Below are 47,342 nucleotides of genomic sequence, written 5' to 3' on the forward strand. Positions count from 1 at the left end.
CCTCCCCTTGGAGCCCCCATGAAGCGCACCCAACATTCCACTGGAACCCCGTGGGAGCCCCAGGTGGGCTACTCGCGCGCCGTGCGTGTGGGCCCCTTCGTCTCCGTGTCCGGGACGACGGCCACCGACGCCCAGGGAGACATCGTGGGCGTGGGGGACGCCTACCAGCAGGCCCGGCAGGCGCTCCAGAACATCCAATCCGCCCTGGAGGCCCTGGGCGCTCGGCTGGAGGACGTGGTGCGCACGCGCATGTACGTCGTGGACATCCAGCAGTGGGAGGCGGTGGGCCGGGCGCATGGGGAGCTCTTCGCCCACATCCGCCCCGCCACGTCGATGGTGGAGGTCAGCCGCCTCATCTCCCCCGAAATCCTGGTGGAGATTGAAGCGGACGCCGTCGTCGCGGGCGGCGGCTGAAGGCGCGCTCCACAGTCCCTCAACACTTCTCCCGCAAGGTGGGTCCCTCAACTCAGCCGGGGGTACCCACGACATGTCGAGCCTCAGCAAGTCGTTCAAGAAGGCCGTGAAGAAGGTCAAGAAGACCGCGAAGAAGGCGGGCAACACGGTGGTGGACACCGCCAACAAGGCGGCCGACACCGTCACCGGTACGGCCGGCACGGTCTCCAACCAGGTGAGCCGCGAGGCCGAGCAGCTCGCCCGGGAGGTCGACACGCTCACCCGCGACACCGCGAAGCTGGCGGAGCAGGCGTATGCGGAGTCCCTGGCTGCTGGGGAAGCCGCGTGGAACGAGGCGGTGGAGCTGTCCACCCGCTTCCTCACGGACGCGCTGAGCGACGTCGCCGAGGCGCTGGCCGAGGACGTCTACCGCAAGCACCTGGCCCTCCTGGAGAGCATGGCCGAGACGGGCTACGCGCTGCTGACGAATCCCACCCGCTACAAGGAGGTGGACTTCCTCGTGGGCCAGTCCTCCCAGAAGAAGAAGGACGAGGACACGCACAAGACGGTCAGCTCGCTGTCTCAGGACGAGTCGGTCCAGCGCACCGGCAACGACGCCCGGAGCAAGGGGCTCGGAACCCTCTCCATCGGCAGCGGCGGCAGCATGACCTTCGGCGGGGGCGTCGAGGGCAGCGTCGGCATCGCCTTCGACCACCCGGAGCAGCAGCAACTCCGGGGCTTCTACGGCTGCGGAGGCGTCGCGGGCGTCACCAAGGGGGTGTCGATGAGCTTCCAGTTTGGAGTGTGGGCCGACATGCCCTCCAAGCTCGCCGGCCCCGTGCTCGCGGTCAGCCTGGGGGCTGGCGCCGGCAAGTTCTGCGGCAGCACCCAGGTCATCTTCAAGATGCCCGTCACCGAGAAGGAATGGACGGCCTTCGCCACGAGTGGCAGGCTCGACCTCGCGGGTCTCGTCATCAGCCTCGGCGCGGAGCTCAGCACCTTCTCCGACGACGGCGTGAGCGCCACTGTCGGCTGCGGCTACACCTGGGTGTACTGAGCGACAGCGCTGACGCGAAGAGACCCACCTGGGGCCCGTGTCCATGAACCCGTCGGCGCGCATCCTGGTCGTGGAGGACGATGCCCCCATCGCCGCGGGCATCGTGCGTGGCTTGAAGCTCGCGGGCTTCCAGGTGGCGCTCGCCACGGACGGCCTGCTCGCGCTCGAAATGGCCGAGCGCGAGCACCCTGACCTGGTGGTGCTGGACCTCAACCTGCCGGGGCAGGACGGCTTCGAGCTGCTGGAGGCCTGGCGCTTCCGGCTCCGTGTCCCCGTCATCGTCCTCACCGCGAGACAGGAACTGGAAGCCCGGCTGCGCTCCTTCGGACTGGGGGCGGTGGACTACCTGCCCAAGCCCTTCTGGATGGAGGAGCTGGTCGCCCGCATCCGCACACGGCTGCTTCTCCAGGAGGAGCGCCCGCGACGCGTGCTACAATGGGATGACGTGAGCCTGGACCTCGACGCCCGCGAGGCGAGCCGCGAAGGCACAGGCGCCCTGCCCTTCACGCGCCACGAGTTCGACGTGCTCGCCTACCTCGCGGAGCGCCCGGGACGGGCCCTGACACGCGCCCAGATTGCCCAGCACGCGCTGCCGCCCAGCGAGGAGCGCGATGACCGGACCGTGGACTCTCACATCGCGCGCATCCGCAAGAAGCTGGGGCCGGCGGGCGCGCGCATCCAGACGTCCTGGGGGATTGGCTACCGGTTCGTCCCCGACGAGGAGCCGCGTTGAGGCTGCGCAACCGCCTGGCCCAACGCATCCTCGTGGCGTCGGCGCTCGTGGGCCTGCTGGGGACGCTGGGCGCGTCCATCCTCGCGATTGTCCTGGGCGTGGATGCCGCGCTGACGCATGGCGTGCGGATGTCCGCGGCCCTCGTGCTCGCGCCCCAGGCCTCGGAGTGCCGGACGACGCCGGGCTGGCGCTTCCGGAGTCCACACGGCGTGGAGGTGGAGGCGTACGACCTTGCCCAGGTGGGAGCGGGCTCGCCCGGTGCACGACCCGACCCCAAGCTGCTCGCGCGGCTCGCGCAAGGCGAGCGTGAGCCCTCCACCTTCTACCTCCCGCTCTTCCATCCGGACTCCGCGTGGGCGGGGGCCTCCCTGCTGAAGCTCGCGGAGGCGGGGCCCTGCAGCCTCCTGGAGTTCCGCTGGCCCATCATGCACGAGCGCGCCACGGTGGGCGGGTGGGTCTTCGTGTCCGCCGTCCTCTTCACGATGCTGGCGGCGACGCTGTCCACCTTCGTCGTCGTCCATCCCCTCCTCCAACGCCTGCGCGGGCTGCATCGGGCGGCGGGGCTGCTCGGGGCGAGCCGGTATCGCTCCGCGGCGGATGGCCAGGACGACGAGCTGGGCGAGCTGTCACGCGTGCTCGACGCCACCCATGCCCGTGTCCAGGAGGACGCCACCCGCATCGAGGCCCAGAAGCACGCGCTGGAGCGACACCTGGCGGACGTCGCGCATGACCTGAAGACCCCCATCGCCTCGCTCCAATTGTCGCTGGAGCTGGCCTCGACGACGCCCGCCGACCCGAACGCGGCGCTCCTCCGCCAGGGCATCGAGGACACCGTCTACCTCACCTCCCTGGTGGACAACCTCCACCTCGCCTGCCAGCTCGGAGAGGGCATCGACCCGACGGCGGGCGACCCGCGCGTGGAGCTGGGCCAGACGATGGAGCGCGTGGTGCGCAGGCTCCAGCAGCTCGCGCGGTTGCTGGAGCTGACCGTGGAGTGCTCGCGGCCCGACGAGGCGCTCTGGGTGCGCTGCAACCCCACGATGCTGGAGCAGGCCCTGGGCAACCTGCTCCACAACGCCGTCACGCACGGCGAGGCGGGTGGCCACGTCGTGGCCGTCCTGGAGGATGCGGAGCCCGGGCGCTTCCGGCTCACCGTGCTCGACGACGGCCCAGGCCTCTCGGCCGAGGAGCTCGAGCGCCTGGGCGAGCGCGGGTTTCGCGCGCAGGCCACGCGGCGGCGGGCGACCCGGGGCAGCGGGCTCGGCCTCTCCATCGTCCGCGAGCTGTGCCTCCGCGTCGGCTTCTCACTCGCCTTCGCGCCCAACCCGCCGCGCGGCCTGAAGGTCGTCATTGAAGGACCTCGCTCCTCCACGCGCGAGCCACGCTGAGCGCCGCTGCCGCGAGGGCGGGCGGCGAAGTGGCCGCCTTACCGGCTGCCCGCCGAGCCCGGCGCCACGACGAGACCTGAGCGACAGGGGTGGCCACCGTCCTCGACGCACCCCACCTTGAAGGCAGCCATGGGCGTTGCCTGGAAGGACAACATCGACGTCGCGGATGCGCTGGAGCGCGTCGCGGACCTGCTGGAGGAGCAGGACGCGATGCCCTTCCGGGTCGGCGCCTACCGGAAGGCCGCGGACACCATCGCGCAGTGGCCTCGGCCCGTGGCGGAGCTGCTGGCCGAGGAAGGTGAAGCGGGGCTGCGCAAGCTCCCCGGCGTGGGGAAGAGCATCGCCGCGGCGATGGCGGAGCTGATTCGCACCGGGCAGCTCTCCCTGCTCCAGCGGCTGGAGACGGACCACTCTCCAGAGCAGCTCCTGGCCAGCGTGCCGGGCATCGGCGCGGAGCTGGCCCGCCGCATCCACGACGAGCTGAGCGTTCGGACGCTGGAGGAGCTGGAGCAGGCGGCGCACGACGGACGCCTGGAGCGTGTGGAGGGCTTCGGGCCCCGGCGCGGAGAACAGGTGCGCGAGCTGCTGGGCGCGAGGCTTGGCAGGGAGCGGCGCGGCGCCGCACGGCGGAGCGAGGGGCGGGATGAAGGCCCCCGGCCAGATGTGGGCGTGCTGCTCCAGGTGGACGAGGAGTACCGGCGGCGCGCGGACGCGGGCGAGCTGCGCCGGATTGCACCGCGCCGGTTCAACCCCTCCGGAGAAGCGTGGCTGCCCGTGCTCCGCAAGAAGCTGGAGGGGTGGAACTTCCGCGCGCTCTTCTCCAACACCGCGCTGGCCCACCAGCAGAATGCCACCCATGACTGGGTGGTGCTCTACTTCGACCAGGACGGCGACGAAGGCCAATGCACCGTCGTCACCGAGCGCGGCGGTCCGCTCGACAGTCGGCGCGTGGTGCGCGGACGCGAGGTGGAGTGCCTCGCGTACTACGGCGTGGAGTCCGAGGAGGTCGAAGCCCCACGGCCCGGGGTTTGACACACCGGCGCGTCAATCGTGCAGGGAGATGTAGTGGATGAGGGCGGCGTAGAACTCCGACTCATCGAAGGCATCCGGCCCGACGCCCACCACGTCCACATGGTCCTGAGGCACCACGCTGGACATGGACGTGCTCTGCAGCCGCGACGGCGCGTTCAAGACATTGAGCACCGGAATGGACGCGTCGTCCGTCACCGAGTCGAAGCCGAAGAAGGCGTCGTGGTAGCGCAGCCGGCGCCCCATCTGCTGCGAGCTGATGCCCACCATGCCATCGTCATCCGCCTCGTTGCGCACGCCGTCGCCGCAGCCCGCCGCGCCGTCGTTGTCCCCATCCCCCGCGCAGTAGCCGTTGCCGTCGATGTCGAAGAGGAACTCCTTCATCAGGTACAGCGCCGGATTCACATTCACGCCGTGCTGCGCGGTGACGAGGGACACGTAGCGCTCCGCGTAGCTGCTGCTCACGGGGTACTTCTCGTTGAAGGCCTTCATGCCCGTGACGACACCATCCGAGGCTGAATAGTCATTGAAGACGAGCTGCTTCGCCGCCGCGTAGGCGTCGTTGCCCGGCGCGTAGACGGAGTCGCCGTAGTAGCGCGCCAGGGCCGCGATGACGCTGGTGACGCCCGGCTTCTGGTCGAGGATGTACTTCGCCACGGGCGAGCCCCGGTGCGGCGATGACACGCTGGCCAGCACCGCCACCGACGTGACACCGCGCCGCTCCCGCAGCACGCGCGCCGCCTTCCTCGCGTCGATGCCTCCCTGCGAGTGACCGACGATGCTCACCTTCGAGACACCCGCCGTCGCCATGAAGCCCTCGATGTCGTCCGCCAGGTCCAACCCGCGCGCCTCCGAGGACTGGAACGCCGCCACCTGCGCCACGAAAGCGCGCTGTCCCGGGTCGAGGTCGCTGTTGCAGTTCGTGTCGAAGCGCGATTCACAGGGCTCACCCACGAAGGTGCCGAAGTCGTTCCCCCAGTAGTCGTAGCCGAGCAGGTCATCAAACCCGCCCATGCCGTGCGCGAACACCACGGGGTACTGCGTCCTCGCCGCGCCCGCCCAGGACGCTGGGGCCCCGCCCAGCACTCCGGCGAGCAGCCCCGTCATGACCACCGCTTGAAACCGTTTCATGCGCCCCCCTTGAATGCACCGCTGGAAGGATTGGAGCAGGGGCGCCGCGGCCCAGGTCACCCGAAAGCGAGCCGCCATCACCCAGGCGACACCTCCGCCCTCGAGCTGTCTTGCGGGCCGCATCCGAAAGCCCGCCCCGGTGACACAAGCCCCCGGGGCGGGACGTGGACTCAGGGCGCGGGCGAATACAGCCCAGCGGCGGACAGCGAGCCGCTGGGGCTCAGACCGCCCGACACCAGCACGCGGCCAGCACCCACCAGCGTCACCACGCCCGCGCTGGTGAGCGCCGTGGGCAACGTCCCGGCGCTGTGCCACTGGCCGCTGGCCGGGTCATACACCTCGGCCGAGTCCAGCAACCCCACGGTGCCACCTCCGTCACCGCCCAGCACCAGCACGCGGCCAGAGGGCAGCAGCGAGGACATCGGTCCGTAGCGGGGGTGCTGCATGGACGCGAGCGAAATCCAGGTGCCCGTCGCCGGGTCGTAGAGCTCCGCCGTGGCGAGCGCCCCTCGCGCGCCCCAGCCTCCGGCCACCAGCACCTTGCCCGACGGCAGCGCCACCGCCGTGTGCCCATATCGCGTCCCGGACAGGGAGCCGGTGAGCGTCCACTGCCCCGTGGACACGTCATAGAGCTCCGCCGAGGACGTGTCTCCATCCTGCGTGTTGCCTCCCACCACCAGCACCTTGCCGGACGGCAGTGACGTCGCCGTGTGGTACTGCCGCCGGCGGCTCATCACCCCGGTGGCGGTCCAGGCTCCGGTCGCCCCGTCATAGAGCTCCGCGGTGGCCAGCATGCCGGAGAAGCTGGAGCTCCTGCGCCCTCCCGCCACCAGGACCTTGCCGTTGGGCAGCAGCGTCGCGGTGTGACGCGCGCGCGGCGCCGCCAGCGCACCCGTGGCGGTCCACGTGCCCGTCGCCGCGTCATAGAGCTCCGCCGAGGGCAGGTAGCTGGACGAGGTGCTCTGGCCTCCCGCGGCCAGCACCTTCCCATCCGGCAGCAACGTCGCGGTGTGGAGGTAACGCGCGGTGAGCAGCGCGCCCGTTTGAAGCCAGTGGCCCGTCGCTTCGGAGTAGCGCTCCGCGCCAGTCAAGGCCGTGCTGCCATTCGCGGTGCCACCCGCCGCGAGGACCTCGCCCGCAGACAACACCGTCAAGGAATGGTGATACCGCGCGGACAGCATGGCATTCGCGGCGCGCCAGGGGAGCGTGGGCGGAAGGTAACGCTCGGCGGAGGCGGTGCGCAGGACGCCGTCCGGGCTGCCTCCGGCGACCAACACCTCCCCCGTGCCCAGCAGCGCGGCGGCGTGGCCCAGCCGGCTGGTGCCCATTGACGCCGTGGAGGCCCAGAGCGCGTTGACGGGGTCATACAGCGCCGCGCTCTGGAGGTAGGGCTCGCTGCCATCCGAGCCACCGGTGATGAACACCTCGCCGGAGTGCAGCACCGTCGCGGTGTGGTGCGCGCGCTCGACGGGCATCAGGTTCCCCGCGGAACCCCAGACGCCCGACTCCACGTGGTACAGCTCCGCGCTGCGCGTCGCGGTGATGTCGTCCACCAGCCCGCCGGACACCAGCACCTTGCCATTCAGCAGCGCCGTCGAAGCATGACCCGTGCGCGGCGAGCTCATGGCGGCGGTGGAGGACCAGGTCCCCGTCGCGGGGTCATAGAGCTCCGCGGTCCGGAGGACGGCGCCCCACGAGCTGGAGCGCCCGCCCGTCACCAGCACCTTGCCATTGGGCAGCAGCGTCGCCGCGTGTCCCATGCGCGGGACGCTCATGCTGTGGGTGGCGCTCCACGTCCCCGTGCCTGAGTCATACAGGCGCGCCGTCATCAACGCGGTTCCGTTGCCGTCCTCGCCGCCCATCACCAGCACCTGGCCGTTGAGCAGCAACGTGGCGGTGTGTCCCGAGCGAAGGGAGTCCAGGCTGCCGGTGGAAGACCAGGTTCCCGTGGCCACGTCGTACAGCTCCGCGGTGCCGGTGGTCGCGGCGGCGACGTCCCCCCCCGCCACCAACACGTTGCCAGTGGGCAGCAGCGTCGCGGTGTGACGCCGACGGATGACATTCATGTTCCCCGCGCTGAGCCACCGCGCGGTCGCGACGTCGTATTGCTCGGCGCTCGTGGAGGACTGGCCACCGGCGACCAGCACGCGACCATTGGGCAGCACCGTGGCCGTATGGTCCAGGCGCTGGGTGGACATGCTGGGGGTGCCCACCCAACTGACGGATGCGAGCTCGGCGTCCTGGCGCCATGGCGCATTCAGCGCGTCTGCAAAATCCTCGTGTGAGCATCCCGCGAACACGAGCGTCATCAAGAGCGCGGCCTTGCGGCCGAACCCGGCAGGTTCAAACATGAGTGGGGGTCCTTTGTGTGACGGGGGGATGCGCGGAAGGACCGCGCCCGGCGCCTTTACCCCAGCCCTGCACGGGCGGACCATCGCAGCACTCAAAACTGAACACATAAAATACATGGGGCCTTGGGCACCCACCGTGCGGGGTGAATGCCAAAGACTGCCGCGCCAGGGCGCATCAATTCACGCAATAAAAGAAATGCTCGTGAAACGCGCGGTGACATGGATTGAGGCGGAGGGGTTTGTGACTCAGCGCGGGGCCATGGACACCCGCCCCCCTGACGGCCCCTGGAGCTCGGCCCGCCTCGTGCCTTCACGGAGGGCGCCTCCGGCGGCGCGAGGGCCTCCGCGTCAGCTGCTCGCCGACGTGTACCGGCGGATGGAGCGCAGCCACACCTGACGCGAGCCCCAGGCGAAGAGCCCCGCGCCCGCCACCGCGCCCACCAGCGACTGGGGCGGCAGCCGGCCCAGCATGGCCTGCGCCGGGAAGGTCGTCATCAGCGCCAGCGGGATGACATATGTGAATACCAGCGTCAGGACGCCGCGCCCCACGCCCTGGAACACGGAGGACGGCCAGCGCGCGAAGTCGAAGATAGAGGTGAACAGGTACGTCAGGTTGTCCACCCGCACGACGAAGAACGCCGCGCTCACCGTCAGAATCCACAGCGAGTAGAGCAAGAGCGTGCTCGTCCCCAGCAGCAGCACGGAGGCCAGCAGCCCCGCCACCGACGGCCACCGCCCCAGGTGCATGAAGGCGTAGACGAACAGCCCGACGCCCGTCAGCACGTTGAAGGCCCGCCACGGCTGGAAGCGCTGCGTGGACACCAGGAACTGCGCGTCCGCGGGCTTGAGCAGCACGAAGTCCAGCGTGCCCTTGCGGATGTGCTCCACCACGCCCGTGAGGCTGGGGTTGATGGCGCCCTCCAGGATGCCCTGCAGCAGCGTGAACCAGCCCACCACCAGCAGGGCCTCGCCGAAGCTCCAGCCTTCCAGGTTGGGCCGCTCGCTGTAGACGACGAACAGCGGCGCCAGCGCCGTGAAGGTCCAGAAGAGGGACGTCAGCCCCTCCGTGAAGAAGTCCGCGCGGTACTGCAGGGACAGCAGCCCAGACGCCTTGAGTTGAATGCCCAGCAGCCGCAGATAGCGCTTCAGCCTCACGTCAGCCCCCGAACGCCGCGAAGCGCCGCACGCCCTGCTTCCACGTCACCGCCGCCAACGCGCCCAGCACCGCCACCCAGGCCCACTGCGCGCCCAGCAGCCGCAGGGACTCCTCCCAGCCATAGTCCGCCGTCAGCAGCTCCACCGGGACGCCAATCTGATAGCGGAAGGGCAACCAGTCGATGAGGGTGCGCAGCGTGGGCGGCAGCAGCTCCACCGGGTACATGTAGCCCGAGCACACGAAGAAGAGCACCAGCCACACCTCCAGCACCTTCTGGCTGCTCTCCAGGAAGAAGCACAGCGCGCCAATGGCCACGTTGGCCAGGAAGGCCACGGCCCACCCGCCAATCACCGCCAGCACGAAGAAGCCCCACTGCCACGCGTGCTGGGGCACCGCCTTCTGCCCCACCAGCGCCACGCTCAGCAGAATCACCGGCACCGCGACCATCAACCGCATGGGGAAGGCGGCGATGCTCTCCACCGCGTAGGCCCACAGCGGGGAGATGGGACGCAGCAGGCGCATGGCCAGCGTCCCCTGCTTCACCTCCCAGTTGATGAGCCACGCCGCCCACGACGTCGCGAGCTGCCGCACCGCGAAGGTGGCCAGGAAGTAGCTGATGAAGTCCGCCTCGCCGAAGCGCCCCACGGGCGCCTCACGCGACACGGCCATCCACAGCACCATGTTGACCAGCGGCATGGTGGTGGACAGCACCCAGATGAGCATCTCCGCGCGGTAGGCCACCGCCTCCGCGAACCCCACCCGCAGCAACGTGGGAAAGGCGCGCAGTGTCGTCCTGGCGCTCATGCGGGCACCGGCTCCGACGCCGCCGTCCGGCGCGCCTTCGACTCCGCGAACAGCTCGCTCATCACCTCTTCCAGCGGCGCGTTCTCCACCGTGAGGTCCATCACCGGCAGCGTGGACAGCGCGCGGGTGACGGTGGCGTTGACCGCCTCCTGCTGGACCTGGAGCACCGCCATTCCGGGCTCGTGCGTCACCACCCGGCCCAGCGGTGACAGGCGCGCGACGTCCACTTCCCCGGACAGGCGCAGCACCACGCGCTTCTCCGGCCGCACCCGCTGCACCAGCGCGTCCAGGCCGCCGTCGTATGACAAGAGGCCCTTGTCGATGACGATGACGCGGGGACACAGCGCCGCCACGTCGTCCATGTAGTGGCTGGTGAGGATGAGCGTGGCGCCGTACTTCTCGTTGTACTCCTTGATGAACGTCCGCATGGTGGCCTGCATGGCCACGTCCAGGCCGATGGTCGGCTCGTCCAGGAAGAGCACCCGCGGCTGGTGGATGAGGGCCGCGGCCAGCTCACACTTCATCCGCTCCCCCAGCGACAGCTGCCGGGTGGGCTTGCCGATGAGGTCCCCGATTTCCAGGAGCTCAATCAGGTCTGAAATCGTCTTCTTGTACTGGGCCTGGGGCACGTCGTAGATGGCCCGGTTGAGTTCGAAGGTCTCCGCCGGAGGCAGGTCCCACAGGAGCTGCTGTTTCTGCCCCATGACGAGCATGATCTTCTTGAGGAAGGCCTCCTCCCGCTGCTGGGGGACGTGGCCGTCCACCGTCACCTCGCCGTCGGAGGGATGGAGCAGGCCGGAGAGGACCTTGAGCGTCGTCGTCTTCCCGGCGCCATTGGGGCCCAGGAAGCCCACCCGCTCTCCGGGGCGGATGTCGAAGGAAATCCCATCCACGGCCTTCACCGTGGTGTAGCTACGGTGGACGAGCGAGCGGAGGGCCGCCTTCAAGCCCGGCGGGCGCTGATGGACCTGGTAGTGCTTGCGAAGGCCGCGAACGGAAATCATGTGCGACCAGGGTTTAACGCGGTCTCCCCCTCCATGGCGATCTCGCCGTTGACGCCTTGGCGGGACGACAATGGGTTGGCAACGGCCGCGGCGGGACGCGGCCTCACAGGTGAAGGCTGGACCAGATGAGCAACGCATACAGCAAGGACCTGGAGCGATGGATGCCGCGGCTCATCGCCGTCTGGCGCGCGTCACGCGGCCGCGGTGGTGGCGGCGCCCCGGAGACGCGCCTGACGCCCCAGGAGGTGAAGGAGGTGGCGGCGGGTGTCCGCCAGCTCTCCCTGGGCCTCACGCGGGAGCGGCAGCTCGCCGGCGCGCGGTACATGGACGACCCGAAGCTCCTGGGCGCCTACCTCCTCTTCTACTGGCCGGTGTCCTATGCGCAGGCCCGGCAGGTGCTCGGCGAGCTGCCGAGCCGCCCCCGGCAGGTGCTGGATTTGGGCAGCGGCCCGGGCCCGGTGGCCTTCGCCGCCCTGGACGCGGGCGGGGGCCAGGTCACCGCCGCCGACCGCAGCAAGGCCGCCCTCACCCTGGCGCGCAACCTGGCCGCCGAGGCCGGTGAGGCCCTGGCCACCCGCGACTGGGACCCGACGAAGAAGGGCGCCGCGCTGCCCGACGGCCAGTTCGACCTGATTACGATGGGCCACGTCGTCAACGAGCTGTACGGCACGGGCGACGCGGCCACGGCCCCCCGCGCGGCGCTGCTGGAGACGATTCTGGCGAAGGTGAAGCGCGGTGGCAGCCTGCTGGTGATGGAGCCCGCGCTGCGCGAGACGAGCCGCGGCCTCTTGCACGTGCGCGACGCCATGGTGGCCAAGGGCTACGCCGTCCGCGCGCCCTGCATGTACCGCGGCCCCTGCCCCGCCCTGGTGAAGGAGACGGACTGGTGCCACGCGGAGCGCGCCTGGCCCATGCCTCGCGTGGTGGAGGAGCTGGCGCGCGCGGCGAGCCTGCACAAGGAATCGCTGAAGATGAGCTACCTGGTGCTGGCCCCCAGGGACGAAGCGTGGCCGGAGCTGACGCCCGGGCGCCTGTTCCGCATCGTCTCCGAGCCCCTGGAGGGCAAGGGCCGGCACCGCTACATCGGCTGTGGCCCGGAGGGCCGCGTGGGACTGGCGATGCAGGAGCGCCACCGCAACGAGCGCAATGAGCGGTTCCTCAAGCTGAACCGGGGCGACGTCATCTCCGTGACGGAGACGGAGCCCAAGGGTGACGGGCTCGCGCTCGACGAGCGCACCGAGGTGCGGGTGGTGGCCCCCGCGGGCAAGGGCGTGCCGCCCCCGCCGCCGAAGGAGGACGCGCCTTCGAGCCCGGGAGCCGGCCCGCGCCCTCCTGAGTGAAGCACCCGGCCCCTGCCGCCCCGGGGCCGGAAGATGGACGGCCCGGCTCAGCGCCGGAGGTGGGCATGACGTCCCGTGAGGACGTCGCGCATGAGGCGGAAGGCCTTCACGCCGTCCTTCATGGCGCCCACCGCGCCCCGCGCGAGGACGGTGGCCTGCACGCGAACCCGCCGCAGCCGGCGCGGCGCGGTGAACTCGCCGTCACATCGTCCGTGGCCTGCCTGACAGAGCGCGGCCCTGGCAGGGAGCGCGCCGCCCATTCCAGACATCCCGCCACCGGAGGACGGCAGGCCCAGGAGCGAGGCCCTGTTAGGGTCAGCCGCTCCCACCGCTACGGAAGGCCTGCCCGTGTCCGTGTCCCACCGGCCGCTGCGTTCGCTGTACCCGCCCCTGGAGCCCTACCGCACCGGCCGCCTGCGCGTCTCCGGCGGGCATGAGGTGTACTTCGAGGAGAGTGGCAATCCGGAAGGCAAGCCGGTGCTCTTCGTCCACGGGGGCCCTGGCGGAGGAACGGACCCGCGCCAGCGCCGCTTCTTCGACCCGACCGCGTACCGCATCATCCTGTTCGACCAGCGCGGCTGCGGACGCAGCACGCCGCACGCCAGCCTGGAGGAGAACACCACCTGGGATTTGGTGGCCGACATGGAGCGGCTGCGCGAGTTCCTGGACATCTCCCGGTGGCAGCTCTTCGGTGGCTCATGGGGCAGCACCCTGTCCCTGGCCTATGCCCAGACACACCCCGAGCGCGTCTCGGAGCTGGTGCTGCGCGGCATCTTCCTGCTGCGCAAGCAGGAGATTGACTGGTTCTACCAGCGAGGCGCCAGCGCCCTCTTCCCGGATGCCTGGGAGTACTACCTGGAGCCCATCCCCCCCGAGGAGCGCGGCGATTTGCTGGCGGCCTACCACCGCCGGCTGATGGGCTCCGACGTGAAGGCGCAGCAGGAGGCGGCGCGCGCGTGGAGCGTGTGGGAGGGCCGCACCAGCTGCCTGTATCCCAACGCGGAGCTGGTGGCGCGCAACAGCGCGGACGCCTTCGCGCTCGCCTTCGCCCGCATCGAATGCCACTACTTCGTCAACCGGGGCTTCCTGCGCGGCGACACGCAGCTGCTCGACGACGTGCACCGCATCCGCCACATCCCCGCCGTCATCGTCCAGGGACGCTATGACGTGGTGTGCCCGCCGGAGAGCGCCTGGGCGCTGCACAAGGCCTGGCCGGAGGCCGCCTTCGTCATGGTGTCCGACGCGGGGCACTCCGCGAACGAGCCGGGCAACACCTCCGCGCTGGTGGAAGCCACCGACCGCTTCCGCGGGCGCTGAAGCTCACGTCAGCGCCGGGACGGCCGCCCTGTCGCGCGCCGCGTCCACGCGGCGGAAATAGAGGATGACCCAGAGGCTGGCCAGCGCGGCCAGCGTCACCATGCCTTCGGCCGCGAACGCCCCGGCCTGCGTTCCCCACGCCGCGGTGGCCTGCTTCCCCACCACCACCGTCAGCGCGTTGAAGAAGGCGTGGGCGCCCACCGCGAGCCAGTACCACTTCACCTCGTCGCGGATGAAGCGCTGGAGCACCACCACCGACAGCGCGATGTGCACCACCATGGCGCCCAGCCGCTCGTAGGCCCCCAGCAGCGGCATCCACCAGTCCAGCGCGGCGATGGCGGCCTTGGCCTCCACCACCTGCGCCACCTGCTCCGGCTTCAGCGGCAGGGTGGACGCGTCCACCGACGACAGGGCGATGACGTTGACGAGCCCCAGCGCCGACAGTCCGCCCACCAGCAGCGCCGACTCCAGGCCGCCGTGGCCCACGCCGAAGCCCACCGCGTCGCGCCAGCGGCGGAAGTCCCTCAGCGGCTTGCGGAAGGTCCACAGCCGCGCCGTCTCCTCGAAGAGGCCCGCGGACAGGGACAGCACCGCAATCCAGACGCCCAGGAGCGCCGAGGACGTCTTCAGCGCGTCGCGCATGAAGTACTGCGCCACCTGCACCAGGGGCACCCGGGTGAGCAGCTGCGACAGCGCGAACGCCGCCGCGCCCCAGCCCACCACCTTCCAGGCCACGCCCAGCCGCCGTCGTGCCCACAGCACCAGGCCCACCGGCAGCAGCACGTCGAAGGCGATGGCCACCGCGTAGCTGGCGACCAGCCTCGTATCCACAGCGTCCACGGGGCCCCTCTCCGCCAGGTGGCATAGGCGCCCGGCGCGCGGCGTCGAGGACACCAGCGAAGCGCCATCCGAATCCAGGGAGAAAGTGCCGGCCTCCAAGACTTGACTGTATTGACCCGAAAAAAGCTGAAGCCGCTCTGTGCGGGGCGGGGCCTCCGGGCCCGCCATTGACTGGATGACGACACCCCGCGGCAGGACTTCGTCTCTCCCCCTGGAGCGCCCCGGAGCGAGGGAGGCGGTCGCAGGATGTCATCCGCCCGAGAAGTCGCGGGAGCGCGAACGCCCCCCCTGACGGGAGGAGACAGGCCGGACGACGCCGTTACATGAAATCGACCGCTACCCGCGGCAGTGCGCCAGCTCGGCCCGCGCCTCCGCCGTCTCCTGGACATAGGCCTTGCGCCACACGGACAGCTCCTCCCAGGCGCGCCGTGCCTCCCCGCAGGCCGCGTCCTCAGCGCCCGTCAATCGCAGCGCCCGCGCGAGCCGGCGGCGCACCCTGGGGACACGCGCGGAGACCACCTGCCGGGCCGTGAGGTCCTCCAGCGCGGTCCGCAGTGGCGCCAGGGCCTCGGCGGGATGGCCTCGGGCGAGGTGGACGTCCCCCAGCAGCAGCAGCGCCTCGATGCGCTCGGACGACGAAGGACCCAGGTCCCGCTCCATGGCCACGAGCGCCTGCTCCACGTGACGACGGGCCTCCTCCACCTGTCCCGAAAAGAGGAGCGCATCCGCCAGGTAGCGCAGTCCCGAACCATCCATCTCCCCCTTGTCGGCCAGGGGCCGCTGGAGCGCGACGCCGCGAACGTGGAAGCCGCGGGCCTCGTCCGGACGCCCCAGGAGCCGCAGCAGCCGGCCCACCTCGTGCGCATCCAGCGCCACCTCCGGGTGGGTGGCGCCATAGGCGCGCTCGCGATGCGCCAGCAGGCCTCGGGCGTACTCCAGCTCCGGCAAACGCTCGCCCTGCTCGCCCCGCACCCCCAGCCGATTCGACTTCACCCCTATCAACACCGGGCTGTCGGCGGCCACGCTCTTGAGCGCCACGGCCCAGCTCTCCTCCGCGGCCTCCCGTGCCTGGGCCCCATGCCCCCACTCGAAGTAGACGAGGGCCAGGTTGGACAAGGTCCGGGCCACCGACAGGTTCTCCGCACCCAGCGTCTGGCGGAGGATGCCCAGCGCCCGCTGGAGGACGGCCTCGGCGCTCGATAGCTCCCCCAGGAGGGCCAGCGTGCCCCCCAGGTTCGACAGGGCCCGTCCCGTGTCCCGGTGCGCCAGCCCGAAGTGCGTCTCATGGACGCGCAGCGCCTCCTCCTGCCAACGCTTCGCCTCCAGCAACCGCCCCTGTTGCCGGGCCAGCAACCCCAGCCGGCCGTTCAGCTCCGCGCGCGTGAATGTCTGGCCCCGGGCGCTGGCGATTTCCAGCAAGGCACGCAGCAGCGACTCCGCCTCCGAGAAGCGGCCCTCCTGCTCCAGGAGCTCCGCCTGCACCTGGTCCAGCAGGGTGTCCAGCTCGGCGTCTCGCAGCGTCTCCGCCACGGCCCGGGCGCGATGGAGGAAGGGCCACGCCTCCTGGGGCCGTCCCATTCCGTACCCATGCAGCCAGGCCTGGAAGTGCAGCACCCGCGCGAGCACGCCCAGGTGCCGCCCGGCCTCGGCCGCCAGAGAGCCCAGGACCAGGGACGCGCGCGCGTCCTCGAAGGCCCCCGCGTCCTCCTGCAATCGCGAGCAGAGGTGATGCGCCTCGGCTTCCAGCGGCCGATGACGGGTGGCGAGCGCGCGCTCCCGGGCGGCCAGCGCGATTCGCAGCGCCTCGGGGGTGTGCCCCGCGAGCCGCTCCGCGTTCGCCCGCGCGAGCTCCGCGCGCACCGCGTCCACCTCCGCCCGCGCCTTCGGGTCCTCCGGCGGAGACACGGCCTCCTGCAACGTGCGCACGTCCGCGCACCCGCCCACGCCTCCGAGCGAGGCCCCCAGCCCGAAGCCCCGCTCCACCGTCCGCGCGTCCGCGCCCTGGAGCGCCACCGTCAGCCTCGACAGCTCTCCCAGCCGTTGGTCCAGGCACGTCATCCGCAGCCCCAGCGCCGCTTCCGACTGCTCGCCGAAGACACGCGTCGCCTCGCACGCGGACTGATGCGCGCGCGTCCAGTCCCGCGTCCACTGCTCCAGCGTGGAGGACACGGCCTGGAACGAAGCCTCGGCCGCGGGGTCTCCCGTCCGCAAGAAGGCCTGACGCGTGGACTCACGCACGGATGCGTCCCAGATGCCCGCGAGGTGCCGCTCACTGCCATGGCACGTCTCACTCGGCGTCGCCGCGGAAGGCCCCAGCACGAGGAACCCCAGGCCCACCAGTCCTCCGGCGAGCACCGCCGTGGCCGCGCTGCGCTTCCAGGCCCCCACCTCCCGCGAGAGCCGGGCCCGCAGCACCTGCATGGATTCGAAGCGCCGCGACGGGTCCACGGAGAGGCCCCGCCGCACCACCGCCTTGAGCCACGAGGGCACGCCCCGCTGCTCCGGGCGCACCTCCTGGCGCTGCATGGACGCCAGGAGCTCCTCGCGCGCGGCGCCCGCGAAGGGCCGCTGCCCGTTGAGCGCCTCGTAGAGCGCGACGCAGAAGGCGAACTGGTCCGAACGGGCATCCCCCCGCTCTCCGCGAAGCTGCTCCGGCGCGCCATAGGCGGGCGTTCCCAGGAACGCGCCGGTGACGGTGAGCGGCGCGTCGCCGGAGACGATGGCCGCGTCCTCCCGAGGAGGCCCCAGCCCCACCGCGGCGTTGGCCAGGCCGAAGTCGGTGATGCGCACCTGACCGTCGCGCGTCAGCAGGACGTTGTCGGGCTTGAAGTCGCGGTGGATGATGCCCAGCGCGTGCGTGGCCGCGAGCCCCTCCGCCGCCTGGATGAAGCGCGCCAGGACCTCCCGGCGCGTGCGCGGCCGCTCTGCCAGCCACCGCCGGAGCGTGCCCCCCTCGACGAGCTCCATCACCAGGAAGAGCTGCCCCTGGAACTCCCCCACGTCATGCAGCCGGGCGACATGGGGATGCGACAGGCGGGCCATCGTGCGGGCCTCGCGCTCCAGTCGCTGACGCGCCTGGGCCAACGAGTCCTCCCCGAGCCTGGCGAGGTTCAGCAGCTTGAGCGCCACCTTGCGGTCCAGCTCCGGGTCATAGGCGGCATGGACGCGCCCCATGCCACCTTCGCCGAGCAGCCCCAGCACCACGTACCGCCCCACGCGCGCGCCGGAGACGAGCAGCCCCGTGTCGACCAGCGGTGGAGGATTCTCCAGCCCGCCCAGCGCGGCGAGCACGCTCCGGCACTCCGAGCAGCCGGAGACATGCTGGCGCACCGTCGTCATGCCCTCGGGGTCCAGCGCGCCGCTCGCATACCCCGAGAGTGCGTTCTCGTCCGGGCAGCTCATTCACGCCCCGCCAACAGGCCCGAGAGGCTCAAGTCCAACCGTCCATGGATGGCGCGCATCACGCTGTCCACTTCCGGCTCGGGCAACGACAGGCGTTCAGCGAGCGCACGCCGCGTCCGCTTCTCCAGCAGCCGCTGCACCGCGGTGAGCCGGCGGGACAGGGTGGACTTGTGCAGGTCGAACAGGGCGCCCATGCGCTCCAGGGAGAGGCGCTCGACGAAGTGCAGCCGCAGCAACTCCCGGTCCTCGTCGTCCAGCGAGGCCACCGCCTGGACGAAGGCCGCGCGCACATGCCCGCGGGCCTCCTCCCGGACGAAGCCCAGCTCCAAGCCACCCGGCGCGGGGTGCGCGGCGAGCACCTCGGCCTCGACGTGCGACGCTTCTCCCAAGGCCTCGCGCATCCGCAGCGCGAGCCGCGTCGCGGAGATGCTCACCCAGTGCAGCAGCGGGCCCGCGCCCGCGTAGCCGAGCAACCGGGAGGGCGCCTCCGCGCGAGGCAGCAAGAGGTTGGTCCGAAGGGCCTGCAGCACCTCGTCCGCGAACACCGGCGAAGGATGGATGCGCGCCAGGGGGACGCGCAGCTTGAGGAGGACCTCCTGCTCCAGGAGCGCCCGGGCCGCCGGCAGCCCCTGTGCGCAGGAGAGCGCGAGCGCCAGGTCCCTGGCATGCAGCCGCTCCAGCGCGAGCACCGGGTCCACCGCTCGCGAGAGCAGCGTCCCCAGGTGTTGGGCGAAGGCCTTGGGCTCGGGCGCGGCGGCGTGGAGGGCCTCGGCCAGGGAGACGGCGCGGCCCACGGCCTCCCTGGTACCCGGAGCCTCACGGAGGCGAGCGGAGGACGGCTCGCCGGCGGACTGCAACACCCACTCGAGGAACTCCGTGTTCGCCCCAGGCATCCCAACCGCTCCTGACATCACGCTCACGATACATCAAGGCCCTCAGCCCTTCCGCGCGCTCAGGGCCTCGGCCAGCTCCGCATAGAGGTGGATGGCGCTGCGGATGGACTTCTCCCAGTCGCCCAGGTGCAGGCTTTCGTTCTCCGAATGGGCATACGTGTACGGGTCCTCCACGCCGATGAGCAGCGCGGGCACGCCGCCCAGCTCCTTCGCGAAGGGCTCCACGAAGGGAATGGAGGCGCCGCAGCCAATGGCGACCGCCTTCGCGCCGTAGCCCTTCTCCAGCGCGCGGAAGGCCGCCTGGAACGCGGGGTGGGACGGGTCCGTGTACCACCAACCGGACGCGCCCTCCGTGTCGAAGTGGACCTCCAGCCCCCATGGGCACACCTCGCGCAGGTGCTCCTTCAGGCGCTGCTCCACGTCGCGCGCCTCCAGGTCCGGGACGATGCGGATGCCCACCCGCGCCCACGCCGAATCACAGATGATGTTGCGCGCGTCCTTGCGGCTGCTGGCCTGGATGGCGTTGATGGCGATGCTCGGCTGACGCCAGTTCAGCTCCCACGGATGCGCCCCGCCCCCCAGCACCTGCGCGCCGGGCAGCAGGCCTGACTGCGCGCGGAAGTGCGCCTCGTCTCCGGGCAGGGACTGGATGCCCTGGCGCTCCGCGTCCGTCAGCGGCTTCACGCGCTCGCGGATTCCTTCGATGGCGATGGAACCATCCGCGTGGGTCAGCGTGGCCAGCATGCGGCACAGCGCCATGACGGGGTCCGGCACCGGCCCACCCCACATGCCCGAGTGCACCGCCTGCCGCAGCGCCCGCACCTCCACGTCCACCGTGACGAGCCCGCGCAGCGCGGTGGTGATGGACGGCAGGCCGGTGTCGAAGTTGGACGTGTCGGTGAGGACGATGGCGTCCGCCTTCAGCAGCGCCGCGTGCTTCTGGAGGAAGGCGCCCAGGAAGTTGCTGCCAATCTCCTCCTCGCCCTCGATGATGACCTTCACGTTGAGCGGCAACGCCCCCGCGCCCTTCAGCCACGACTCCACCGCGGACGTGTGCACGACGATGCCCGCCTTGTCGTCCGCCGAGCCGCGTCCGTACAGGCGGCCATCGCGCTCCACCGGCTCGAAGGGGGGGCTCTTCCACGCGGCCTCGTCACCCGCGGGCTGCACGTCATGGTGGGCGTAGAGCAGCAACGTGGGCTTGCCCGGCGCCTTGAGCACCTCGCCATAGACGTAGGGGTGCGTGCCCTCGATTTCGAGTAGCTGAACGTTTTCAAAACCACGGTCTTTCAGCAGCCGTGCAGTCGCTTCCGCGCTGCGTCGTACCTGCGTCGCATCGAAGCCAGGAAATGAGACACTGGGAATGCGGACGAGGGACTTGAGGTCCTCCAGGTACGTCTGCTTCTTCGACTCGAAGTGTGAGAGAGCGTTGTCGGTGGACATGCTCACCCCTTAACCCAAAAAGACGGGCAGGCGTGCCATGTCCCCGCGCGGATGTCGCGCGGTCCAAGTATCATCCATGGCCATGTCCGACACCCCGACCCTGCTGCTCGTCGATGACGACAGTTTCGTGCGCCGTATCCTCAAGGACGTCATCGCCGACACGGGCATCGAGCTGCGGCTGCTCGAGGCCGCGGACGGCGAGGAAGGATTGGCCGTGGCCGCGCGGGAGCAGCCCGCGGTGATGTTCCTGGACCTGTTCATGCCGAAGAAGAGCGGACTGGAGGTCCTGGGCGCCATCAAGTCGGTGTCGCCCACCACGCGGGTGTTGGTCATCAGCAGCATGGACGCGGAGCCCGTCGTGGAGCAGGCCATGGCGGCAGGCGCCGTGGGCTTCGTGGGCAAGCCCTTTCATCCGCTTGAGATCGCCTCGGCAGTGCGCCAGGCGCTGGCTCACTGATTCCGGGGTGTTTGCGTGTCGTCTTCTGCTGTCGGTTACTGGGTCGCGGACAATCTCGGACGTGTGCTGGGGCCGCTGGCGCTCCAGGCCCTGCGGGAACTGATTTCCTCCGGACGCTTGAAGGCCGCGGTGCGCGCCTCGCGGGATGGGACGAACTGGGTCGCCCTGCCGGAGCTGCCCGAGCTGCGCGACTTGTTCGCCAGCGCGCGGCCCTCGCCCTCGCTGGAGCTGCAGCAAGCCGAGCGCCTGCGCGCGCAGATGCGCGCCATGCAGAGCCTGCCGGCCCATGAAGTCTTTGGCCTCAAGCCCACCGCCAACCTGGACGAGCTGCGCCTGGCCTACTTCCGCATGGCCAAGCGCTTCACGCCGGACCACGTGTCGCCGGACACGCATCCGGAGCTGAAGAAGGTGTCGGCGGAGATCTTCGACTTCCTGTCGCGCCGCATGCGCGCCGCGGAGGCCACCTGGACGCAGGCGGCGCCCACCTATTCCAGCGCGGAGTTCGTCGGCCTGGAGCGGCGTTCGGACGACCGCATCCACGCGGACGTGAAGGTCACGCTGCAGAACGCGGGCATCTTCACCGACCACCGCATCATCAACCTGTCATCGGGCGGACTGTTCATCGCCACGGACAAGCCGCTGCGGCTGGGGACGCTGGTGGAGCTCACCTTGCGCTTCGATGAGCCGCCCCGGGTGCTGACGCTCCGCAGCTCCGTCATCTGGGAGAATTCGCTGGAGGACGGAAAGAACCCGCGCGGCTACGGGTTGCGACTGAGCCACCTTCGCCAGGAGGAGAAGGAGTTCGTGCAGCAGTACCTGGCTCGCGCGAAGGACCTGAAGAAGAAGCCCTGACGCCAGGCCCTACAGCATCTGTCCCAGGAAGACTGCGCCCATCATCACGAAGGCCGCCATCACGGCCATGACAGCCTTCAACTCCAAGTCATCGCGGTCCATCAGGTTCATGAAGTTCATCGTCGTGCCCTCCGAGTGTTGCCCCTCGCCCTTCCATACGGGGTGCGGGAGAACCCATTGCGTCCGCCGCCGCCGGCTCCGCTGAAGTCCCCTTGCGGACGGTGCGGTGGACCCAGAGGATGACCGCCGTGTCCACCGCCTCCGCCGAATACCGGCTGCTCGAAGCGATGCCCCTCCCCACCGCGCTCATCCGCGGCGAACAGGTGCTACGGGTCAACGCGGCGCTCGCTACCTTGCTGGGCGCTCCGGCGGCGGAGCTGGAGGCCCTGTCGCTCTCCGAGAGCATCCGCCGCTTCGTGCCCGAGGAGCGCGGCTGGGTGGAGCCGATGTACGCATCCCTTGTCCAGGGTGGGCCGCTGCCCGAAGGCCCCGTGTGGGTGCGCGTCCAGCCGGTGAACGGCCCCCAGCGCACGCTGGTCCTGAGGCACGCGCCCGGCGCGCACCCGGACGAGCTGGTGGTGGTGCTGCTGGAGGCGGAAGCGGAGGACTCGGTGCGGCGCCTCACGGAGGCGTTGGTGGCGGCCGCCGCGACGATGCTGCGCTGCCGCGACGAGCGTTCGGTGCTGGAGACGGCCGTGGACGCCATCTTCCGCCAGGGCTTCTCCGTGTCCGTCATCTCCGTGGACGGCGACGCCTTCCGGTACGGGCCCCTGCGGCAGAGCCCCTTCATCGTGGCCGAGGCCGAGCAGCTCTACGGCATGCCCCTGGCGGACGTGCGCATTCCGAGCGCCGCGCTGCCGCACCTCCTGGAGGTGCTCGAGCGGCGCAAGGCGGCCTTCCACCACGACATGCTCGGCGTGACGCGCTTCCCGCCTGCCATCAACGGGGAGAGCCCCGTGTGCCAGCTTCATCCGCCGGACATGCGCGGGCTGGACGCGCCCATCCTCGTGGAGGGGCATCCGTTTGGCGTGCTCTGCGTGCAGGGCCCCGCCCTCACCCCCGCGGGCGCCAGCACCCTGGAGCTGTTCGCGCAGCTGGTGGGCGGCGCGCTGGAGAACGTGCGCCACCACCAGACGTCCGCGGTGCGGCTGGAGGAGGTGTCCAGGCTCCAGGACGAGCTGGTGGCGCGCGAGCGGCTGGAGGTGCTGGGCGAGGCCGCGGGCGTCGTGGCCCACGAGGTCCGCAACCCCCTGGGCGCCATCCTCAACGCGGTGGCGGTGCTGCGCCGCGAGGCCCACCTGGGGCCCACGGGGCAGGCCGCGGTGGGCATGCTGGAGGAGGAGGCCATCCGGCTGGAGGACATCGTCCGGGACTTGCTGGACGTGGTGCGTCCGCTGGAGCCGCGCCCCCGCCCCGTGCAATTGGGCGAGCTGGTGCGCCGCGCGCTGGGGCAGATGCACGGCTCGCCGGACGCGCCCACGCTGCGCTTCAGCGTGGACGAGGCCGAGGAGACGCCCTCGCTCGAAGGTGACGAGACGCTGCTCCAGTTGGCGGTGACGCACCTGGTGCGCAACGCCGTCCAGGCCTCACCCGCGGGCGGCAAGGTGCGGATGTCGGTGGAGCCCGCGGACGGCGGCGTGCGCCTGGTGGTGGAGGACGAGGGGCCCGGCATTCCCGACGTGGACCCGCAGCGCGTCTTCCAGCCCTTCTTCCTCACCCGCGCCAATGGGCGGGGCCTGGGGCTGGCCATCGTCCGACGCGTGGTGCTGGCACATGAGGGCAGCGTGCGCGCCAGCAGCCGGCCTCGCGGCGGCGCTCGCTTCGAGCTGTGGCTGCCGCGAGCGCCTAGCCGTAGGTCTCCCGTTTGATGCGCTTGTCCTCGATGCCCAGCGCGTGGAGGTGGCCCAGCACCGTCTCCATGAAGCGCGGCGTGGAGGGCGTGCGCGTCTCCAGCGCCTTGCGCCGGTCCCACGGCGTAATCGCCGGGCCGCAGGCGTACACCAGGCACGTGTCCCGGTCCTGAATCAGCTCCTCCAGCAGGGACTGGTGGACGCGGCCCTTCCGCACGGCGGCGCCGAAGCGGGACTCGTCCGTCTCACGGGTGAGCGTGTGCACCACGCGCACGCGGCCGGGGTGCTGGCGCTCCAGGGCGGCCAGCTCGTCGCCGAACAGCACATCCCCCCACGTCTTGCTGGAGAAGAGGAAGGTGTGGCGCAGCTTCAGCCCTCGGTGGAGCGCGTCCTTGAGGATGGCGAAGTTGGGCACCGCGCCGGAGCCGGCCACCAGGTGGACGACGTGCTCCGTGCGCGTCTCCACGTCCTCCGGCAGCACGTAGGGCCCCATGAAGGCCATCACCTTCATCCGCGCGCCGGTGAGCCGGCCATGCACGAGGTAGGGCGACAAGAGCGGCGGATAGCGGGTGAGGCCGGGGATGAACTCCTCGTCCTTCACGGTGATGGCCACCAGCGGCTCGTGTGGCGCGGAGGCGAGCGAATAGGAGCGCTGCGGCTCCTTCCGCCCCTTCTGCGCCTGGAGGTAGGCCGACAGGCGGCCCAGCGCTGGGAACTGGTGCGGGTCGATGTTGAGGAACTGCCCGGCCTTGTAGTCCAGCGGCACTCCGCCGAAATCCAGGAACAGCGTCGCCGTGTCGTGCGTGTCCCTCCGCACGTGGTCGACGGTGACCTCGTATTCCACGGGCTTCCTGGCGCGCGACGCGCGGGCTTCAACCAGACTCATGCGCCCTCCCATAGCCAACCCGCATGGAGGGTGGGAAGAGGGGAAGGAAAAACCGTCCCGCCCCCCAGTCCCACATGAGCGTTGGCTGTACGACGGCCCACCCGGCAGGCGAGGCGCCGGGACAAGAGGGATGCTGACGCGAGACACTGGTTGGAACTACATCTGCGGGTGGAACGTTCAGAGGCGACCGATACGTGCTGCGCATTCTCTTCTTCCTGATGTCCAAGCTGCCGGAAGGCGCCCGCCAGCAGGTGGTCCGCGCCCTGATGGACGGCGTCTGGGACACCCTGGCGAACGAGCAGGTCCTGGGGCGGGAGAACATCCCGGACCAGCCCTGTCTCTTTCTCTGCAACCACCTGTCCAACGCGGACGGCTTCACGCTGGACCGGGCCTTCCGGCCGCGCAAGGTCGTCTTCCTGGCAGGGGTGAAGCTGAAGAGCACGGTGATGACGCGCCTGGCCTCGGAGACGATGGAGACCATCGCCATCAAGCCCAACTCGCCCGACATCGAGGCGATGCGGCGGGCGCTGGACACGCTCAAGGCCGGCAAGTCGGTGCTCATCTTCCCGGAGGGCGCGCGCAGCCGCACGGGCACGCTCACCCAGGCGAAGAAGGGCCTGTCGCTGATAGCCAAACGCGCGGGCGTGCCGGTGGTGCCGGTGGCGCTGCAGGGCACGGAGAAGCTGATGCCCATCAACGACTCGGACATGGGCGGCGAGCGGCTCTTCAACGCCGACGTCTTCGTGCGCTTCGGCCCGCCCTTCCGCGTGGAGGCGCTGGAGGCGGAGGTGGCGGGCGCCGAGGACCCGCGCCAGGCGCTGGTGGATGCGATGATGCGCCGGGTGGCGGAGCTGCTGCCGCCCGAGTACCGCGGCTTCTACGCGGAGGCCCCCGCGCCGACGGCTCCGGCCTCGGACTGGGAGCGGCCCTCCGCGCCCGCGCCCTGAATGAAGCATTGCGGCGCGCGCCGGGACGCGGACAATGGACGCTCCCGTGACACGCGCCCGCACCGACGAACAGCTCTTTGTCTCCACCCTCCCCGGCCTGGAGCCCGCCCTGGAGGCAGAGGCCTCCGCGCTGGGCTGGAGGCCCCGCCGCGTGGACGGCGGCGTGGAGCTGGAAGGCCCGGCCGGCCTGCACCAGGACGCCAACCTGCGCCTTCGCTGCGCCAGCCGGGTGCTGCTGCGCGTGGGCGCTTTCCGCGCGGGGGACTCCGACACCCTTTCGGACCGGCTGGCCGAGTTGGATTTGTCTCACGTCTGGGATGGGCGCTCGCCGCCGAAGCTGTCGGTGAGCCTGAGCCGCTCCCCCGTGCCAGGGCCCGACGTGGTGTGCTCCGCGGCGGCGTATGCGTGGAACGTGCCCTCGGTGGAGCGCGCGGGGCCGCTCGATGAAGAGGGCGGAGGCCCGGGCCTGACGTTGCTGGTGCGGGTGGAGGGTGACGCGTTCACCGTGAGCGCCGACACCAGCGGGGATGCGCTGCACCGCCGGGGCTACCGCCAGGAAGTGAGCCGCGCGCCCCTGCGTGAGACGCTGGCGGCGGGCATCCTCCGGCTGGCGGGCTACGATGGCACGCAGCCCCTGGTGGACCCGATGTGTGGCTCGGGCACCTTCCTGGTGGAGGCCGCGTGGATGGCCATGCGCCGGGCGCCGGGGCTGCTGCGCGCCTTCGCCTTCGAGTCCTTCCCTTCGTTTGATGCCCAGGCCTGGGCCGGGCGCAAGGCGCGCGCGGAGGCGGACGCGCTGCCCGCGCCAGCTGCGGCGCTTCATGGCTATGACCTCAACGCGGGCTCGCTGGGGACGGCGCGTCGCAATGCCCGGCGCGCGGGGGTGACGCTCGCGCTGGAGCGGCAGGACGCGCGGACGCTGAAGGCGCCCATGGCGGGCCCGGGGCTGGTGGTGGTGAATCCGCCCTATGGCAAGCGCGTGGGCGAAGCCGAGGACCTGCCCGCGCTGTACCGGGCCCTGGGGAACACGCTGCGCCAGGGCTTCGCGGGGTGGCGCGCGGCGGTCATCCTTCCGGATGAAGCGGCGCTGGTGAAGGCGCTGGGACTGACGGGGGCGACGAGCCTTCCTTTGCGCAACGGCGGGCTCAAGTGCAGGCTGCTGCTGACGGAGCCCTCGGCGGGTCGCTCGTAACGGGGCCGTCCGGATGCGCCGCGCCGCCGTGCCGTGGTAACGCGGGCCTGTGGAAACGTGGTTCACGCCCTTCGAGCCGAAGCCCCTCGCGGACGAGCTCCCCGGGAGCTTCCCAAACCCCTTCGACGAGGGCGGGCCCCACGCGCTGGCACGCCGGGCGGCGGAGTGGCTGCAGCGGGAGCTCCGGGCAGGCCATGTCGCGCCTGGACTCGCGGCCTCGTGCCTCGACACGTCCGAGGGTGGAAAGATGTTCGGCATCCTCGTGGTCCAGGCGCCTGACGGACGCGTCGGCTTCCTCCGCGCCTTCTCGGGCATGCTGGGCGGGCGGTGGGACCTCCCCGGCTTCGTGCCGCCCCTCTTCGCCCGTGACGAGCGCGAGCGGCTGGAGCCCGCGGGCGAGGCCCTGGTGAAGCGCCTGATGGCCCGTGAGGCGTCCTTCCGGCAATCCCCTGAGCGCGCCTCCGTCCTGACCGCGCACGACGCGTTGCAAGCGCGCCACACCGAGGCCCGCGCGGCGCTGCGCGCCACACACGACGCCCGGAAGAAGCAGCGCCATGCGAGGCGCGCGGAGGTCATGGCCTCGGACTCGCTGAGCGAGGAGGCGAAGCGGGCGGCGCTGCATGCGCTCGACCAGGAGAGCCGGAGGGACAAGGCGGCGCTGCGCGGACTGGAGGCGGAACACGACGAGGCGCAGCGGGCGCTCGCGCCAAAGCGGGCCCGCGTGGAGCGGCGGCTTCGCGCCATGGAGCGACTGCGGCGCATCGTCTGCCGCGCGCTGATGAAGCGCCTGCACGACACCTACGTGGTGCCCAATGCACGAGGAGACCACCGTCACCTGCGCGGCCTCTACGCCGGTGGCGAGCCCCCATCGGGCGCGGCGGACTGCGCCGGGCCCAAGCTCCTGGCGCATGCGCTCACCCAGGGCTTCCGTCCGCTCGCGCTCGCGGAGTTCTGGTGGGGCGCTCCTCCTCCCGCGGGAGGCCGGGCCGCCGGCGCGTACTACCCCGCGTGCAAGGACAAGTGCGGGCCGCTGCTGCCGTACATGCTGGACGGTCTCCCCGTCTCCGCGCCCCGGCCCTTCGTGGTGCCCGTACTGCCGTCACGAGCGCTGCCCATCGTCTTCGAGGACGAATGGCTCGTGGTGGTGGACAAGCCGGAGGGCCTGCTCTCCGTGCCCGCGAAGGACGTCTCGGTGGAGGACTCGGTGCTGGCCCGGCTGCGCGCGCGTTCCCCGGAAGCAGCGGGGATGATGCTCGCGCACCGGCTCGACCTGGACACGTCGGGGCTGCTCGTCGCGGCCAAGGACGCGCGCACCTACGCGGCCTTGCAACGCCAGTTCGCCGGGCGCGAGGTGCACAAGCGCTACGTGGCCTGGGTCGACGGCGACGTCCGGGGCGAGCGCGGAACCATCGACTTTCCCATGCGCGTGGACCTGGACGACCGGCCCCGGCAGATTCACGACCCCGTGCACGGCAAGCCCGCGGTGACGGAGTGGCACGTGCTTGAGCGCAGCCACGGCCGCACGAAGGTGGCCCTCTTCCCGCGCACCGGCAGGACACACCAACTGCGCGTCCACGCGGCCCATCCGCGCGGCCTGGGTGCACCCATTGTTGGCGACCGCCTCTACGGCCATCCAGGTCCCCGGCTGCACCTGCATGCGGAGGCCCTGTCGTTCCTGCACCCCGTCACGGGACAGCGCGTCACGCTGGAGCGGCCGGCGCCCTTCTGAATCACGCGCCGGAGACGTCCGAAGCCTCCACCGGCTCGGAGGCCACAGGGGCCTCCGGCTCCGGCGAGGAATCAGGCTCCACGGCCGACACCGCGGGCTTCACGCCCAGCTCGCGCGTCAGCTTGGGATTCACGCCCGTCTCCGCCAGCAGCCGCTCCAGTTGCACGCGCGCGCGCCGGTTCTCCCGGTGCACGCGACGCCCCAGGATCAGCTCGTTCTTCAGCGAGTGCTCCCAGCCCGTCAGCTCCGTCACCGTCACCTGGTAGCCGAAGGCCTCCAGCGTCAGCGCGCGGATGACGTTCGTCAGGTGCGAGCCGAACTCGCGCCGGTGCCACGCGTGCGCGTACAGCAACGACATGCTGCCGCTGCTGGCCACGACGGGGCGCTTCTCCTTGAGCTGCGCGGCCACCTCCGCCTGGCAGCACGGCACCACCGCGACGTGGTCCGCGCCATGGCGGATGGCCGCGACGAGCGCATCATCCGTGGCCGTGTCACACGCGTGCAGCGCCATCAGCAGGTGGATGCGCTCCGGGTACCGCGCCGTGTCGATGTGCGCCGTCTGGAACCGCATCCGCGTGAAGCCCAGCCGCTGGGCGCGGCCCTGGGCCCGCTCCGTCAGGTCCGGCCGGCCTTCAATGGACAGCAGCGTGCCGCTGGCGGCGCCCTTGAGGAACAGCTCGTAGAGGACGAAGCCCAGGTAGGCGTTGCCGCTGCCCGCGTCCACCATCACCACGTCCGGGTGGCGCGCCTGGACATCCTCCACGGCGGGGCGCAGCAGGCCCATCAGGTGGTTCACCTGCTTGAGCTTGCGCAGCGCGTCCGCGTTGAGGTGCCCCTCGCGCGTGAGCAGGTGCAGCTCGCGCAGCAGCGCGGGGGACTGGTCCGGCAGCAGCTCCCGCCGGACCTGCGAGGCTTTGACGTTGCGTCTCAGACGGACACCACTTCGAGGACCTCGGGAATCATCTCCCGCAGGCGCCCCTCGATGCCCATCTTCAGCGTCGCCGTGGACGACGGGCAGCCCGCGCACGAGCCCTTCATGTGCAGGTAGACGATGCCGTCCTCGAAGCGGTCCAGGGTGATGTCACCCCCGTCCATGGCCACCGCCGGGCGGATTTCGCTGTCCAGGATGTCCTGGATGCGCCCCTCCACCGTGCCACCACCGACCTGTCCCGCCGCCTCGCGGGCCGCCGCCAGCGCCGCCTCGTCCACCACCGGCTCGTTGGCCGTCAGGTGGGTGTCCAGCGTGGACATGACCTCGTCATTGAGCTCGTCCCACTCGCCCTCTTCCCCCTTCGTCACCGTCACGAAGTTGGTGCCAATCATCACCGCCGTGACGCCGCGCACGTCCATCAGCTTGCGCGCCAACGGGGACTTCGCCTGGGCGTCCTCGGGGTTCGTGAAGTTCACCGCCCCGCCGGCCAACAACCGCCGGTCCACCACGTACTTCAGGGTGCTGGGGTTCGGGGTCCACTCGAGCTGGATGTTCACCGACATTCAAATCTCCTTGGACGACTCCTCTAAGGCGCTCGCGGCCCCATAGCAACCCGGCTCGAGGGCTGGCAATCGCCCCTCGCCCCCCCTCCGCTCCGGAATCAATCCGGAATTCAAGAAATACATGAACTCATAGTGGATTTTGCGTAGACTGGGGGCATGCCTCCCCCACTGCCCCGCGTGCCCGCCAGCGTGTTCGAGGGGTTGTTCGTGCGGGGGCTCCAGGCAGAGGGCCGGCTGGCCCAGGAGTTGGTGACGCTGGGGTACGACAGCCGGAAGCCGGAGCTGGACTACCCCATTGCCCTCTGGCAGCAGGCGGTGGCCCTGGCGCGGCGCGAGCGCTACGCGGAGCTCGGTGACGAGGACGCCTACCGGCAGCTCGGCCGGCAATGCGTCGTTGGCTTCGCGCAGACGCTGGTGGGGCGAGTGACGGCCGTGGCCCTGCCCATGATTGGCCCGGCGCGCGCCCTGGAGCGGCTGCCTCGCTACCTGGCGATGATGGGCCGCTCGGACGTGGACGTCTCGATGTCCTCCGAGGGCGAGCGCGGCCGCCGCGTCTCCCTGTCGGACCGCTACAACCGGCCCGACCTGATGGCGGGGGGCCTGGAAGGAATGTTGGAGCTGGCCAACGCCCGGCCTCGAATCCTCGTGGAGGAGCGCAGCAGCGGGGGGTACCGTCTGTTCGTGCGCTGGTAGCCCGCCAGCCCTGCCCCGGAGCCCCGCGTGTCCTACCCGCCCAGACTCGCCCACCTCGCCACCCGCGCCGTGGTGGTGGCGAAGCTCGTCCCCACCTACGCGCAGGCCCACGCCATTGATGAGGAAGAAGCAGCGCAGCGGCTGTCCAGCGCGCTCTCCGGACGGATGCTGCCCGCGCTGCTGGACGCCGCGTGGACCGCCATGCGCGGCAAGGCGAAGCGGCTCACCGACGACGGGCTGGTGGAGAAGGTGGCCGCCACCCTGGGTGAGCGGCCCCAGCGGCCGGGACGCATCGCCCCCGTGGGCCCCGCGCTCAGCGCCTTCTTCATCCTGGTGGACCTGGAGGTGGGCACCGCGGGTGACGCCGCGCGGCGGGTCATGGAATCGGACGAGGGGCGCCGCCGGGGGGAGGAAGGACTGGCGGAAGCCGGACGCTTCCTCGCCGCGGAGCTGACTCGCGGGAAGTAGCGCCCGGACAGCCGTGGCAGCAGCGGGCACGCATCGTTATAGGCTCGCCCTGGCCCAGGCTCCGACGATGTCGACACCGCTCCCCACCACGCTGCGCATCCTGCGCTCCCTCACCGACGTCCCCCGCGTCACGTGGGATGCGCTGGTGGACACACGGGCCACGCCGTTCCTGGAGTGGACGTTCCTCACCGCGCTGGAGGAGAGCGGCTGCGCGGTGCCGGCGCGGGGATGGCACCCCCGGCACCTGACGCTCTGGCGCGGCTCGCGCCTGGTGGCCGCCGCGCCCGCCTATCTCAAGGACGACAGCGACGGGGAGTTCGTCTTCGACAGCCCCTGGGCCACCGCCGCCGAGCGCGCGGGCCTGCGCTACTACCCGAAGCTCGTGCTCGCCGTCCCCTTCACCCCCGCCACCGGGCGCCGCGTGCTGGTGGCCCCGGGCGAGGACCGCGCCGCGCGCGAGGCGGAGCTGTACGCCGCCGCCCAGGAGTTCGCCCGCGCCGAGCGCCTGTCCGGCATCCACGTCCTGTTCCCCACCGAGGAGGAGCTGCCCGTCCTGGAGGCCCAGGGCTTCGCAGTGCGGCTGGGCGTGCAGTACCACTGGCGCAACCGGGGCTACCGGACGCTGGAGGACTTCCTCGCCCGCTTCCACGCCAAGCGCCGCAACCAGCTGCGCCGGGAGCTGCGGGCCCTGAGCGAGCACGGCATCGAGGTCCGCACCCTGCGCGGGGACGCGCTGGCGGACGTGGACGCGGACACCGTCCACCGCCTGTACGCCACCACGGTGGACAAGTATCCGTGGGGCCAGCGCTTTCTCACCCCGGACTTCTTCGCGCGCATGCTCGCCCGCTTCCGGCACCGCTGCGAGTGGGTGGAGGCCCGCCGGGAAGGCCGGCTGGTCGCCGGTGCCTTCAACTTCACGGGTGCCAACGTTCTGTATGGCCGTTATTGGGGCTGCTTCGAGGAGCACCCCTTCCTTCACTTCAACGTCTGCCTGTACCACCCCCTCTCGGAGGGCATCACCTCCGGGATGGAGCGCTTCGAGCCGGGCGCGGGGGGAGAGCACAAGCTCACCCGGGGCTTCGAGCCACACCTCACGTACAGTGCGCACCTGCTCCTCCACCCGGGCATGGACAGGGCCGTGCGCGGCTTCCTGGCCCACGAGCGGGCAGCCGTCGAAGGAGGCCTGCCCCAGTGGCGGGCGGAGACTGGTTTCAAGGAGGGGGACTGAAAATCCCCCGCCCGTTCAGCAAAGGGAGTCCGAACGACTTATGGCGCAGAAGCATGAGCACGACACCTCCGTCATCACGGAGTCCGCCCCCAAGCAGAAGCTCAAGAAACCGCCGCTCTACAAGGTGCTCCTCCACAACGACAACTACACGACCCGGGAGTTCGTCGTGGCCGTGCTCAAGGAGGTCTTCCACAAGTCGGAGACGGATGCCGTGCAGATCATGCTGCACGTTCATTACAACGGTGTCGGGGTGGCCGGCGTTTATACGTACGACGTCGCCGAAACGAAGATTCAGACGGTGGAGGCCGCGGCGCAGGAGAACGACATGCCGCTGCGGCTCTCCATGGAACCCGAGGAAGGTTGAAACGTGGCAGGACCGCTGATTGCCAAAGAGTTGCAGGCCAGCTTCCGCACCGCCCTGGACGAGGCGCGGAAGATGCGCCACGAGTACCTGACGCTGGAGCACCTGCTCCTGGCGCTCACCCGGGACGCGCGCACGCGCGAAGTCTTGAAGGGGTGCGGCGCCAACGTGAAGCAACTCCAGGAGCGCCTGGTCTCCTTCCTGGAGGAGACCGTCGAACGCCTGCCGGAGGGCGTGGACGCCGAGCCGCAGCAGACCATCGGCGTGGAGCGGGTGCTCCACCGCGCCGCCATGCACGCCCTGTCCGCCGAGCAGAAGCTCATCGACGGCGGGGACGTGCTGGTGGCCCTCTTCCGCGAGGACGAGAGCCACGCGCTCTACCTGCTCCAGCAGGAGGGCGTCACCCGGCTGGACCTGCTCAACTACATCTCCCACGGCGTCACCAAGGACGGCGAGGGTGAGGGTGAAGGCGAGGAGAGCGCCGGCCACGCCGCCCCCATGGGCGACGACGACGAGGGCGAGGCCCCGAAGAAGAGCCCGCTGGAGGCCTACACGGTGCAGCTCAACATCGAGGCCCAGGAGGGGCGCATCGACCCGCTCATCGGCCGCGAGAAGGAGCTGGAGCGCACCATCCAGGTGCTCTGCCGCCGCCGGAAGAACAACCCGCTCTACGTGGGTGAGGCGGGCGTGGGCAAGACGGCCATCGCGGAAGGGCTGGCGCTGCACATCCACGAAGGCCGCGTGCCGGAGGTGCTGAAGGACGCCGTCGTCTACTCGCTGGACATGGGCGCGCTGCTGGCGGGCACCAAGTTCCGCGGCCAGTTCGAGGAGCGGCTCAAGGGCGTGCTCAAGGCCCTGAAGGAGCAGCCGAACGCCATCCTCTTCATCGACGAAATCCACACCATCGTCGGCGCGGGCGCCACCAGTGGCGGCTCCATGGACGCGTCCAACCTGCTCAAGCCCGCGCTGGCCAGCGGGCGGCTGCGCTGCATCGGGTCGACGACGTACCAGGAGTACAAGTCCGCCTTCGAGCGTGACAGGGCCCTGTCCCGCCGCTTCCAGAAGGTCGAGGTGAGCGAGCCCTCCGTCGAGGACACCATCCTCATCCTGGAGGGGCTGAAGAGCCGCTACGAGGAGCACCACGGGGTGAAGTACCAGCCCGAGGCCATCCGCGCGGCGGCGGAGCTGTCCGCCAAGCACATCAACGACCGGTTCCTGCCGGACAAGGCCATCGACGTCATCGACGAGACGGGCTCGGCCGAGCGGCTCAAGCCGGAGGGCCAGCGCTCCAACACCGTCAGCGGCGCGGACGTGGAGGCCGTCGTCGCGAAGATGGCGCGCATCCCCGCCAAGAGCGTGTCCGCCAGCGAGGGCGTGCAGCTCCAGAGTCTGGAGAAGGACCTCCAGGGCGTCATCTTCGGGCAGGACCCGGCCATCAAGGACCTGGTCAGCGCCATCATGCTGGCGCGCTCCGGCCTGCGCGCGCCGGAGAAGCCCATTGGCTCGTTCCTCTTCTCCGGCCCCACGGGCGTGGGCAAGACGGAGCTGGCCAAGCAGCTGGCGCAGTCGCTGGGCGTGGAGTTCCTGCGCTACGACATGAGCGAGTACTCGGAGAAGCACACGGTGAGCCGGCTCATCGGCGCGCCGCCGGGCTACGTCGGCTTCGACCAGGGCGGCCTGCTCACGGACGCCGTGCGCAAGCACCCCTACGCGGTGGTGGTGCTGGATGAAATCGAGAAGGCCCACCCGGACCTCTTCAACATCCTGCTCCAGGTGATGGACCACGCGACGCTGACGGACAACAACGGCCGCAAGGCCGACTTCCGCAACATCGTCCTCATCCTCACCACCAACGCGGGCGCTCAGGAGATGAGCACCAAGGCCATTGGCTTCGGCGACCTCGCCAAGCCCGTGGACGCCACCCGCGCGAAGAAGGCGATTGAGCGCACCTTCACGCCGGAGTTCCGCAACCGCCTGGACGGGTGGATTCTCTTCTCCGGCCTGCCGCCCGAGGTCATCCTCAAGGTGGTGGACAAGGAAGTGCGCCTGCTCCAGAAGATGCTGGACGAGAAGAAGGTGAAGCTGGAGCTGACGCCCGCCGCCCGCGCGTGGCTGGCCGAGCACGGCTACGACCCGGCCTTCGGCGCGCGGCCCATGGCCCGGCTGGTGGACAACGCGCTGAAGAAGCCGCTCGCCGAGGCGCTCCTCTTCGGGGACCTGAAGCACGGCGGCACCGCCCACTACGACGTGGACGGCGAAAGCCTCAAGCTGCGCACGCAGCCCGCCGCCGCCGCGGTGGCGTAGCGCCTGGCCGCGCCAGCGGCTGACATGACAAGGCCCCGGTCCCCTTCCCGAGGGAGCCGGGGCCTTCGTCTGTCCGGAGCGCTACTCGACGCGGTAGCTCTTCACCGCGCTGGAGAGCTGCTCGGAGACGATTTGCAGCGTGGTGGCGGCCTCGCCGGTGGAGCCGATGCGGGCCACCGTCTCATCCATCATCTTGGACAAGTCGTTCACCGCCAGGGTGATTTGGTTGATGCCCACGTTCTGCTGGCTGACGGCGGCGGCAATCTGCCGGACGGCGGCGGCGTTGTCCTGGACGATGGAGGACAGCTCCCGCAGGTTCTGCCCGCTGGTGCGCACCTGGGCCAGGCCCGACTCCATGCGCTCGGCGCCGCGCTCCGTGATTCGCACCGCCAACGCCACCTGGCTGGCGATGTCGTCCAGCAGCTCGCGCACCCGCGTGGTGGCTTCGATGGACTGGTCCGCCAGGGCGCGGATTTCGCGCGCCACCACGCCAAAGCCCTTGCCGTGCTCGCCGGAGCGGACGGACTCGATGGCGGCGTTGAGCGCCAGCATGTTGGACTGGTCCGCCAGGTCCTTCACCGTCTGGGTGATTCCGCCAATCTGCTGCGTGCGCTCACCCAGCTCGACGATTTTCTGGGCAATCTCCCCCACCTGGGCGCGGATGTCGTTGAGCCCCGCCATGGTGAGCTCAATCGACGCCTCGCCGGACTTGGCCAGCGTGTCGGCGCGCTCGGCCACCGACAGCACGCTCTCCGCCTTCTGCGCGGCCAGCATGGAGGTCTGCTTGATTTCCTGCGCCGTCACCTGCGTCTCCTGCAGCGCCGCGGCCTGCCGGGAGATGGTCTGCGCCTGCTCCGTGGAGGACGAATTCAGGTGCTCGGTGGACTGGGTGAGCGCCACGGCCGCCTGCTGGAGGTTGACGGTCACCTCGCGCAGCCGCGCCACCATCTGCGCGAAGGAGCTGGCCAGCCGGCCCACCTCGTCGCCGCTCTTCACCTGGATGGGGCGCGTCAAGTCGCCGGACTCCACGATGTGGCCGGCCACCTCCGTCAGGCTCTTCAGCGGCCCGACGATGCTGCGGCCGAACAGCGCGGACACCGCCACGCCCAGGGCCACCAGCAGCGCCGCGAAGCCCACCATCCGCACCCGCAGCGCGGACACCAGTCCGTCAATGTGGTCCCGGGACACGCCCACGTGCACCGAGCCCAGCCGGCCACCGGCCACCGGCGCCACCACGTCCATGGCGCGCAGGCGGCGGCCCCCGGCGTCCGCTTCCAGCACCGCGCCCGCGCCCGCGGTGGCGACCGCTTCCTTCAGCGCGTCCGGGAAGCCGTCCGGGAAGGTGTGGGCCACCACGTTGCCAGCCGAGTCCTGGATGAAGGCATAGGCCAGGTCCGAGTGGCCCACGCTGGCGTCCAGCATGGGCTGGAGCGCGCTGGCGCCCGTCGCCACGCCCTGCTCCGCCGCCACCGCCAGCCCGCGGGCCACGTGCCGCCCCGCGCCCAGGTAGCTGTCCGCCAGGTCGCTCTCCAGCCGCCGCGTGGCGATGCCGGTGAGCAGGGTGGCCACCGTCGCGCTGATGAGCGCCGTGACGAGCACGAACTTCGGCGCCAGCCCCAACGACTGGCGGAACTGCTGCGACCACTGGGAGGCGAAGGATTGTTGCGGGAGGCTCACGGAATCACCGCCGGGGAAACGACGTCAGCACGGCACCCGCGCGGAGGCGGGCAGGCGAAACAGGCACAGGAGGGGCTCACCGGGTGGGCCCTCCCTCGGGGCGTCCGCCCCGGAAGGGGGCGAAGGTACAGCTCTGGAGGATGAGCTCCGGCATTGAAGCCAGGGGAACGCCCTGGTCGGTGGCCTTCACATCCAGCGCGGCGCGCGGCATGCCGAAGACGACCGACGACGCCTCGTCCTGGGAGAAGGTGACGCCGCCCGCCCTGCGGATGGCCAGGAGGCCCCGCGCGCCGTCCTCGCCCATGCCGGTGAGCACCACCCCGCCGCTGCGCCGGCCAAAGGCGGAGGCCAGCGACGTCAGCATCACATCCCCGCTGGGGCACGGTCCGCCCCGGCTGGGCTGCAGGCGCGCCAGCCCGGCCTCGTCCACCAGCAGGTCATGCCCGTCCAGCGGGAAGTACACGCGGCCCGGCTCCAGCCGCTCGCCGTCCCTGGCGATGGCCACCGGCAGCGGCGTCACCTGGGACAGCCAGCGCACCATGCCCTGGGTGAAGCCCACGGTGATGTGCTGGGCGATGAGCAGCGGCACCGGCAGCGAGCGCGGCAGCTTGGACAGCACGTCCGCCAGCGCGGGCGGCCCGCCCGTGGAGGCCACCACGCCGAAGATGTCCACCCGCGCCCCGGTGGGCGGCGGCGGCGCGGTGGCCGCGCGCGGCCGACGGGAGATGACCGGCACCTCCGCCATGAGGCACACCGAGTGCGCCAGCTCCTTGCCCCAGCGGCGCAGCTCCTCCGCGTTCGTCACGTTGGGCTTGCCGATGAGCTCCAGCGCGCCGGCGCTCATCGCCTGGAAGCCCAGGTCCACGCCGCGCTGCTCCGCCACCGCGCTCACCACGAGGATGCGCGCGGGGGACTGGGACATGATGGCGGCGATGGCCCCCGGTCCATCCAGGCCGGGCAGCAGCAGGTCCATGGTGATGACATCGGGGCGCAAGAGACGCGCCAGCTGCACGGCGCGGTTGCCGTCTCCCGCGCGGCCCACGACTTCGATGCGCGGCTCCTCCGTGAGGAGGGCCGTCAGCATGTTCGCCATGGTGGGCGAGTCGTCCACCACGAGGACCCGGATGGGCCGCTTGTCGCTCACGCGCGACTCCCCCGGCGGCTCATGACGTCCAGCACCTCCGCCAGCAGCCGGCCCGCGGCGCACTCGCGCTTGCTGAGGTAGCCGTCCGCGCCCGCCTTCAGGCCCCGCTCGCGCGCCACCGCGCTGTCATGCGCGGAGACCAGGATGACGGGCAGCGACGCCGTCTCCGGGCGCTCACGCAGCTTCGCGATGAGCTGGATGCCGTCCATCTCCTCCATGTCCAGGTCGCAGATGACGACGTCGTAGGTGTCCGACTGGAGCCGGTCCAGGCCCCGGGCCCCGCTGGCCGCCAGGTGCACCGTGAAGCCGCCGGCCTCCAGCATGGCCCGGTGCAGCGCCCGCGCGGTCAGCGAGTCGTCCACCACCAACGCCCGCCGCTGCGCCGACACCTGCACCTGCACCGTCTCCGTCACCAGCCAGTCCGGACGGCAGATGAGCAGCAGCTCACCGCGGCTGAGCGTGGCCGCGCCCTGCCAGGCCGGCACGTCGCGCACCTCCGAGGGCAGCGGGCGGATGACCAGGTCCCGGTCCCCCACCACCGCGTCCACCACCAGCGCCACGCGCTTGCCACCGCTCTGGACAATCAGCAGCGGCTGCCCTTCGGTCGGCGGCGCCAGGGCGCGCAGGCCCAGCCGCGCCCCCAGGTCCACCACCGACAACAGCTGCCCCTGGTACTCCAGGTGCGCCCGGCGCTTGCCCAGGCGCAGCGACTCCGCGCGCGCCAGCTGCGTGGCCTCCACCGCCAGCATCGGCAGGCCCACCAGCTGCTCCAGCACGCGCACCACCAGCACCGGGGAGCTGCCCAGGTCCGTGGGCAGCGTCAGCATGAAGCGCGTGCCCTGCCCCGGCGTGCTCGCCACCTCGATGCGGCCCTGCAGCCCCTCCACCGACGCGCGCACCGCGTCCAGGCCCACGCCGCGGCCGGACGTGTCCGTCACGTCCGTGCGGGTGCTGAAGCCGGGCCGGAAGATGAGATCCCTCAGCTGGTTCTCGTTGAGGCGCGCCGTCTCCTCCGGCGTGACGACGCCGCGCTGCTCGGCCAGGCGGCGCACCACCTCCACGTCGATGCCGGCGCCGTCGTCGGACGCCTCCAGGTAGAGCAGGTTGCCCTGCTGCTCCACGCGCAGGGTGAGCGCGCCCTCGTGGTGCTTGCCCGCGCGCTCGCGCTCCGCCGGCAGCTCCAGCCCGTGGTCCACGGCGTTGCGCAGCAGGTGCACCAGCGCGCCCTGCAGCTTCTCCAGCAGGCGCCGGTCCAGCGACACCTCCGCGCCCACCACCGACAGCCGCGCCTCCTTGCCCAGCTGGCGGGACAGGTCGCGCACCATCCGCTGGAGCGGGTCCAGGATGGTGCGCACCGGGCGCGTGGTGATGGCCTTGAGGCCGTCCTCCAGCGCATCGACGATGTCACTCGTCTCCTCGCCGTCGGTGCGCAGCGAGCGCGCGGTGCCGGACAGCGCCGTGCGCGCCTCCGCCGTCTCCGCCAGCAGCCCCTCCTTCGCGAGCAGCACGGCCACCCGCTCCAGCTCGCGGCCCCGCTCCTCCACGCGCAGGCGCACCTCGCGCAGGCGCTCCACCTCGCGCATCAGCGACGTCACCTGCCACGACGACACCCGCCAGCCCGCGTCCGCGGACTCCGGCAGCGCCGCGTCCGGCACGGACACGGGCTCCGCGGGCGCGGCTGGAGCCGGCGCGGCGACGGCGGCCTCCTCCCCGGAGGGGGCGACCATGGCCGCGGCCTCGTCGGGCGGCGGCGCGTCCGCCACCAGCTGCGCCAGGGCGGCGGCCGGGTCCGGCAGCGCGTCCCCACGCCCATCCGCGTGGGCCTGCGCGCGGAGCAGGAAGAGGTCCAGGCCGTGGAGCAGGATGTCCACCACCGGCCGCGGCATCTTCCGCGGGTGGGCCTTCAGCGGGGCGAGCGCGTCCTCCAGCTTGTGGGCGATGTCGCTCAGGTCCTGCATGCCCAGCGAGGCGGCGCTCCCCTTCAGGGTGTGCAGGTGACGGCCCAGCCGGATGTAGAGCCTGGTGAGGGCGTCCGTCTCCAGGCCCTCGCGCTCCAGCTCCAGCAGGTCCATGGTGACCTTCTGGACCACTTCCTGGGCCTCGACGGCGAAGCCCGCGACGAGCCCCTGCAGCATCGGATCAACGGGCATGACGGGCTCCCGTGCCGCGCGTGGCGGAGAACAGCCGCTTCAGGTCGATGAGGTGGATGAGCTGCCGGTCCTGCGTGAAGACCTCCATCACCGCACCCTCCGCGCGCGCCCGCGCGGCCTCCACCGCGCTCATGGGCAGCGTGGTGGGCCGGGGGATGGCCTCGCAGTCCAGCGCGCACAGCTCGCCGTCTCCACGGTCCACCACCAGCAGCACCGCCGGGTCCTGCCGCCAGCCGTGGCCGCCCAGCAGCGACGCCAGGCTGAGCGCGGCCAGCACCTGGCCCTGGAAGCGCAGCACCCCGACGACGTGCGGCGCCGACAGCGGCACCGGCGACACCATCTTCAGGGGCAGCGCGGCGCGCAGCGACTCCAGGGAGAGCGCGTAGCGCTCCTCACCGAGGGGAAACTCGGCGATCCAGTGGACCGCCTCCTCGACGGTGTTCTCCCCCTGCTCTCGCAGGCGGGACGCGCGCCGCTCCAACAGCTCGCGCGCCTCGGCCTCCTGGGCCTCTTCCAACGTCCGCGGGGTGACCTTCATTCGAGCGCGCCCTGGTTGAGGTAGGCGTCAGCGGACGCCTGGTAGAACCGCGCGGGCAGGGCCTCTGGCCCCTCCACGACCTGGTCGGGTGGGAGCCGCTCGGCGCGCGAGCGCAGGGCGCGCATCAGCGGCACCGCGCCTTCCCGCGCCCCGGAGCGCTCCCGCAGCAGGGCCAGCTCCAGCAGCCCCGGCAGATAGTCTGGCGCCTGGCGCACCAGGGCCTCCAGCACGGAGGACGCGCCCACCTCATCGCCTTCCTCGATGCGCTCCAGCGCATTCAGGTGCAGCCGCGTGGGCGGCGGCGGAGGCGCCACGGGCACCTCGCGCGCCGGCGCGGGCATCAGCGGCGCCACCGGACGGCGGGACGGCGCCGCCACCGGACGGGCGCGGGCGGCGGCGCGCGACGCGGCGGCGGCGCGCGCGCTCAGCTCCTCCGGCGTGAGGAGGCGGAAGGCCTGCAGCTCCGGCGGCCCCTCGCGGACCATGCCCGCGGGGACACGGTCCACCTCCACGGCGCCCAGGAACAGCCAGCCGCCGGGGTTGAGCGTGCGCGACAGGAGGGAGATGGCCGCGTCACGCGCGGCGGGAGTGAAGTAGGTCAGCACGTTGCGGCAGAGGATGAAGTCGAAGCGGCCGAAGCGCTCGGGCAGCGGCGCCAGCAGGTTCGCCTGGGCGAAGGTGGTGATGCGGCGGACAGGGGGAAGGATGGTGACCTCGCGCTCGCCCGTCTCCGAGTAGAGCGGGAAGAGGCGCGGCGCGGACTCGCGGCGGGACCACGTCCCGTAGGTGGCGCGGCGCGCCGCCTCCAGGCTGGCCTCGTGGATGTCCGTGCCCAGCACCTCCACCGGAAAGCCGTGCGGCAGCGACGCCTGGAGACACGCGGCCAGCGAATACGCCTCCTCGCCGGACGCGCAGCCCGCGCTCCAGCCCCGCAGGGCCAGGGCGCCGCGCTGGAGCGCCGCGGGCACGGCCTCGTGGGAGATGAAGCGGAAGTGCTCCGGGTGGCGGAAGAAGTACGTCTCCCCCACCAGGACGGCCTTCACCAGCGCGGTGCCCAGGTGGGAGACGGGGTGGAGCAGCTCGCCCAGCAGGTCGGGCGCGGTGCGCCCGCGGGTCAGCTCCGCGCGAACGACGCGCTCCACCGCCTCGGAGGCGATGGCGTCATTGCGAAAGCCAGTGATGCTGGCCACCACCTCCCGCGCGCGGGCCAGCAGCCGCGGGTCGAGCGCTCCGCTCATGCGTTCCGCCCGGCCTCCGCGGCCTCGAGCATCGCGGGCAGCTCCCGCAGGAGCCCCCGCGCGATGAATACCCGCGGATCCAGGATGGGCAGCGAGCGCCCTCCGGACCGCAGCATGCCGATGAGCCCATCGCGCAGCGGACCATGGTCGGCGCCGCCCACGCGCTCGCGCCGGTCGATGTCCGCCGCCGCGTATTCCTCGGGGTCCTTCACCGTGTCCACGGCGAGCGCCAGCGACACGCCCTCCGCCTCGATGACGACGAGCATGCGCTCCACGCGCGTCAGCTTGTGCTCCACGCCCAGCCGGCGCGCCACGTCCAGCACGCACAGCGCCGCGCCCCGCACCTCTACGTATTCGCGCAGGTACGCCGGCCCGGTGGGCAGCGGCCGGGTCGCCGGATGCAGCAGCACCTCCCGCACCGCGTCCAGCGGAATGGCGAACTCCAGCTCGCCCACCGTCACGCGCAGCACCAGCAGCGAGCCCGTGCGCGCCCGCTGCCGCGCGCTCGTCATGGCCTCGCCCACCGTCTGCAGCAGCTCCTCCGCGCGGAACGGCTTGGCCAGGAAGGCCTCCGCGCCCAGCCCCAGGCACGCCTCCGCGCGGGACTTCTCCGAGGAGATGATGATGACGGGGATGTCGGCCGTGGCCGGGTCCGCCTTCATCCGCTGGAGGACCTCGTCGCCGTCCATCTCCGGCATGGACAAGTCGAGCAACACCGCCACCGGACGCAGGCGCCCCACCTTCTCCAGGGCCTCGCGGCCGTTGCTGGCGGTGTGGATGGTGTAGTGGCCGGAGAGGATGGCCCGCTCCAGCGCGAGAATCGCATCGCTGTCGTCGACGAGCAGCAGGGACGGCAGGCTCACGGCGGTCAGGCCTTCGCGAGGAACTGGCGGACCGTTTCCGTCAGCTCGTGGTGGGACACCGGCTTCTGGATGAAGGCGTTGGCCCCGGCCTCGGTGCCACGCTGACGCAGGTCCACGTTCTTCTCCGCCGTCAGCAGCAGGATGGGCACCGAGCGCACCTGCGGCATCGCGCTGGCGCGCACCTCCTTGACGAAGGTGATGCCGTCCATCCCCGGCATGTTGATGTCCGCGATGACGAGGCTCACCGGCACCAGCCGGAGAATCTGCAGCCCCCGCGTCGCATCGTCGGCTTCGAGCGTCGAGACCTTGAGGTTCATCAGGTAGATCTTGACGATGTTGCGAACCGTCGGGCTGTCGTCCACCAGCAAGACGTTGGTGCTGTGGGTGCTCACTGTGCGGCGGCTCCTGCGCAGGCCCCGCGACGCGCGGAGAGTCCTGCGAAACGTTCACGACTCTACCGTGAGGGCGCTCACGTGAGAACAGGGGGCGGTCCGGCCCGGCATCCGTCCGGGCAGGCAGGTGTCGGATGACCTCAGGGCATCCCCCCTGGGTCCAGATGCTCCCAGGGGGACGGGACTACTCGCCGGCCGGCTTGGGCGGGAGCTCGTCCGCGTCCGGCGTCGCCGGGGGGGCGCCAATGGCGTGGTAGCCACCGTCCACGTGGATCATTTCGCCGGTGGTGGAGGGCAGCCAATCCGACAGCAGGGCACATGCGGTGCGAGCCACCAGGTCGTGGCTGTCCTTGGCGCTCCAGCCCAGGGGGGCCTGATGGCTCCAGCCACGCTCCAGGGCCTTGAAGCCCGGAATTCCCTTCGCGGCGATGGTGGCCAGCGGCCCGGCGGCCAGCGCGTTGACGCGGATGCCCTTGGGACCCAGATCGCGCGCCAGATAGCGCACCGTGGACTCCAGCGCCGCCTTGCACACCCCCATCCAGTCGTAGATGGGCCAGGCGACGCGGTTGTCGAAGTCCAGCGTGACGATGGAACCGCCCTGCGTCATCAGCGGCAGGCACGCCACCGACAGCTCCTTCAGCGAGAAGGTGGAGATGCGGAACGCCGTCTGCACGCTCTCCCACGGGGTGTTGAGGAAGTTGCCACCCAAAGCATCCTCGGGCGCGAAGGCGATGGAATGCAACACACCGTCCACCCGGTCCCAGCGCTGGCGCAGGGCGTCCGTGAGCGCGGGGAAGTGGGCGGAGTTGGTGACGTCCAGCTCCAGCACCTCCAGCCCCGGCTTGAGGCGCCTGGCGCTCCGCTCGGTGAGGGACCTGGCCCGGCCGAAGCCGGTGAGGAGGACCTCGGCGCCCTGTGCCAGCGCGTGCTCGGCGATGCCGTAGGCCAGGGACTGAGGCGTGAGCACTCCGGTGATGAGCAGCTTCTTGCCTTGGAGCAGCATGGAGACGGCCTCGTTGCGGAAGGGGGAGACAGGAAACGCGTTCTCTACCATTCCTTCTGGATGGAACGGTTGAAGTTGCGCTCACCCGGGGCATGAATCCACCTGCTCCACGGCAAGGGGTGCGGCTTATCGGCCAGCGGGCGGGCGCTACAAAAGTTGCTGCGAAAACCCCCCAACGGGGCGCCCATCCAGTAAAAGACGACACCGCCATGGCGAATTTCCAGGACACGTTCCTTTCCGGCGCCAACATCGACTTCATCGAGGGCCTCTACGCCCGTTATCTGGAGGACCCCGCCAGCGTGGATGCGAGCTGGCGCGAGGTCTTCGACCGCAGCAACGGCGCCGGCCGACCCATCTTCAGCACCCGGCTGCTGGAGCCGGTACCGGCTCCCGCGGCGCCCCAGGGCGGCGGCAAGGGCGCCGCGGCCAAGGCCCAGCCCGCGGCGGCGCCGCAGGCCGCCCCGGCGGCCGCGCCCGGCCAGACGGTCCAGGACATCTCGCTGCAGGCCCGCGTGGACCACGTCATCTTCGCCTTCCGCCTGCGCGGCCACCTGCGCGCGAAGCTGGATCCGCTGGGCCGTCCGCGCCCGGCGCTGGAGCACGTGGCGGACGTGGCCCTGGTGGATGACAGCCACTTCACCGACGCCGAGTCCGAGCAGCTCGTGGAGACCAACGGCGTGTTCGGCGAGCAGCGCGTGCGCCTGGCGGACCTGCTGGCGCGCCTGCGCCGCACGTACACGGACACCATCGGCGTCGAGTACATGCACATGCTCGACAGCCAGCGCCGCCGCTGGCTGATGCACCGGATGGAGTTCAGCGAGAACCGCACCGACCTCTCCCCGGACGAGTGCCGGCACATCCTCACCAAGCTGTCGTACGCGGAGGGCTTCGAGCACTTCCTCCACACCAAGTACGTGGGCGCCAAGCGCTTCAGCCTGGACGGCGGCGAGGCGCTCATCCCCATGCTGGACGCCCTGGGCGAGGTGGCCACCGGCATGGGCCTGAAGGAAATCGTCATCGGCATGGCCCACCGCGGCCGCCTCAACGTGCTGACGAACATCCTGGGCAAGAAGCCGGATCAGATCTTCAGCGAGTTCGACGGGCCCCGGAACCCGCAGGCCTACCTGGGCCGCGGCGACGTGAAGTACCACATGGGCTTCTCGTCGGACCACACCACGCGCCAGGGCCGCAAGCTGCACCTGTCGCTGGCCTTCAACCCCAGCCACCTGGAAGCGGTGGACCCCGTGGTGGAGGGCCGCGTGCGCGCCAAGCAGGACCGCGCCGGAGACACCGAGCGCACCGGCGTGATGCCGCTGCTCATCCACGGCGACGCGGCCTTCATCGGCCAGGGCGTGGTGCCGGAGACGCTCAACCTGTCTGGCCTCAAGGGCTACACCACGGGCGGCACGGTCCACGTCGTCATCAACAACCAGGTCGGCTTCACCACCGACCCGCATGACTCGCGCTCGTCCCTCTACTCCACCGCCATCGCGCAGATGCTGGACATCCCCATCTTCCACGTGAACGGGGATGATCCGGAGGCCTGCGTCCACATCGCGAAGCTGGTGGCCGAGTACCGCCAGACGTTCAAGACGGACGTCGTCATCGACCTGGTCTGCTACCGCCGCTACGGCCACAACGAGGGTGACGAGCCCGCGTTCACGCAGCCGGCGATGTACGACATCATCCGCAAGCACCCGACGGTGCGCACGCGCTACGCGGCGAAGCTGGCGGAGCAGGGCAAGATTCCGGCCGAGGAGTCCGAGGCCATCAAGCAGAAGTGCCAGCAGGACTTCGACGCGGCGCTCACCCGCGCGCGCCAGGAGAGCCAGTTCAAGGAGCCCAGCGCGCTGGAAGGCCTGTGGAAGCCCTACCAGGGCGGCTCGCTGAAGAGCGCGGCGGACGTGTCCACCGCGGTGGACAAGCAGGTGCTGTGCGATGCGCTGCGCAAGCTGTCCACGCTGCCGGAGGGCTTCAACGTCCACCGCGACGTGGAGCGCACCGTCATCAAGAAGCGCCTGGGCATGCTGGACAGCGGCGAGCTGCAGTGGAGCGAGGGCGAGTCGCTGGCCTACGCCACGCTGCTCTCCGAGGGCTACAACATCCGCATCACCGGCCAGGACAGCGAGCGCGGCACCTTCAGCCACCGCCACGCGGTGGTGCACGACGTGAAGACGGGCGAGAAGTTCGTCCCGCTGCGCCAGTTCGTCAGCGGCAAGGGAAAGAATGGCTTCCACGTCTACAACAGCCCGCTGTCGGAGATGGGCGTGCTCGGCTTCGAGTACGGCTACAGCCTGGACGTGCCGGACGGCCTGACGGCGTGGGAAGCGCAGTTCGGTGACTTCGGCAACGGCGCGCAGATCATCATCGACCAGTTCATCGCCGCCGGTGAGAGCAAGTGGCGCCGCCTCAGCGGCCTCACCCTGCTGCTGCCGCACGGCTACGAAGGCCAGGGCCCGGAGCACTCCAGCGCGCGGCTGGAGCGCTTCCTGGACCTGTGCGCCGAGGACAACATCCAGGTCTGCTACCCCACCACGCCCGCGCAGATCTTCCACCTGCTGCGCCGCCAGGTGCTGCGCCCGGTGCGCAAGCCGCTGGTCATCATGTCGCCCAAGAGCCTGCTGCGCCGGCCGGAGGCCACCAGCAAGGTGGACGAGCTGGCCACGGGCACCTTCCAGGAAGTCATCCTGGACCGGGTGGACCCGGCGGGCGTGACGCGGCTGCTCTTGTGCAGCGGCAAGGTGTACTACGACCTGGTGAAGGCGCGCGACGAGCGCAAGGACGAAAGCATCGCCATCGTCCGGCTGGAGCAGCTCTACCCGTTCGCCGCTGACGTGCTGGCGGGGCTCATGGCGAAGATGCCGAAGCTGGCCGAGCTGCTGTGGGTACAGGAAGAGCCGCGCAACGCCGGCGCTTGGCACTTCATGTTCCCCCGCCTGCACGACCTGGCCTCCACGCAGCCGAAGCAGCAGGTGAAGATCGGCTACATCGGCCGCGCCGAAGCCGCCAGCCCCGCCACGGGCTTCCCCAAGACACACGAATACGAGCAGCAGCTCATCATCGAGGAAGCCATCCTCCGAGGGACCAAGCATGGCCGTTGAAATCAAGGTGCCCCCCCTGGGCGAATCCATCACCGAAGCCGTCGTCGGCAAGTGGAACAAGAAGCAAGGTGAGGCCGTCACCGCCGACGAGCCGCTCGTCGTCCTGGAGACCGACAAGGTCACCATCGACGTGCCGGCCCCGTCCGCGGGCTCGCTGTCCAGCATCGCCTTCAATGAGGGTGACAAGGTCCGCGTGGGCGAGGTGCTGGGCCTCATCGAGGCGGGCGCCGGCGCTCCCGCCGCCAAGCCCGCCGCGGCTCCGGCTCCCGCCGCCGCGCCCGCTCCCGCCGCCGCGGAGGCGCCCGCCGCGTCCGACGCGCGCGCCACGCCCACCGCGCGCAAGGTGGCCGAGGAGAACCGGGTGGACCTCTCCCAGGTGAAGGGCAGCGGCGCTGGTGGCCGCGTGCACAAGGACGACGTGCTGGGTCAGCTCAACCGCCCGGCCGCGCCCGCCCAGGCCCCCGCCGCCCCGGCGCAGCCCACCGGTCCCCGCC

41 protein-coding genes are annotated in these 47,342 nt (G+C 71.0%); 20 read left to right on the forward strand and 21 right to left on the reverse strand.

The features are described 5' to 3' along the window. Positions 1-18 precede the first annotated feature (18 nt). The 5 genes from HV826_RS26975 (at position 19) to HV826_RS26995 (ending at position 4,603) form a co-directional block, all read left to right on the forward strand. Complete coding sequence (locus HV826_RS26975) at positions 19-414, forward strand: RidA family protein (protein ID WP_176419850.1); 396 nt, start codon at positions 19-21, stop codon at positions 412-414. Between the two features lie 73 nt (positions 415-487). Then, positions 488-1,450, forward strand: coding sequence for a hypothetical protein (locus HV826_RS26980; RefSeq protein ID WP_176419851.1), 963 nt, complete (start codon positions 488-490; stop codon positions 1,448-1,450). A 43-nt stretch (positions 1,451-1,493) separates the two neighbouring features. Then, the gene (locus tag HV826_RS26985) at positions 1,494-2,183 is read left to right on the forward strand and encodes a response regulator transcription factor (RefSeq protein WP_217917813.1); all 690 of its coding nucleotides are present in this window, start codon (positions 1,494-1,496) and stop codon (positions 2,181-2,183) included. Beyond that, positions 2,180-3,571 (forward strand): cell wall metabolism sensor histidine kinase WalK, encoded by a 1,392-nt coding sequence (locus HV826_RS26990; protein ID WP_176419853.1) that lies wholly within the window; start codon positions 2,180-2,182, stop codon positions 3,569-3,571. Before HV826_RS26985 ends, HV826_RS26990 begins: the two co-directional genes overlap by 4 nt. Positions 3,572-3,700: 129 nt before the next feature. Beyond that, positions 3,701-4,603: a helix-hairpin-helix domain-containing protein gene (locus HV826_RS26995; protein WP_176419854.1), complete on the forward strand. Its 903-nt coding sequence runs from the start codon at positions 3,701-3,703 to the stop codon at positions 4,601-4,603. 12 nt (positions 4,604-4,615) lie between these two features. Here HV826_RS26995 and HV826_RS27000 read toward each other — a convergent pair whose 3' ends face one another. From HV826_RS27000 to HV826_RS27020, 5 genes are all read right to left on the reverse strand, one after another. Beyond that, positions 4,616-5,731, reverse strand: a complete 1,116-nt coding sequence (locus tag HV826_RS27000; RefSeq protein WP_176419855.1) for a triacylglycerol lipase — start codon at positions 5,729-5,731, stop codon at positions 4,616-4,618. Positions 5,732-5,901: 170 nt separating this feature from the next. Beyond that, complete coding sequence (locus tag HV826_RS27005; RefSeq protein WP_255217437.1) at positions 5,902-8,082, reverse strand: kelch repeat-containing protein; 2,181 nt, start codon at positions 8,080-8,082, stop codon at positions 5,902-5,904. Between the two features lie 348 nt (positions 8,083-8,430). Continuing rightward, on the reverse strand, positions 8,431-9,237 hold the full coding sequence (locus HV826_RS27010) for an ABC-2 family transporter protein (protein WP_176419856.1): 807 nt from the start codon (positions 9,235-9,237) through the stop codon (positions 8,431-8,433). Between the two features lies 1 nt (position 9,238). Next, the gene (locus tag HV826_RS27015; RefSeq protein ID WP_176419857.1) at positions 9,239-10,042 is read right to left on the reverse strand and encodes an ABC-2 family transporter protein; all 804 of its coding nucleotides are present in this window, start codon (positions 10,040-10,042) and stop codon (positions 9,239-9,241) included. After that, the gene (locus HV826_RS27020) at positions 10,039-11,046 is read right to left on the reverse strand and encodes an ATP-binding cassette domain-containing protein (RefSeq protein WP_176419858.1); all 1,008 of its coding nucleotides are present in this window, start codon (positions 11,044-11,046) and stop codon (positions 10,039-10,041) included. Before HV826_RS27020 ends, HV826_RS27015 begins: the two co-directional genes overlap by 4 nt. A gap of 125 nt (positions 11,047-11,171) precedes the next feature. Between HV826_RS27020 and HV826_RS27025 the strand changes: the two genes are divergently transcribed. Beyond that, positions 11,172-12,386 carry a small ribosomal subunit Rsm22 family protein gene (locus HV826_RS27025; protein WP_176419859.1) on the forward strand — a complete coding sequence of 405 codons (1,215 nt, stop codon included), beginning with the start codon at positions 11,172-11,174 and terminating at the stop codon, positions 12,384-12,386. 47 nt (positions 12,387-12,433) lie between these two features. On the opposite strand, the gene HV826_RS27030 is transcribed toward HV826_RS27025, so the two are convergent. Continuing rightward, a complete protein-coding gene (locus HV826_RS27030; protein ID WP_176419849.1) occupies positions 12,434-12,646 on the reverse strand; it encodes a hypothetical protein in 213 nt (70 codons plus the stop codon). A gap of 88 nt (positions 12,647-12,734) precedes the next feature. On the opposite strand from HV826_RS27030, the gene pip reads away from it, so the two are divergent. Continuing rightward, complete coding sequence (pip, locus tag HV826_RS27035) at positions 12,735-13,703, forward strand: prolyl aminopeptidase (RefSeq protein ID WP_176419860.1); 969 nt, start codon at positions 12,735-12,737, stop codon at positions 13,701-13,703. 3 nt (positions 13,704-13,706) lie between these two features. On the opposite strand, the gene HV826_RS27040 is transcribed toward pip, so the two are convergent. The 4 genes from HV826_RS27040 to HV826_RS27055 form a co-directional block, all read right to left on the reverse strand. Next, positions 13,707-14,543 (reverse strand): YhfC family intramembrane metalloprotease, encoded by an 837-nt coding sequence (locus HV826_RS27040; protein WP_368670998.1) that lies wholly within the window; start codon positions 14,541-14,543, stop codon positions 13,707-13,709. 336 nt (positions 14,544-14,879) lie between these two features. Beyond that, positions 14,880-17,945 (reverse strand): serine/threonine-protein kinase, encoded by a 3,066-nt coding sequence (locus HV826_RS27045; protein ID WP_176419862.1) that lies wholly within the window; start codon positions 17,943-17,945, stop codon positions 14,880-14,882. Then, a complete protein-coding gene (locus tag HV826_RS27050; RefSeq protein WP_176419863.1) occupies positions 17,942-18,838 on the reverse strand; it encodes a transcriptional regulator in 897 nt (298 codons plus the stop codon). Before HV826_RS27050 ends, HV826_RS27045 begins: the two co-directional genes overlap by 4 nt. Before the next feature lie 42 nt (positions 18,839-18,880). Further along, positions 18,881-20,281 carry a M20/M25/M40 family metallo-hydrolase gene (locus tag HV826_RS27055; RefSeq protein WP_176419864.1) on the reverse strand — a complete coding sequence of 467 codons (1,401 nt, stop codon included), beginning with the start codon at positions 20,279-20,281 and terminating at the stop codon, positions 18,881-18,883. An 82-nt stretch (positions 20,282-20,363) separates the two neighbouring features. Here HV826_RS27055 and HV826_RS27060 point away from each other — a divergent pair, with 82 nt between their 5' ends. The 3 genes from HV826_RS27060 (at position 20,364) to HV826_RS27070 (ending at position 23,458) form a co-directional block, all read left to right on the forward strand. Continuing rightward, positions 20,364-20,738 carry a response regulator gene (locus tag HV826_RS27060; RefSeq protein WP_176419865.1) on the forward strand — a complete coding sequence of 125 codons (375 nt, stop codon included), beginning with the start codon at positions 20,364-20,366 and terminating at the stop codon, positions 20,736-20,738. A gap of 15 nt (positions 20,739-20,753) precedes the next feature. Beyond that, positions 20,754-21,590 (forward strand): TIGR02266 family protein, encoded by an 837-nt coding sequence (locus HV826_RS27065; protein WP_368670999.1) that lies wholly within the window; start codon positions 20,754-20,756, stop codon positions 21,588-21,590. Between the two features lie 239 nt (positions 21,591-21,829). Next, a complete protein-coding gene (locus HV826_RS27070; RefSeq protein WP_176419866.1) occupies positions 21,830-23,458 on the forward strand; it encodes an ATP-binding protein in 1,629 nt (542 codons plus the stop codon). On the opposite strand, the gene HV826_RS27075 is transcribed toward HV826_RS27070, so the two are convergent. After that, positions 23,436-24,326, reverse strand: coding sequence for an oxidoreductase (locus HV826_RS27075; protein WP_176419867.1), 891 nt, complete (start codon positions 24,324-24,326; stop codon positions 23,436-23,438). The genes HV826_RS27070 and HV826_RS27075 overlap by 23 nt on opposite strands. A gap of 194 nt (positions 24,327-24,520) precedes the next feature. On the opposite strand from HV826_RS27075, the gene HV826_RS27080 reads away from it, so the two are divergent. Genes HV826_RS27080 through HV826_RS27090 form a run of 3 tightly spaced genes read left to right on the forward strand, consistent with a single transcriptional unit; the run spans position 24,521 to position 28,194 of the window. Continuing rightward, positions 24,521-25,273: a lysophospholipid acyltransferase family protein gene (locus HV826_RS27080; RefSeq protein WP_176419868.1), complete on the forward strand. Its 753-nt coding sequence runs from the start codon at positions 24,521-24,523 to the stop codon at positions 25,271-25,273. 34 nt (positions 25,274-25,307) lie between these two features. Next, the gene (locus HV826_RS27085) at positions 25,308-26,465 is read left to right on the forward strand and encodes a class I SAM-dependent RNA methyltransferase (RefSeq protein WP_176419869.1); all 1,158 of its coding nucleotides are present in this window, start codon (positions 25,308-25,310) and stop codon (positions 26,463-26,465) included. A 49-nt stretch (positions 26,466-26,514) separates the two neighbouring features. Further along, complete coding sequence (locus HV826_RS27090; RefSeq protein WP_176419870.1) at positions 26,515-28,194, forward strand: RluA family pseudouridine synthase; 1,680 nt, start codon at positions 26,515-26,517, stop codon at positions 28,192-28,194. Position 28,195: 1 nt separating this feature from the next. Here the strand turns inward: HV826_RS27090 and HV826_RS27095 are convergent, their stop codons facing one another. Beyond that, positions 28,196-28,978: an SAM-dependent methyltransferase gene (locus HV826_RS27095; protein ID WP_255208332.1), complete on the reverse strand. Its 783-nt coding sequence runs from the start codon at positions 28,976-28,978 to the stop codon at positions 28,196-28,198. Between the two features lie 143 nt (positions 28,979-29,121). Then, complete coding sequence (locus HV826_RS27100; protein ID WP_176419871.1) at positions 29,122-29,688, reverse strand: NifU family protein; 567 nt, start codon at positions 29,686-29,688, stop codon at positions 29,122-29,124. A 156-nt stretch (positions 29,689-29,844) separates the two neighbouring features. Between HV826_RS27100 and HV826_RS27105 the strand changes: the two genes are divergently transcribed. The 5 genes from HV826_RS27105 (at position 29,845) to clpA (ending at position 34,742) form a co-directional block, all read left to right on the forward strand. Next, positions 29,845-30,381: a DUF2378 family protein gene (locus HV826_RS27105; RefSeq protein ID WP_176419872.1), complete on the forward strand. Its 537-nt coding sequence runs from the start codon at positions 29,845-29,847 to the stop codon at positions 30,379-30,381. A 27-nt stretch (positions 30,382-30,408) separates the two neighbouring features. Further along, a complete protein-coding gene (locus HV826_RS27110) occupies positions 30,409-30,849 on the forward strand; it encodes a hypothetical protein (protein WP_176419873.1) in 441 nt (146 codons plus the stop codon). Positions 30,850-30,916: 67 nt separating this feature from the next. Then, the gene (locus HV826_RS27115) at positions 30,917-32,077 is read left to right on the forward strand and encodes a GNAT family N-acetyltransferase (protein WP_176419874.1); all 1,161 of its coding nucleotides are present in this window, start codon (positions 30,917-30,919) and stop codon (positions 32,075-32,077) included. Between the two features lie 40 nt (positions 32,078-32,117). Continuing rightward, positions 32,118-32,441, forward strand: coding sequence for an ATP-dependent Clp protease adaptor ClpS (locus HV826_RS27120; protein WP_011555974.1), 324 nt, complete (start codon positions 32,118-32,120; stop codon positions 32,439-32,441). A 3-nt stretch (positions 32,442-32,444) separates the two neighbouring features. After that, positions 32,445-34,742, forward strand: coding sequence for an ATP-dependent Clp protease ATP-binding subunit ClpA (gene clpA, locus HV826_RS27125; RefSeq protein WP_176419875.1), 2,298 nt, complete (start codon positions 32,445-32,447; stop codon positions 34,740-34,742). A gap of 81 nt (positions 34,743-34,823) precedes the next feature. Here the strand turns inward: clpA and HV826_RS27130 are convergent, their stop codons facing one another. The 8 genes from HV826_RS27130 to fabI form a co-directional block, all read right to left on the reverse strand. Continuing rightward, positions 34,824-36,419 (reverse strand): methyl-accepting chemotaxis protein, encoded by a 1,596-nt coding sequence (locus HV826_RS27130; RefSeq protein ID WP_176419876.1) that lies wholly within the window; start codon positions 36,417-36,419, stop codon positions 34,824-34,826. A 76-nt stretch (positions 36,420-36,495) separates the two neighbouring features. Further along, entirely contained in the window at positions 36,496-37,563 is a 1,068-nt protein-coding gene (locus HV826_RS27135) for a chemotaxis protein CheB (protein WP_176419877.1), read from the reverse strand. Continuing rightward, positions 37,560-39,713 carry a response regulator gene (locus tag HV826_RS27140; RefSeq protein ID WP_176419878.1) on the reverse strand — a complete coding sequence of 718 codons (2,154 nt, stop codon included), beginning with the start codon at positions 39,711-39,713 and terminating at the stop codon, positions 37,560-37,562. The genes HV826_RS27135 and HV826_RS27140 overlap by 4 nt, the downstream gene beginning before the upstream one ends. Then, positions 39,703-40,251, reverse strand: a complete 549-nt coding sequence (locus tag HV826_RS27145; RefSeq protein ID WP_176419879.1) for a chemotaxis protein CheW — start codon at positions 40,249-40,251, stop codon at positions 39,703-39,705. Before HV826_RS27145 ends, HV826_RS27140 begins: the two co-directional genes overlap by 11 nt. Further along, positions 40,248-41,489, reverse strand: coding sequence for a protein-glutamate O-methyltransferase CheR (locus HV826_RS27150; protein ID WP_176419880.1), 1,242 nt, complete (start codon positions 41,487-41,489; stop codon positions 40,248-40,250). The genes HV826_RS27145 and HV826_RS27150 overlap by 4 nt, the downstream gene beginning before the upstream one ends. Continuing rightward, positions 41,486-42,352, reverse strand: a complete 867-nt coding sequence (locus tag HV826_RS27155) for a response regulator (protein WP_176419881.1) — start codon at positions 42,350-42,352, stop codon at positions 41,486-41,488. Before HV826_RS27155 ends, HV826_RS27150 begins: the two co-directional genes overlap by 4 nt. A gap of 5 nt (positions 42,353-42,357) precedes the next feature. Continuing rightward, positions 42,358-42,744: a response regulator gene (locus tag HV826_RS27160; RefSeq protein WP_163784769.1), complete on the reverse strand. Its 387-nt coding sequence runs from the start codon at positions 42,742-42,744 to the stop codon at positions 42,358-42,360. Between the two features lie 184 nt (positions 42,745-42,928). Next, positions 42,929-43,747 carry an enoyl-ACP reductase FabI gene (gene fabI, locus HV826_RS27165; protein WP_176419886.1) on the reverse strand — a complete coding sequence of 273 codons (819 nt, stop codon included), beginning with the start codon at positions 43,745-43,747 and terminating at the stop codon, positions 42,929-42,931. Positions 43,748-43,956: 209 nt separating this feature from the next. Here fabI and HV826_RS27170 point away from each other — a divergent pair, with 209 nt between their 5' ends. Together HV826_RS27170 and HV826_RS27175 are read left to right on the forward strand one after the other, a co-directional pair. Next, positions 43,957-46,848: a 2-oxoglutarate dehydrogenase E1 component gene (locus HV826_RS27170; RefSeq protein ID WP_176419882.1), complete on the forward strand. Its 2,892-nt coding sequence runs from the start codon at positions 43,957-43,959 to the stop codon at positions 46,846-46,848. Continuing rightward, the coding region (locus tag HV826_RS27175; protein ID WP_176419883.1) for a biotin/lipoyl-containing protein at positions 46,838-47,342 on the forward strand (505 nt) is incomplete at its 3' end. The genes HV826_RS27170 and HV826_RS27175, both read left to right, overlap by 11 nt.

It is taken from the genome of Myxococcus sp. AM010 (assembly GCF_013372585.1).
Classification (GTDB): Bacteria; Myxococcota; Myxococcia; order Myxococcales; family Myxococcaceae; genus Myxococcus; species Myxococcus vastator.

What these genes read in the sequence shown, in the direction of transcription:
- HV826_RS26975 (WP_176419850.1), top strand. Translation starts at nt 19, where the DNA reads ATGAAGCGCACCCAACATTCCACTGGAACCCCGTGGGAGCCCCAGGTG.
- HV826_RS26980 (WP_176419851.1), top strand. Translation starts at nt 488, where the DNA reads ATGTCGAGCCTCAGCAAGTCGTTCAAGAAGGCCGTGAAGAAGGTCAAG.
- HV826_RS26985 (WP_217917813.1), top strand. Translation starts at nt 1,494, where the DNA reads ATGAACCCGTCGGCGCGCATCCTGGTCGTGGAGGACGATGCCCCCATC.
- HV826_RS26995 (WP_176419854.1), top strand. Translation starts at nt 3,701, where the DNA reads ATGGGCGTTGCCTGGAAGGACAACATCGACGTCGCGGATGCGCTGGAG.
- HV826_RS27000 (WP_176419855.1), bottom strand. Translation starts at nt 5,731, where the DNA reads ATGAAACGGTTTCAAGCGGTGGTCATGACGGGGCTGCTCGCCGGAGTG.
- HV826_RS27005 (WP_255217437.1), bottom strand. Translation starts at nt 8,082, where the DNA reads ATGTTTGAACCTGCCGGGTTCGGCCGCAAGGCCGCGCTCTTGATGACG.
- HV826_RS27015 (WP_176419857.1), bottom strand. Translation starts at nt 10,042, where the DNA reads ATGAGCGCCAGGACGACACTGCGCGCCTTTCCCACGTTGCTGCGGGTG.
- HV826_RS27020 (WP_176419858.1), bottom strand. Translation starts at nt 11,046, where the DNA reads ATGATTTCCGTTCGCGGCCTTCGCAAGCACTACCAGGTCCATCAGCGC.
- HV826_RS27025 (WP_176419859.1), top strand. Translation starts at nt 11,172, where the DNA reads ATGAGCAACGCATACAGCAAGGACCTGGAGCGATGGATGCCGCGGCTC.
- HV826_RS27030 (WP_176419849.1), bottom strand. Translation starts at nt 12,646, where the DNA reads ATGGGCGGCGCGCTCCCTGCCAGGGCCGCGCTCTGTCAGGCAGGCCAC.
- HV826_RS27045 (WP_176419862.1), bottom strand. Translation starts at nt 17,945, where the DNA reads ATGAGCTGCCCGGACGAGAACGCACTCTCGGGGTATGCGAGCGGCGCG.
- HV826_RS27050 (WP_176419863.1), bottom strand. Translation starts at nt 18,838, where the DNA reads ATGCCTGGGGCGAACACGGAGTTCCTCGAGTGGGTGTTGCAGTCCGCC.
- HV826_RS27055 (WP_176419864.1), bottom strand. Translation starts at nt 20,281, where the DNA reads ATGTCCACCGACAACGCTCTCTCACACTTCGAGTCGAAGAAGCAGACG.
- HV826_RS27060 (WP_176419865.1), top strand. Translation starts at nt 20,364, where the DNA reads ATGTCCGACACCCCGACCCTGCTGCTCGTCGATGACGACAGTTTCGTG.
- HV826_RS27070 (WP_176419866.1), top strand. Translation starts at nt 21,830, where the DNA reads ATGACCGCCGTGTCCACCGCCTCCGCCGAATACCGGCTGCTCGAAGCG.
- HV826_RS27075 (WP_176419867.1), bottom strand. Translation starts at nt 24,326, where the DNA reads ATGAGTCTGGTTGAAGCCCGCGCGTCGCGCGCCAGGAAGCCCGTGGAA.
- HV826_RS27085 (WP_176419869.1), top strand. Translation starts at nt 25,308, where the DNA reads ATGGACGCTCCCGTGACACGCGCCCGCACCGACGAACAGCTCTTTGTC.
- HV826_RS27095 (WP_255208332.1), bottom strand. Translation starts at nt 28,978, where the DNA reads ATGGGCCTGCTGCGCCCCGCCGTGGAGGATGTCCAGGCGCGCCACCCG.
- HV826_RS27100 (WP_176419871.1), bottom strand. Translation starts at nt 29,688, where the DNA reads ATGTCGGTGAACATCCAGCTCGAGTGGACCCCGAACCCCAGCACCCTG.
- HV826_RS27105 (WP_176419872.1), top strand. Translation starts at nt 29,845, where the DNA reads ATGCCTCCCCCACTGCCCCGCGTGCCCGCCAGCGTGTTCGAGGGGTTG.
- HV826_RS27115 (WP_176419874.1), top strand. Translation starts at nt 30,917, where the DNA reads ATGTCGACACCGCTCCCCACCACGCTGCGCATCCTGCGCTCCCTCACC.
- HV826_RS27120 (WP_011555974.1), top strand. Translation starts at nt 32,118, where the DNA reads ATGGCGCAGAAGCATGAGCACGACACCTCCGTCATCACGGAGTCCGCC.
- HV826_RS27140 (WP_176419878.1), bottom strand. Translation starts at nt 39,713, where the DNA reads ATGCCCGTTGATCCGATGCTGCAGGGGCTCGTCGCGGGCTTCGCCGTC.
- HV826_RS27145 (WP_176419879.1), bottom strand. Translation starts at nt 40,251, where the DNA reads ATGAAGGTCACCCCGCGGACGTTGGAAGAGGCCCAGGAGGCCGAGGCG.
- HV826_RS27150 (WP_176419880.1), bottom strand. Translation starts at nt 41,489, where the DNA reads ATGAGCGGAGCGCTCGACCCGCGGCTGCTGGCCCGCGCGCGGGAGGTG.
- fabI (WP_176419886.1), bottom strand. Translation starts at nt 43,747, where the DNA reads ATGCTGCTCCAAGGCAAGAAGCTGCTCATCACCGGAGTGCTCACGCCT.
- HV826_RS27170 (WP_176419882.1), top strand. Translation starts at nt 43,957, where the DNA reads ATGGCGAATTTCCAGGACACGTTCCTTTCCGGCGCCAACATCGACTTC.